The following is a 57,671-nucleotide window of genomic DNA, read 5'->3' on the forward strand; positions in this document are numbered from 1 at the left end:
CAAACTCTTCAATTTAAGATTTTGTCGGCTCAATGAATACTGAACATTACATAAGTAATGTTTGAATTGACTGTGCTCTTATTGGTTTTCACTTTTGAAAAAGTAAAACAAAACAGTTCAAGACTGCTTCCCAATTCGAATGGTCACTTCGTTTCATTGAAACCTAATTTGATACCGAAGTATCTCATTGGATTATCATCAACGAGTGCCCACACAGATTGATAGGTTTATATTGTTAAAGAGCTTTGCTTTGCGAGAAGTTTTCTCTCAAAGCGGAGGTGAATTCTAACGAGATAATTTGAAGAGTCAAACACTTTTTCAAATTTCTTTTCTCAGAAGTTTTTCACCTCTACGACCTTGGCTGAAGCCTTGTGGCGTCTGCCGTGTCAGTGGAAGCGCATTATAGGGAGTTACTTTTTATTGGCAAGTAAAAAAGAGCAATTTATTTCAAAAAAATGGCCGTTCGAACACTATTCGAACAGCCATTATTTTACCCTCAATTTACACTCACTTTTTCCATACGTTACCCACACTTTTCTGTGGATAACTACTCATCATTATCAAAGAAATAGGAAATACGAGAACGAGGATTTAAATACTCACGCACTTTGTCTGGGAGTTTATGAGGTAATATAGCATTAACTATCTTTATTTCTTTTTCGGCTAAGTCGATGATTGGAGCCTGAGTTCGAGGCACCGATGGGTCATAAATCAATACATTAGGGTAGAGAATCGATTTAGAATTTACCGAGATAACTAAACCAACCATATCATTGGAAAGCTGAACAACGGTTCCCGGAGGGTATACCCCCATAAATTTGATCAGGATATTTAGGTTTTCATTGCTATAAAGGTGTTTGCAGTTCTTATATAGATAAGACAGCGCTACATACGGAATTTTTGCATCAGCCGGATTAGAGGGGTGGCAAAGATTGTCGTAAGCATTCGCAACAGAAACAATTTGAGTCAATGGATCAATTTGCTCTTCTTTAAGCCCTTCTGGATACCCAGAGCCATCATTTAGCTCATGATGTTGTGAGATCACTGTCTTTGCTATCTTTGGGAAGCTCTCTATATTATTAGCAATATCCAACCCATATTTGGTATGTAGCTTAAGATAGTTCTTTTCAGGTTCAGTTAGGGGGGTTTGCTTCCTTACTATCGCAGTAGGAACTTTTATTTTACCGATATCATGAAATAAAGAAGCAAACGCTACAGATTTGATCTCATCGGCAGGCAATTTCTTCGCTTGTGCAATCATCATTGCAATCACAGCGACGTTTAATGAATGAAAATAGATATCTTCGAACTCACTTTTGCCATTCATTAAGTGTAATGTCACATTATCATCACTAAGTAACTTATCGACGATACTATTAACCAGTTGTTGCGCTTCTCCAACAGCTTGCTCTGGACGGTTTCTAATTTTATTCATCACTGCGCGCATTTGTGCTAGCGAGCGTTCAAACTCTTTTTCACAGTTAAGGACTCTACGACGGTAAGCACTTAACTTTTCAATTCGTTGTTGTTTTTCTTTCCAGAGTTTTTGTGCCTCAGCATCAATCGCAGTAGTATTTTGAGTTTCATTTTCTGGAGAGTCTTTTACTTCAGAAGGTGGCAAAGGTTGAGTATCACTTTGAGCTGGGTTCATGTAGACGTGCTTAATCCCCAAATGACGGATCATTTGGATCTGCTCTTCGTTTTTTATCTTGAAGCTATTTAATAGAAAGGGGTGCTCATTCCATTTTACTGGCAGTCGAATATGCAACCCTGGCTGGATTCGGTCTACTGTGATCTTAATGCTCGCCACAATTTATCTTCAACTCTCAAAAGTACAAACAACTCATTATATTAAATGAAGGGGAATATAATTTCATCATACGAAAGAATTAGTAACACATTTTATAAAACAATAATCATAGTTAAAGATTTTCTATCTGTTACAACTCACAATGAAGCATCCAACGAATTCCAAACTTATCTTCTACCTTGCCAAAACGAGCCCCCCAAAATGTATCCGCTAGAGGCATCATGATATGCCCTTCTGTCGCAAGGCGGTCAAATAGGCGAGCCTGCTCATCGACGTTATTCATGACGATGGACAGCGCGATGTTATTCCCCGTTAATTCTTTTGCGACCATGCCATCTGACAACATCAGCTTTAAGCCAAATGCTTCGAACTCAGAATGCATGATCCAATCCGGAGAGGCACCTTCTATTTCTTGCGGTGCATCTTTGAAGTATTGCTTGGAAAGGACACATCCTCCAAAACAACTTTGGTAGAAATCTAACGCTTCTTCACAGCGACCTGCAAAGAACAGATAAGGGGTGACTTGATACATTGGCTATCTCCTCAATTGATAAATAAAAGATAGCCAAGAATACGAGAACTTACAGAAGAAATGATAAAAAATTAAGCACTTAAGAAGAAAGTACTCTATCTGCATTACGAGTAATCAATACACCTGAAAACTGCTGGGAAACCAATGATTCTTGCTCTTTAGATAGTGATTCCAATACTTGAACTGCCGCCTTAGCCATTTCACTGATGGGGAAATGAACAGCGGTTACTGAAGGATATAACCCCGCACATAGGTCCACACTATCAAAGCTCACCAAGGATATCTGCTCTGGTACGCGGATACCTTGTTCATGCAAGTATCGCATCGCTCCCATCGTCATTTCTTCACTGCAAGAAAAAACGGCGGTTATGTCTGGATGGCGCTCTAACAATCTGGCCATTGCTTCATAACCACTTTGCTTGCCGTAGTTTCCGGTTTCACACAAAGATTTCCCAAACAACAAGCCGTTAGCATGCATGCAATCTAAGTAACCTTGTCGACGCTGAAAACTGTTGTGCCGTTCAAGTGGGCCATGAATACAACCAATCACTTTGTGTTGTTTATCGATTAGGTGCTGTACAGCAACCTGACTCGCTTGATGATGGTCAAACGTGATGCAGCGCTCTTCAAGCCCCTCAATATGTCTGTCTAACAGAACAAAAGGAGTGGATTGCTTAGCCAAGTCACGTAAATCGTCATCACTTAAATACCGGCTGTGCAACACATAACCATCACAACGAAGATCATGGAAACGCTGAATGGCCGCTTGCTCTCCTTCTGCAGAATGGTGGCCTTGTGCGGTAATTAAAAACTTTTTATGAAGATCTAACTCTGCCTGAACTTGCTCCATCATCTCCCCAAAGAACCCCCCCGTATAATACGTGACTAGCAGGCCTACCATGTTTGTCGAGGAGGTCGCGAGAGAGCGGGCAATAGCGCTTGGGCGATAATTGAGCTCTGCCATCGCTTGTTCAACTTTGCGCTTGGTTTCTTCTCGAAATTTTCCTTCACCATTAATGATCCGCGATACCGTAGAACGGTTCACGCCCGCTAATGCCGCTACATCTTTAATTCTTGCCATAAGGCCACAAATTCCTCGGAGAGTTAACGATAACAAGAGATGAACACTGACAACGCAATAGGCGAAAGGGGGATTTCGATGCCAGTGTTCAAAATCATACACAGCCGATGGATGATTAAGAAGTTAGGCAGGAATAGTCCGTGACCGTGATACCATTCTTAATTAATCCTTCTTTTAACTCATCGCTAGTAAGAATATCTAACTCTAACGCTCGTTGATGGGTATAACTTGATTGTGCAGATAATGCTTCATCCACTTTTGATGGGTGACACATGATTTCAACAACATCATATGTGCTTTTAAACTGGCTAAGGTGTGAAAGCAACCCAGCCATAGAAAGGTTGCTATCGTAGAACCAGTCAGAAAAGTGATAACGCCATACTGAACTGTCCAGTCCAATACCTCGCAACGGTACTTGAAGTTGGTGGGCAATCTCGCGAATTACGGGCAACAACTGAGGGTGTGTATGCGCATGATGATGGCTATCAATATGGCTTAATTGAAAACCCAGTTTTTTGAATTGCGCAATTTGACTCGATACTTCCTGATAAACTTCCTCTAAATCGAAGTCTTGTTTTTGCCAAAATTCTGCCTGTCGTGGAAAAAAACCTTCTTTGCCAATAAGGCTTGATCCGTTTGTTAATGGAGAGCCAGATGTAAACCTTAAATGAATGCCAACCTTTAACTCAGGAAGCTGTGTTGCGATCTTAACCGCGTCTTGCTCTGCTCCCATTCCTACCATCATGGTGGTGGAATTCACCACACCATGAAGATGAGCTTGGGCAATGCCTTCATTGACTCCAGTTGTCAGGCCAAAATCATCGGCGTTAAATATCACTTTCATTACATCTGACTCCTTATCCTCAACTTACGATAACAACCGCGTGTCAAACTGGGGAAGGTAATCTGCGTTTTCGCGAAGAATATCGTTTAAAATAGACTTTGCCCGACCAATATCTGGTACTAACGGATTACTTGCCAGAGCCATAAGTGCTTGATCATAATCACCATGAACTGCCGCCTCGACGGCTAATTGTTCATAAGACTTCACTTGATGAAGCAACCCATTGATCTGAGGCGATAACGTGCCCACGGCTAATGGTTTTGCTCCCCAACTCCCCACAACAGCACTGCACTCAATCACCACATCATCTGGCAACGCTTTAATTGCACCATTGTTTGGCACATTAACCACATGAATTGAGTTTTTGTTGTTGTAAATAGCATCAACCAGATTTAAAGAGGCATCAGAATAATAAGCCCCTCCGCGCTCTTCTAACTGTTGAGGTTTCTCATCTAATTCCACATTTTTATAGAGTTCAAACAATGCTTTTTCAGTTTCCATGACTTGCTCAGCACGCGTTCCTTGTTCTAATGCTGAGGCTTTCTCTTCTTCTAACATGGCATCGGTTTGATAAAAGTATCGATGATAAGGGCATGGAATTGCGCCCAATGCATTTAGAAAATCGGGATCCCATGGTTCTTCAAAGATATTTTTCATGCTGAAATTGGCGCCATCCCCAACCTTTTCCAAGACTTGTGCTGTGATATTTTCCCCTCCCAGCCATGCCTTGGTCACCCATACTAGATGGTTTAGCCCAGCAAACTCTAGCTGCACTTCCTCCGGAGCACATTGCATCATTTCAGCTATCATCATTTGCATTGAGACAGGCACATTACACAAACCAATACTTTTCACTTTGGTGTATTTATTCACGGCTTCCGTCACCAGCCCTGCCGGGTTAGTAAAATTTAACATCCAAGCATTGGGGGCAAGCTCTTCGATATCACGACAAATCTCGAGAATAACTGGAATCGTTCGTAAAGCCTTCGCAAAACCTCCGGGGCCAGTCGTTTCCTGCCCAATCACATCATATTGAAGCGGTATACGCTCATCACTCGCTCGCGCAGCTAACCCTCCAACACGAAACTGAGTCATGACAAAGTCAGCCCCTTGAATTGCCTTTCTGCGATCAAAAGACGCTTTAATGATAATGTCAGCACCCACTTTCTCGACCATTCGCTTAGACAATGCTTCAATGATCGCAAGTTTCTCTGCTCCAGCTTCAATATCAACAAAGTGAATTTCTTTTACTGGTAAACGTTCAAGTCGTTTTAATACACCTTCAACCAACTCAGGTGTGTAACTGCTACCACCACCAATAACAGCTAATTTCAATGATTTACTGGTCATATAAGATCACTCCGCAAGTTGCTTGTGTAACGCTACCATCTCTGCTGCTAACTCATGTGCGAGAATAGTGGTCATCAAATGATCTTGAGCGTGGACCATCACCAATGTCATTGGGACCTTTCCTTCTCCCATATCTTGCTCAATTAATTGCGTCTGCACCAAATGTGCTTTATTTAAGCACTCTTTAGCTGACGCTAATTTTTCCTCTGCCTGAGCAAACTGTTTTGCACGCGACAAACGCAACGCTTCAAAGCATAAACTTCGGGCTTCACCAGCATTACAGATGATCTCCATCACCACGATTTCTTGTTCCATATTCACTCCCATAACGACAACTCAATATTCAACTACGCTTTTGCTAACTCTGGCTCTGTAGCTTTATCTTCTTTTTCAGGTTCTTGATCAGCCATGACCTCTTTTTCAAACATTTTAAAAAATGGCAGATATAAGAAGAGGTCAAGAATGATCAAGGCTACAACCAAGAAGACTGGTGCCAACGTCCACCCACTGCCCCACGACGCGCCAATAATGGCTGGTGTGGTCCATGGGGTTGTCGCGACGCCCATACCCACAAGCCCCATATGAACTGCGAAGTAAGCGATGGTCGCATTGATGATTGGTACACATAGGAATGGGATAAATAAAGTAGGGTTCAATACTAACGGCGTACCGAATATCACCGGTTCATTAATTTGGAAAAGACCGGGGACGATACTCATACGACCAATACTTTTTAAATGCACCGAGCGGCTAAATGCCATAAGAATTACCAGCGCAAATGTCGCCCCTGAACCACCAAGGAAAATATAGAAATCCCAAAATGGCTGAGTAAACACATTCGGAATAGGCTCACCTGCCACAAAAGCATCAATATTGGCACTTAAATTGGTGAGTAAGAATGGAGACATTAAACCAACAACAATAGCGGCACCATGAATGCCTGCGAACCACAACAATTGACACAGTACAAGTGCACCAATGATGGCCGCCAACGAGTTCGAAGCACTGACGAGAGGTTTAAATGCCTCTAAAATAAGTTCAGGGATCAGCATTCCAAATTGTGCCTGAACAAATACACTGAGTGGATAAAGTGTAAGAAAGACGGCCAATACTGGTAGTAACACTTCAAATGAACGCGCAATTGCTGGCGGAACCTGTTCTGGCATACGAATGGTAATGTTGTGTTTTTTCATAAACCGATACAGCTCAACGGCAAAGAATCCACAAATTACCCCAGTAAAAACACCGGTCCCCCCCAAATGTGCCGTTGGTAAGCCCCCTTCACTCACAGGGGATGCCACCAATAAGTAACTCATTAAAGCGAGGGCAGCGCTGGTAATCCCATCCATTTTGTAGGTTTTTGCTAAGCTATAAGCGACACCGAGTGAAACGAAAATAGTCATGATGCCCATCGACATGTTAAATGGCATCATAATGATATCGAAATGGGTAGAGGCAAAATCTAACCATGCCCGGCCAAAACTATTCTGTGTCTCATCTGAAAAAGGCGGAAAGGCAAAAATAAGAATAAAGCTACCAACAATAATAAATGGCATGGCAACGATAAAACCATCTCGCATCGCTCTTACATGTGGTTGGTTTCCAACTTTTGTTGCTAATGGCGCAATATATTTTTCAACAAAATTAATTATCGCATCATAAAGCTTCATGGATAATTCCTTATATTTAGATAAATAAAGTCCCATCCCCAATATTTAAATATTGGGGTTTATTAGCTATTAAATGAAAATGGAGTTTATTAAATTAAGTTCAGCGCTTGCTCTAGTACTTTATCGCCTTTCATCATTCCATAATCTTGAGGAGAGATGGCAGCAATATTCTTCCCATGTTCGTCAGCAGTCTTCTTCAACTCTTCCAATTGAAAGCGAACCTGAGGTCCCAGCAAACAAACATCATACTCGCTAATAGCTTCATTAAACTGACTCACAGACAATGCATCTATTTTGCATTCTATCCCTTGAATGCTCGCGGCCTGTTCCATTTTTTGCACTAGCATGCTCGTTGACATGCCTGCGCTACAACACAGTAAAATCTTTTTCATAGTCTACTCCAGTGATTAAATATCAACCTAACATCACTGTAGCAAATATAACCAACACACAAAAGCGCAACCGGTTGCTTTGTACGTGAACAAGTTCTCAATTTGATCAAAATGATCCTGAAAATTTTTCGTGATTTACGTTATTTAATTAGAAAGTACCAATCTCATTTTTATTGATCTAGATTGAAATGAAATTTAATTAAACCCAATAAATTAGAGAGTCTAATTGAATTAATTTAAGTCATAATTTAAAATGAAAAATTATTTTAAGAAGAAAGCAAAAAGGAAGTCGAACGCAAGTATATTGATTTATAAAAATGCTTTCCTCTTTATCCATTATCATATCGACAACAATGTGGAAACCACATCAGAGAATAAGTAAGTGCCAGATACAACAAAGCCTCGACTTTCGTCGAAGCTTTGTTGCTTAAATATAGTACTGGTGGGCGGACTTGAATAACCACACTTAACAATTGATATATAACAACATTAAACTCTCATCTTTAATCGTATGGTACTAAAATAAAAAATCATTAACACGATTATCTATAAATATTCGACAAACTCCAATTATTCACAGCTACCTTCATAATCAAATATTTCGATTAATCCCGCTTTATTTCGGATAATCTCAGTTCAATTAAAATTATTAACTTCTATCACACATTACCCAATTACGACATCTGGTGAGGCAGAAACAATACTGCCATCATAATCAATAGCATCTCCTATACGCGCCGCAGGTTTACCATCAATAAAAACACTAGACGAACCACCTACCACACTCCTTGGGTGATTCCCATGCGAGGTTTTATCACAAGGGCGGCCAAAGCCTCGCAACGTCATCTTGGCAAGTGGCCGGTTGGAAGTTAATCATGATATTTGGGCTACTCGCGGTGATGGGCGTCGGCGGAAAACAATCATACTTTGAACCGATATCACCAAGCCTTGCTGCTTTAGCTTTGTCTCGGCTAGATAAGGACTAAGCCATCTTCAGACATTCAAAGTCTCGTTTCTCCGTCAGCTGCATCAAATTGGTGTACGCTCGTTACAGCTTCTTCACTCCAGTTATCTTCAATAAAGTAACGTGAACCATTCTAGCACTCAACGATCATTAAATCGCAGCCCTTGGAATCTTCGTCACCATAATAGGATACATGCCAATGGGTTGTTGCCTTAAGAGTTGAATGGGATTAGCTTCACCTTTTTCCAATACTCCATTGGAATCTGGTCCATTCGATATGTCCTAGTCACTTAGTGAGTTAATTAAAGGATATGCTTTGACTAATTCATCTACATCGTCCGCTCCTGTTAATGCTAGGATATGCGTTCCATTAAGTTGATCATACTTGTGCGATACCCATAGGTACTCTGAATTTCTGAAGTTATAGAAAGCATACAAGCTATCTTTTACTCTAAGAAATTGCTCTTTTTGTACAGAAATATTAGTTTCCCACATTTTCCAATTAATATCACTTTCAGGAGCTTTAACTTCAAAAATCACTATTCCAACTCTATTGGCAACTCTTATTTCAAGTTTCCTTGTATTAAGGCTCTCATAATCAATACCATTAAGTTGGTAATTTGTTAGTAACAATATGTCAGCAAATTCACCAAACACTTTTTCAATTTCATCGATACTGAAATGATAATACCCCAGAGAAAGTTCTACATCCGACACTGTATCTGTCTCATGTGGAAGTGCGATAGAAGCACTACTCCAATCATTTTGCGTGATTTCTGTTTTATAGTTATCGTTTACAATCTCAGCTAAAGTCAGCCTTGGACCTTTCGCTTCTTCTATCTCCTGCAATTTACCGACTAGCTCGTTAGTTAATGTTGCATAATATTCCTTATTCTCCTTTCCAACTTTTTTCTGCCATCGAATCAGGTCAACCAAATCTTCATCCCTGTCATCTACTTTGCGCCACAAAGCACGATAAGGCTCTCGATAATACGCCCCTGTTCGCATATACACATTGTCCAATTGTAGCATTCCACTTCTTACCGGAGTGATTTTTGAACGATAGAATGAGCCTCCACTCAATACTTCATAGTAGTTACTCCGTTGAGCCAAGTTATATGCTTTAACTTCACCAAAAAAGAATGACTTCAACGTATTAGATTTCAAATCTAAATAAAAATAAGTTTGATTTAACCAGCGCTTCTCAGCATCAATAGACAATCTGTCAGCGGTTTCATCTGGTGAATTAAGAATCTGCTCTACAGAATCAAAAACATAGTAGCCTGACTGTAATTCTGATATTGAATCATTCCCAGCCCTACTATTCTTAATGAAGATAGATAAAGAAATAAAACAAGTTATTAATATCACTGTTATTTTTATTTTTTTAATCACTGGCATTAATTGCTATTCTCCGGATTAAGGTATCAACATTCGGAATGTATTAAACATTTCTAGGCTTTTTAAATACGTTTATGGGCCATACTGCTAAACATAGCTTGAATAGATTACCCAATCACAACATCAGGGGATGCTGAGGAGATAACGCCACCACAATCTATCGCATCCCCTAGACGTGCCGCAGGTTTGCCATCAATAAATACACCAGATAAGCCTCCAGCCACACTCCTTGGGTGACTCCCATGCGGCGTTTTATCGCAAGGGCAACCATGACCTTGTAATGGGTCACCTTGCCAAACTGCAGGCAAATCATTAATCATCACATCTGGGCTTCCTGCCGTGATCTGTGTCGACGGAAAACAATCATGCGCTGAGCCAATATCACCTAACCTTGCTGCTTCAGGCATACAACCTCCTATCGGGATACGACGACTCGACCATCTATCATGGAAAACAATGGAGTTGGAGAATATACTAAATCTTCTTTATCAGACCCGATTCTTAGCGGTGAATGGCCGCGTACATCTTCCAACTTCACCAATCGCCCTCCCATATAAGACTTCAGCTTATACTCACTCCAATCTCTGCGAGGTTCTGCTTGCGCATCTGCCCATTTATCAAATTTTTCTTCAAAAGCAACCGCATTATAGAACTCTTCAGGATCTACAAAGTAGGCTTCTGCCTTTGCTTTCTCTCGCATTGATAGGGACCATGCCATTTTCAGGCCTTCAAAGTCCTGTATCTTCATTAACTCAATTAAGTTGGTATAAGCACGGTATAGGGCTTTCATCTGCTCTGGATTATCCTCACGGATAGGGGTTGCATCCACCCAGCGCCAACGAGGAATGGTTTTAATAATAACTGGGCGAGAAAAAATCGTTGCTTTTCCAACTAAAGCACCATTTGTATTGAGTAGTGGGGTTTGGTGCGTATCTGAATAAATAATTGATGTTTTAGTCGTTGGAACCCCATCCTCAACAGTTACTGATAGACTGGAAATTTCTATCTTCTTACCGTCAGGGAAAGCACCGAAAAGAAAGGCAGAACACGAGTCATCTTTATTGTAATTATCATTCCCTTCATAAATTCCAACTGGTGCAACCCATAACTCAAGAGTATTATCTCCAGGTTGTAAAAAAGCTGTTGAGTTATAACCAAGAGCCATCGTTCCACTACTGGTACTTAAGTTGTCATATTGCTCTATACCGTTAAACACACTACTGCAGTACATAGTTTGTGAATTTAGGTTTGTTGTATAAACCACTCCAGGCTTCACACCGTCGTTATCAATCTCAATATCGACAGTGGATACTTGCTCTCGAATACTCATTCTTTCACCCTCTCCGGAACAAGCTGACAATGCTACTGCTACGATAAGTGAGAATATACGCACAAGGCCTAGCTTCATCGTGTTACCCAATTACGACATCTGGTGAGGCGGAAGCAATACTTCCGCCGCAGTCAATGGCATCACCTAACCGTGCCGCAGGTTTACCATTAATAAAAACCCCTGAAGAGCCTCCCGAGACACTTCTCGGGTGATAACCGTGAGGTGTTTTATCACAAGGACAACCATGACCTTGTAATGGGTCACCTTGCCGAACTGCGGGCAAATGATTAATCATCACATCTGAGCTTCCTGCCGTGATCGGTGTCGACGGAAAACAGTCATGCGCTGAGCCAATATCACCTAACCTTGCTGCTTCGGGCATACTACCTCCTATCGGGATACGACGACTCGACCATCTATCATGGAAAATAATGGAGTTGGAGAGTAAACAAGATCATTCTTTGTTGAACCAATTCTCAGCGGGGAGTGAAAACGCATATCTTCCAACTTAACAAGACGACCACCTAAATATGATCTTAACTTATACTCACTCCAGTCTCTTCGAGGTCTAACTGCTGCATCATCCCAATCATTGAAACCACCTTCAAAGTCGACAGCATAATAAAAATCTTCAGGTTCAACAAAGTAAGCTTCTGCTTTTGCTTTCTCACGCATAGATAGTGACCATGCCATTTTTAAGCCTTCAAAGTCCTGTTTCTTCATTAACTCAATTAAGTTGGTATAAGCACGGTATAGGGCTTTCATCTGCTCTGGATTATCCTCACGGATAGGGGTTGCATCTACCCAACGCCAACGAGGAATAGTTTTGATATAGATTGTTCGTGAAAAGTCAGTCAGCTTCCCATCTAAGACTCCATCAGTAGCATTCAACGGAGTTTTGTTATTATCCGGATAAATAGTTGATGCTTTGGTTGTAGGCTTTCCATCTTCTATCGTGACAGATAGACTAGACATTTCGACCTTTTTCCCATCAGGGAATGCGCCAAACAGGAGAACAGAACACTTGTTATCTGTTTGATATTCAAGGTTACCTTCATGCACTCCTAAAGGAAGAGTCCAAAGTTCTAAAGTATTTTCACCTGGTTGTAAAAATGCAGTTGGATTGTAACCAAGTGACATTGTTCCACTGCTGATTTTTAAGTTATTAAATTGCTCTATGCCGTTGAAAGAACTGCCACAATACACAGCTTGAGAGTTAACATTTGTGGTGTAAATTACCTCAGGTTTGACACCTTCATTGTCAATCTCAATATCGACGGTGGATACCTGCTCTCGAATACTCATTGTTTCACTATCCTCACTGCATGCTGTTACCATCGTGATACACAAGGCTAACAAACTCATTTTTACTATCTTGCTTTTAATCATCTACATTTACCCAATCAATACGGAACGGTAGTTGGATTTCTGTTCACTTAACGGTTGGACCCAAATCCACTCATGAGTTTTAGTGTCAGCTTTACTTACTGTACTTTGTACTTGAGCTCCACCACGATAACCACCCGCATTAGTGGTATTCGAACTCGATTCAGTTTCTCTGTTAGACCCTATATCTAAGGACGTTTCGATTGTTACCTTAGCTTTAATCCCTTCATGGAAAAACACCAACTCAACTTTAGGCTCTTCATTTAAAGTGCTTCTAAGGGCACACTTACCTTCAGCCACTACCTCAGCCACCATTTTAAACGCTCCCTCTACAATCCATATTTTCGCTCCACCACTAACGTTCACTAGTGAGCTCAATGCAACCGTCGTCACACAGTCAAAACCATATTGAGGTGATTGTTTAGGTTTCTGGGTAATTTTGCCTTCCGTCGATAATGAACCAGATAGCGTAATATCAAATTCCGCTCCAGCATAGGCTCCTTGATGCCCCTCTTTAACCAGTTGCTCCAGCTCTGCGGCTTTCTGTCTAATTGCTGCTACTGGTTTTTCCATCTTAAAATAGGCTGCTGCTGCTAATAACATGTCCAGCTTTAATGAGAAACCAAAAAGTGGTGCAAACCCAACACTTACCTCAGAATCCGTTCCCATTACATTATCAACCATCGTCAGGGTTTGGTTCCCTTTGATACTGATTTGGGGGGCTTTAAATTCAAAGTTAATCAGTTTAACTTTCTCTTGCCCCGCACTTTCGTATGTTCCTTTTTTAATTTGCTCAATAATGGACACTATTGCATCAACAGTTTTTAACTGCTGGCGAATGTTCTCAAATTCATCGTTTAGATTAACGGTATTAGTTTGCCCCGGCATATTCGAACGTGTAGTAGTGAGACCTGAGCCATAAACTGTTTTCTCACTGCCTTGATTAATGGTCAGCTTTCCTTCCAAAGTGACACTTTTCTTGATCTCTTCTGACGGAATACTTAATCCATTAAGGCGGTTAGCACTTTCTAAATTCTGATAAGCTGCATAGCGGTCTTCATCAGAAACGGCCTTTTTCACCGTTTTCCCAGAAAGCGTTAACTCAGATTCGATCTTCACCTTTGGGTAGACATAAATAAAGCTATCCACTGGGACTTGCCCAAGGATATAAGACAGAGGTGGTGACAACCATAAGGTTTGTTCTACTTGTGGTTTTCCAACACATTGAGTTAAACATACTTGATAACGCGTATAAGGAACGGTGGTTGTTTTCTTCTCGGCCAATAAATGTTGTAGCGCACTGAGCAACCCCATTTTTTGGCTTGGTTCTGCTTTATACGTTAACACATGCTGCTGACAGGCTGTCGCAGACAGAGTTTCAGAAAACTGTTGATTATCAGTAATATATCCTGATGGGCACGTTGAAAGCCCACTACTACAATTGCCTTCAACGGAAACAGAAATCTTAGTCCCTTTTCCTTCATCGAGTAATGTTAGTTTCTGTTGGCTAAACTTACCATTCTGATATTGGATAACACCACCGTCACTGTCAATCTGATAGCCAATCAGACAGGGAGCTTGCTGATTACAATGACATACTTCACCGGGTAAATGTTTACAAGACATGTGCACTCCTTACTTCATGCAGCAGGCTGTTGACTCGATAATCCGTTGGAAACTCTTTGTGAGATAAAAACCGTTGCCATTGTTCAGGAAACTGCGCCCAATCTGTGATTTTCTGCTCTAAACATAGTTCAGCAATGCGCTTGATAGGCCCCGGTTGAGCAATTCCCCAGTCAACAAGCTGATTGACTAATTGTTCACTGAATACCTCTGAATCGTGCTTTAATAACTGAGCGACTTCTGTTATCAAATTATGACGGCATTGCTCAAGTACTTGTTGATACTGCCTTTGCGATAATGGAAACGGTTGGTAAGTCACATACCCAAATGGTCGATATAATGCCAACTGTTCAAAGTCAGACTGCGTTTGATGAGGAAAGATGGTTTTAAGTGCTTGCATTGGACCTAAAAAATGGTTGAGCCTTAACGGCTCAAAGGCATTGAGCAATGACCATAGAATTCTCGGGTCGTAAAAACGCAAAAAAAGGCGCTGTTTTGTCTCCTCGATTTCAACATCCATCAGTGTACGTAAGTGCCCACGCAGCACTTTTGGTGCTTCATTTGATTCGAAAAGAAATCCCCAAGGCGTTGACTTGGGTATAAGCCATTCATTAAATGCTTCATTGACCTTAACGAGGTAGGGAGCAACCTTAGTAAACTCTTCATCAACAGGCTCTGGAAACAGGCACCAAAACTCGCAGTCATAGCGCTTGCAGGCATCAATGACACTTGGTTCGATTGCACGATCAATTACCGCATAGACTTGGGCATTTTTCATGAGCTCGCTCCGGGACAATTCGCCACAAAAGCACTGCCTTCTTCTGCTGCTGTTTCTAACACATCTGGATTAGTCGGGAGTGCCAGCGAACCGGGAGATCCACCAGACTTAATTAGGATTTTTGCACCATCAATAGCAACGCCACTACTGTCTATAACGACAAAGCTCCCACCGACTTGGAGTGTAATTTTATTACCACTCTTCAGTGTGATATCACCATCAGCGTTGATACCCACAGCCCCGGCTACTTTTTTAGCCCAGTCGCCAAGTATCGATTGGTGTTCATCCCCTTCAATCTTACTGAGATAGTCACCTACAGTCGTCTGTTGCTGTTTACCTTCAACCTTTAGAGAACGATCTTGAGCAACAGTACGCTGTTCATTGTTTCCGATGCTGACAACATGATCGTAATTGATGCGTGTATCGGACGAGTTTTCAACTTCAACTTGCATATTCTTCTGGGCATGGAGGTAGATAAGCTCTTGATCGGCTTGGTCTTCAAAACTCAGCTCATTGAAACCCTCACCTTGGTGAGTCTGGCTTCTTAACACCGTTCTTGTCTTATGCTCGGGAAGTGAATAAGGTGGTGTATTTGTCGCATGGTAGGTCCGTCCGGTAATAATGGGTTGATCAGGATCGCCATTTAGAAACGAGACGATAACTTCATGACCGATCCGAGGGACCGCCATGATGCCATACTGACTCCCTGCCCAACCTTGAGAAACTCTAACCCAGCATGAACTATGTTCATCACTTTTGGAATCACGATCCCAATGAAAATGAACCTTAACCCTGCCATGTTGATCGCAGAATATCTCTTCACCATCCGGGCCAACAACGGTGGCTATCATCGGACCATCAACCAATGGCTTGGGTTCTGGGTCGGATTGCCAGTTAACGTCATCTGGGATCACCATAAACTGGTTGGAGTAAGTCGTCGCACCATAGCTGCCTTCTTCTTCTAGAGCTTGAGGTTGGTCACCTTGATGGTTCACCTTGACCAGTACCCAGTCGCGGTTAAGCTCCGTATTCAAATGCTCCTGCATCTTGAACTTATAACCCGCTCTCAAAAGAGGCTGATTACTCTTACCTTTAGCTGTGTGAGCTTCACGTCTAAAATAATTCAGCCTAGTACGACAAAATGCTACGCCATTGCCATCATCCTTAAAACGTCCGGGCGCATCAAAATGAGAATAAGTTGGCCGTTGGTAAGCCATCTCTGTTCCTTGGGCTATCTGACTAAATGAATAAGCGGGCTTTTTAAAGCTGTAATCTTTTAGTTCGACATTGCTAACCTGTGATTGGGTTTGATAAGTAAAACCATCAATATAAGGCGCATCAGAAACACCACCAGCCAATGCGTTATAAGGCACAGGCACTGAAAGTGGGGGAAGCGTTTCACTTGAATCACTAAAAATAAGGGTATGTTTTCCAGCCTCATGCGTGAAGTGGTAAATAATCCCTTCCTCTGCAGCTAGACGGTGCAGGAAGTCAAGGTCACTTTCCCGATACTGAACACAAAACTCTCGCTGTGCACAATCCCGCTTAAGAGAGAAGGCATAATCCAAAACTCCCATTTCTTCTAATAGAATAGAGATGATATCAGGCGCAGATTGATACTGAAATATCCGGCTGTTATGGCGAAGTGATAGACGTTCCAGTGATGGAACTAAGATGAGTGAATAAAACGTGTGGTGATGGCCGATATCACCTTGTGCAAAGGCTCGAACAATACCATGTACCCGCTGAACAAGCTTTTGATCACGATACACCCTTAGTTCTGCGCTCTTATCCACCACCTGCTCTGCCGCCAAATGCGACAAACGGCTAGCTAAATCAATATGATAACGAAAACCATTGCAAGGAGCTTGCTTGAATGTGGTCACTGAGAGAGACTCTTGACCTTCAAACTTCGTCACAACCAATGCATCATCACTTAGCCCATCTACGTGAATGGTGTACGCTAGTGTTGTCATCATGCACTCCTTCCTAAAAAGACAAAAAACCCTAAACACAAATTACCACTCATACTGGTAGTTTGAGGTTAAGGTTTTCGATCGCCCACCATAGAGTGAGCGATCTCATATGAACGTAAAACTTACGCTTCAACTGGCTTACGCCAGTCATCAGAGCCTGAAGTACCTGCGTTAATATGATCCCAAGTGATCTTACGGTAAGTCAGTGACACCGTGATATTTTGGGTAAAATCAGACATTGATGGGTCTTGGCAATGTGGCATTTCACATTGGATATCAACGATAGAGGCATTTTCCAGCTTAGTGGTGAAGAAGTTTTCTTGTTTGCCTTCAATCGAAGTGCGGTACCACTTCAGCTCAACAGAAGACAGCTTCTCACCTGATGCCAGTGCGTTATATAGCAAAGGAACAGCTTTGTTCAGTGATACGGTGAATTGGAATGGCTTGTGAACACGTTGGCCTGCTGGTTGACCTGATTGTGGATCAGTCGGAACTGTCACCGTATGATCAAACTTCTGTACTAGCATCTCATCTTCATGACCCTCAACATAAGAGTCACCGATTGAGTCCGCTGTACATGCGCCCGCAGTAATAAGGCCCTGAACTTGACCTTCGATAGAGATATAACATGGAGTTGGCATAGCTAATTCCTTGAATGGGTTTAAATAACATCCAATTAGTAATCAATAGTTATGCCAAAAATAAACTCAGTACTTTTCATGAGATTTGATGAAATTTAGAAAACCTCAGGCAATTTATTGCTCAGAATCAAGCAAAAAATTGCCCACAGAACATGAAATTTCTCGCTATCATTTGAAAGGCGGACACCATAACTCTATTGATGCCTCTACTACCTTTTTGTATTCCCCTTAAAAGAATATAGCCTTTTCTTATTATGCATATTTATTCCCCTTACCATGACGAGCGAGGCAATATTGAAATACAAAAAATATTTTTGTCACAAATACGCCTACATATCTACTTAACTTCATAACCTACTGTTTTAAATGTTTTATTCTTGTAGGGCTAATAGTAGAGATAAGGTAGATGTGAATATTCGCATATCTACCACATTCAAAATACCATAGCACAAGGCTTTAGATTCATTTGGTAGACATAATAGATATATAATCGAAAAAGTTTATGACAACGTCTTAAAACAATCCACTTACCCACAGATAAATAAAAAAACCGCCACAAGGACGGTTGGAATAGTTATTTTAATTTATAGGCTAACTACGGGCTATGCTGTTATTGCATGGTTTGTTGTGAGCGTGAATCTATCCAGTTTTGAATATCACTTTCTTTCCAACTAACCGAGCTTGCTCCTAATGAAATGGACGGTGGGAACTTACCTTGATTCATCCATGAATAAATAGTTGCACGGCTAACGCCTAGTAATTGGGTAAGGTCTTTTAAACGATAAATACGCATATTTACCACCATAGTTTCACCTTTACTAGCTTGCTCTATACGGTCACTCCACCAATTCATTAGAGGCTTTCTACGTTCTAGGTAGTCTGTGTGATGGTAAGCCCTACGAATCTTATTAGGTTCTCGGTGTGATAGTGCCGACTCAATGACATCACCATCAAAGCCATTAGCGTTTAGCGTGGTACTGGCAAGTCCTCTTAAGCCGTGCGCTGTAGTTCTATCTTTAAATCCCATGCGCTTAAGTGCCATATTTGCACTTTGCTTGTTAGCGTATTTTCTGTGGTCTCTATCAGCAGGAAATATAAACTCTAGCCCGCTCGATATATGCCTCATACTCTCCAATACTTCCAAGGATTGAGGAGTTAACGGCACATAATGAAAAGCATCAATCTTTGACACGTACACCCGCCACAGGCTTTCCTCATAATCAATATCCTGCCACTTAGCTTGAGCTGCTTCACTCGGCCTAACCATGGTGTGTAATTGCCACAAGATAAGATTACGCGTGGTTATTGTGATGTTTGCCTCATCAATTTTTCTAACTAACTCTGGTAACTCTTCGGGTTTTAAAGCGGGCTGGAGTGTTACTTTTTGAGTGAGGTACAGCTTGGTTATCTCGGCGATAGGATTAAACTCAATAGCCCCATTAACCACAGCAAGTCGCATTACTTCATTAGCGATAATACAAAGACGGTTTAACAGTTTCTATCTTTCCTTGTTGAGCGATAGGGGCAAATACCGTTTTCATTAGTAATGGTTTAATAGCGCCAATAGGTGTTTGACCTGTTATTGGTAACAAATACTTATTAAGCATTTGCTCACGCTTTTGAAAAGTACTTGCCTTGGTTGTTTCCTATTTAATGGCTAGATATTGAAGCGCAAATGTTGAAAAGGTGTTCGCAAGGTTTAACCTCACTTCATGCTCAAGGTTTAATTGGTGGGCTTTAGGGTCGATATTCTGGGCCAGCAATGCGCTTGCCTCAGCTCTACGTTGCCTTGCTTGCGCTAGACTCACATCAGGGAATGAGCCAAAACTAATGTTAGTGCGCTTTTTAGTGATTGGGACGTCATACTTAAAAATCCATGACTTGGTACCACTAGGGCTAACCCTCAATTCAAGGCCTCAACCATCTCGCAAAGTTTTGACCTTGTCGATAGCCTTTGCTTGTTTTACTTCCGTATTCGTCAGAGGGGCAACGGTGCGAGCCATGAATTTGAGTCCTGATAGAATATTGTGGTACTAACAGTTCTAGCTGCAACCAAACACCTTTGGACGCTACTAGACGCCAAAAGCCCGTTAACACTGGATCTCAGACATAAAAAAAGACGCCCTTGGACGTCTTTTTTTAAGAATATGGTACCGGTGGGCGGACTTGAACCGCCACGCCCGAAGGCAACGGATTTTGAATCCGTCGTGTATACCAATTTCACCACACCGGCATCTTTGGGCTGTTGCCCTTTGATGATTGGCATTATACGTAAGAAGCGACGGCGTGCAACCATAAAAGCTTTAAAAGCCAATTGTTTGCTGATAATTTCGCCACAAATTGAGACACTGTGCGTTAGCTCTCTTTTCAGAACTGGATCCAGCCTATATCCTGACGCTCATCTTGATTTAGGTAAGCAGTTTTATGTCTAATACTCACTCACTTCCACCAGCAGGCTTATTTCGTCGTTTAGGGGCTCTTTTCTATGATGGTCTGATCATTATTGCCATTGAAATGATGGCCGCGGGGCTGGTTATTGCTCTGCTGCATGCACTTATCGCTATGGGCTTGTTCACTGCCGCACCTTATGAAGATGTCAGTGACTTCTTAACTAACCATCCAATATGGAGCCCAATCTATACTTTCTACCTAGCCGCCGTTTGGATTTATTTCTTTGTTTTTTTCTGGACTCGAGCTGGCCAAACATTAGGAATGCGAGCTTGGAAGCTTCAGATACGAAATGCCGATGGCACCCCAATAAGTGTGACTCAAGCTATGATTCGCATTGCAACATCAGGGTTTGGCTTGGCCAACTTAACCGTACCTTTTGATCCTCAAAAACGGGGATTTCATGACATATGGGCAAAAACTCAGGTCGTGGTTTTACCTAAGGCGCAATAAAAAAGGAAGGCTAAGCCTTCCTTTTTTATTAACCGTTAGAAACTCAGTCTACACGCAGCTCTTTTAGCATTGACTCCGGCAGTGCCAGCTCGTCATTTTTATTCACTAAAATGCCGGCATCAATAATGGCCGTTGCAATCGCTTTCGCTTCCTCTAATGAGTGCATTGCTGCTGTACCGCACTGATACTCATTCAATTCAGGGATCTTGTTCTGAGTTTCAACTTTCAGTACGTCTTGCATTGCCGCAAGCCACGCTTCAGCAACCTTTTGCTCTGAAGGCGTACCAATCAAACTCATGTAGAACCCAGTACGACACCCCATAGGCGAAATATCGATGATCTCTACTGAGTCCCCATTTAAGTGATTACGCATAAAGCCAGCATAAAGGTGCTCAAGCGTATGAATGCCTTTTTCAGAAAGGATGTCTTTATTTGGCTGAGTAAAACGTAAATCAAATACCGTTATGGTATCGCCTTTTGGCGTGGTCATGGTCTTTGCTACACGAACTGCGGGTGCATTCATTCGTGTGTGGTCAACGGTAAAACTATCAAGTAATGGCATTATCCTTCTCCTACTGATTAAAAGAACCAGCTTCTGTTATCTTCCAATTCTTGTTGGCATTGCTTCAACTGCCAACCATAATCTTTTGCCTGCTGCTCAACTTTGCGCGCTACTCGCAATAGTGATGGTTTCGAGTTGTACGTTTTGCGCTTAAAGCCACCTCTTCCTTCATGATAGGCGAGGTATTGATTGTATGGGTCCCACTTTGAAACCCCAAGTTGCCTCTGAGTTTCACTGGTATACCAACCTACAAACATGATGGAATCATCAAAACTTGTTCGTGAACCACCATGTCGTGTCGCTTTTTGGAAATCTTCCCAAGCAGGATCTTGTGCTTGTGCATAACCATACGCGCTGCTGACTCGCCCCCACGGGATAAAACCCAGTAGATAATCTCTAGGAGGACGAGCGTCATGCTTAAAGCTGCTTTCTTGTTTTATGAAAGCCATTGCTACATGAATAGGTGTCCCCCACTCTTTTTTCATGTCTAGTGCATCGTCATACCATCCCGGCTTTTCACGGAATATTTCACAAATATTAGACTGCTTTTTAGGGGGGGCTGTCGCACATCCCGCTAAGATGGCGACACCAAATAGTATTGAAAGGGTTTGGGCAGCTTTCACGCAGTGGTTACTCTTTTAAATAAGCGAAGTAGTCTTGTAAAAACTCATCAAAGCCTTGTGTATCTGCTTGTTCAACCGCTTGTTGTGCAGTAACAGAGCGTTCAACTTCTTGTTCCATTTCAGCTTGAGAGTAAGTTTTATATTGGTGAGCGAGATGCTTCTGACGATACTCTTTGCCAAACGCACACCCCACTTTACCTAAACCGCCTAGCTTTTTAGTGTCTTCAAGAAGTTGCCCTGAAATCGTAAGCTCGGGGTTATCAATCCACTCTAATAATTTATAGCAAACACTCTGGTATGCCGAACCGCCATTCGCCTTATCCATTTGCTCAGCAACTTGCGTCAACTCAACAAATACGCGTTTTGCCCATGCTTGAAGTGTGAGAACTTCGCCTTTACAACCAATCTGAAGTTCAAGGCCGGGCTTACGTCCTTCGATAATGACTTTATTCCAGTTTTGTCGCCAACACTCAAGTTCACAATCGTCCATTGGCTCTGAGTCTGACAAAGCGGCCCATGTTAAAAATAGATCTAAGAAGCGTATTTGTTCATCACTGATGCCTACAGCACTATATGGGTTCACATCAAGAGAACGAACCTCTATGTATTCAACGCCACCTCTTGCGAGCGCATCTGAAGGCTTCTCACCACTCTTGGCTACGCGTTTAGGACGAATAGGCGCATAAAGTTCATTTTCAATCTGCAAGACATTGCTATTCAGTTGACGATATTCACCGTCAACTTTCACACCAATTTCAGCAAACTCTTCGGATGGTGTGCGGATGGCTTTATTGAGCCCATCCAAATACTGTTCAAGGCTATTGAAACCAATTTTCAAAACACTTTGTGCACTATTGGTGTAACCAAGGTCGCTCAATCTTAAAGCCGTGGCTTTTGGCAGGTAGAGTGTTTTTCCAACACTTTCAAAAGGCAGTTTTGTATCTCGACCTTGGATGAAGGAAGAGCAAAGTGCAGGAGAAGCACCAAAGAAATACGGGATCAACCAACCAAAACGGTAGTAATTGCGGATCAATGCGAAGTATGCAGTCGATTTAGCTTCTGCCCGCTCAGCTTCGCCTTGCTCTCCTAATAAGCCATCCCAAAAACTTTCAGGAAAAGAGAAGTTAAAGTGCACCCCGGAAATGATTTGCATCAAGCTACCGTAGCGGCGTTTAAGCCCTTCACGATACAAGGTTTTCATTCGACCTGAGTTTGAGCTTCCATATTGCGCTAGATTGATATCGTCTTCACTTCCGACAAAGCAAGGCATAGAAAGAGGCCACATTTTTTCTTCACCCAATTTGGTTTGAGTAAAATGGTGAATGTCCTCTAACTGCGAAAGAAGTTCATCAATGTCGTTGGATACTGGTGTAATAAATTCCAGCAGCGATTCAGAAAAATCCGTTGTAATCCATTGATTTGAATACGCCGAACCTAGCTCCTTAGGGTGCGGTGTTTGTGCCAGGTAGCCATCTTGGTGATAGCGCAATGTTTCACGCTCAACACCACGGCCAAACTGTTTGAATATTTCCGGATTACGTGCAACTCGCTCAAGTCGCGCAGCAAAATCAGTCAAAATGCGGTCGCCTATATCTGGGGTAAGAAGCAACGCGCTTCTTACTGGCTTATAATCGCAGAAGGTGAACAAGCACCTTCTGCTTTTGCTCTAATTTATGTGTACTCTAACGGATGATTTCAAGCTCTTCTACGGGAATCTGCAACTTTTCTAATTGCGGCTTTAACGTTTTCGCATCCCCTACCACAATAATTTGGTAGTCATTGGGGTTAAACCATTTCTTAGCTAATACATTTAGAGTGTCTCTACTTACCGTGTCTACAATCTCATTACGCTGCTTAAGATAATCTTCATCCAAGTTATAGGTCAGGATAGAACTTAACAATAGAGCCTTTTGCGAAGGTGTTTCATACTTAAGCGCATCTTGTTGACCGACGGCAAGGCGTAAAAATTTCATCTCTTCTGCATTCATACCCGATTGGCTATATGTCTCAAGTTCTTTACGCATCTCTTTAATTGACGGAATGGTTGCATCGGCTCTCACTTGGGCATTAAACACAATGGCACCAATTTCTCGGTTTGCCGCCAGATAACCACTGGCCCCATAGGTGTAGCCTTTATCCTCACGTAGATTTTGGTTTAAGCGGCTGTTGAAGTTCCCAGCTAAATTAAAATTCGCAAGTTGGCTAAGGTAAGTCTCTCCGATTGCATCAAAAGGTAAACCTTGACGTACCATTCGAACGACACTCTGTGGTGCATTGGGTTTATCGACTAAAAAGATTTTCTGCCCTTGCAAAGGTTTAACAATTTGAGGGCGAAGCAATGGAGCAGCTTCTCCTTTCCAGTTATCAATAAAGGCCAGCTGCTTTTTGATATCACGCTTGGAGATATCTCCAACAACTACAACCTGCGCTCCCTGCGGAGTATAGTGCTGTTGATAAAAAGCTTTCACATCCGCTAAAGTGAGCCCTTGGATTGACGCCATAGAACCATCACTCGAGCGAGCAAAAACGGCATCACCAAATAAGACTTCACGTGTTGCCTGCGATGCCATCCACGTTGGTTTTTGATGCTGATAGACAACGCCTTCCAACATCTGCTTTTTCACGCGATCAAAATCAACTTGGTTAAATGCAGGGTTAAACAACACTTCTTCCACGATATCTAAAGTCGGTTTTAGGTTTTTCTCTAACGTCGACACTGAGATGCTTGTGGTATAGCTTCCTGCATTCACAGAAACAGAACTGCCTAATTTGTCTAATTCAGCGGTCAACTGCTCGAGGCTATGTTTTGTCGTTCCTTCTTGCATCAGAGAAGCGGTTAGATTAGCAAGCCCCTCTTTGCCTTTCGCGACATAGCGCTCACCTGCGGGGAAACGGATCTCTAGCTGAACAGTTGGCGTTTCATTTGAAACCGTACCTAGTAATTCAGCACCGTTATCAAAAAAAATGTTATAGAGCTTGGGCATATGAGCCTTAACGCCGTCAGCCACCTCAGGCATGACAGAGCGATCAAAGTCATCGTCTGCTCGTCGATAGGCAAGCTGATCATCACTGATCTTTTGGTACTGAGGTAAATCGCGGGGCGGCGTGACATAATCCGCTGGCTTCACGGCATAATCTTTCTTGCCTTTCGGGACCACACTTAATGTGACTTTAGGGTGACCGTTAACGTATTGCTCATACGCTTGCATTACCGATCCAGGTGTCACTGCTCGAATCTGCTCAAGCTGCGTTTGAAGGCGATCAGGTTGATCAAAGAACGTCTGATTCGAAGCTAATTGACTAACTTTGCCGCGTACACTTTGCAAAGCAAATACGGCATTGGCTTCGGCGCTACCCGTGATCTGCTCAAGGCGTTCTTTATCTACCCCTGTTTTTTCGAAGTCATTCAGCGTTTGCATCAGCTCTTGATACAAGGGCGCAAGTTTGCCTTTTTCTCCTGATGGCCCCATGGCATAAACGTAGAAAGTACAAGAGAGTTCAGCACAATCTTGAAATGCACCTGCGTCCACCGCTTTCTGTGTTTTCACCAGTTTTTGATAAAGCAGGCTGTTTGCCCCATTACCCAGCACATTGGCTAATGCGTTCAGTGTCGCTTGGCTGTCATGGCCGTTATACTTCGTCGGCCACCCCAGCAGCACCATCGGCTGCTGAATTCGATCTTCTAGCGTCACATATCGATCTTGTTTCAATGTCGTTGGTTGTTTTGGCGCTTTCTCTACTTTTGGCCCTTCAGGAATGGAACCAAAGTACTTATTGATCCACTCTAAGGTTTGATCAACGTCGATATTACCGCCAATAGTCAGCACAGCATTGTTGGGCCCGTACCAACGAAGGAAGAACGCTTTCAGGTCATTAACATCAACACGATCAAGATCTTCTACATAACCAATTGTCTGCCATGAATAAGGATGACCTTCAGGATACAGCGCCTCTCCCATCTTTTCCCACATCAATCCATACGGGCGATTATCATAATTTTGAGCACGCTCATTCTTGACAGTATCACGTTGTATTTCGAATTTTTTCTGCGATACCGCATCGAGCAAAAAACCCATCCGATCAGATTCAAGCCATAACATTTTTTCTAATTGGTTTGAGGGCACGGTTTCGAAATAATTGGTACGATCACGATTCGTTGTGCCATTTAACGTCCCTCCCGCTTCAGTGATAAGTCGAAAATGCTCTTGGTCACCCACGTTCTCGCTGCCTTGGAACATCATATGTTCGAAAAAATGAGCAAAGCCTGATTTGCCAATCTCTTCGCGGGCAGAGCCCACGTGATAGGTCACATCTACATGCACTAAAGGATCAGAGTTATCCGGAGACAAAATCACCGTTAAGCCATTATCTAAACGATACTTTGAATAAGGAATGGAGGCTTTACCAGGTAGGGCTTTTACATCCTCAATTAAAGTGACACCTTCCGGTAGGGAGGAAAAAAAAGGCACCGATGGTGTTGACGTGGCGGAGCAACCGTATAGGGCGAAAACAGAAAACGCACCTAACCAGATGTATCTCATGACATCTCCTTAGAAAAAACCAAAAAACATTGCTGCAAGCAAACTATAGCGGAAGGCTTTGCCTACCAAAACGAAAAGTAAACAGGGCCAGAAACGCATTCGAAGCCATCCCGCCGCTAGGCATAGTGGGTCACCAATAATGGGTAACCAACTGAAAAACAACGTCCAGTAACCATACTGACTTAACCATTGCATTGCTTTATGACCATGTTTTTCATCTTGAGTTCGATTTGGCAACCAAAGTCCTAACCAATAGTTGGTCATCCCTCCTAAGGTATTGCCCAAAGTTGCCATCAGGATAATATCGAGTGTGCTGTATTGATTAAGATTGAGCGTCGCAATCAGTCCGGCCTCAGAACCACCCGGTAATAAGGTAGCGCTGAGAAAGCCAGTCAAAAATAAGACCCAGAGAGCTGAGTCAGAAAACCATAGAGCAACGGTTTGGAAGGCGGCATTAAATGCCTCTAACATTGCATATCAAGCAAGATCTTGCCTCGCGTATGTCCTGTTTCTATTTGCTGGTGAGCGAGTGAAACGTCTTTCATTGGATAAACCTGTTGGATTTCCGTTTTTAAGATCCCCACGCTTACCATATAAAGCATGGTATCTAATTGCTCAGGACTTGGATCAACCAGCATGCCAGTCGCATCAAAACCCAGTAGCTTTGCTTTTTCACAAATCAATTCTGCAGTTAACGTCGGAACGGTGACAACTCTTGCGTTATCTTTAAGACATTTCAAGGCATCTAATGCGGCATCCCCCCCAACTAGATCAATTAGCACATCCGCATCCTCTACACGCTCTGACACAGGGGCAAATTGATAGTTGACAGCATGAGCACCTAAGGTTGCCATGTAGTCTAGATTGCTTTCACTACACGTTGTAAAGACTTCTGCTTTTGCAGCAACGGCAACTTGAACGGCAAGGTGTCCAACACCGCCAGCACCCGCCAAGATTAGCACTCGTTCACCTTCTTTAACTGCAGCCTTATCCAGAGCTTGTACAGCAGTTTGTCCAGCGAGCGGTAATGCCGCTGCGGCCTCAAGTGTGACGGAATCCGGGACAAGGCTCAGTTCAGCTTCTGCGACACAAACATATTGACTATACCCACCCCCTTGCAGTGGAAAGCCGACAAAGCCAGCGACACATTCACCCACTTGAAACTTCGCCACACTCTCACCTGTTGCGATCACTTCCCCCGCAATATCATAGCCAGGGACCCATGGAAGCTTATCTTTGTTTTGTGACGCAGCCCAACCTAAGCCAGCTCGTGTTTTTACATCAATAGGATTAACGCCTGAAAAAGCAACTTTCACCAATACTTCACCAGCTTTAGGCTCGGGGATTGGGGAAGACTGAATAGCCAAAACATCAGCATTACCAAACTGTGTTATTGCGATTTGTTTGTTTTCCATTATGAGTATTTCCCTGTTCATGTAAAAAGGGATGCATGAAGCATCCCTTTGAATATATACCATTTCTTGGTTTAAAGTTAATTACTTGTTCGCAGATTAACCAACCAACGCAAGCAAAATACCTGCCGCGACTGCCGACCCTAATACCCCGGCAACGTTTGGCCCCATCGCATGCATCAATAAGAAGTTTTGAGGGTTCGCTTCAAGGCCAACTTTGTTGACCACACGAGCTGCCATTGGTACAGCAGACACCCCTGCTGCACCAATAAGTGGGTTAATGTCTTCTTTAGAAAACTTATTAAGCAACTTGGCCATCAATACACCGCCAGCAGTACCAATACTAAAGGCAACAGCTCCGAGGGCCAAAATACCAAGAGTTTCTATGTTCAAGAATTCTGCTGCTTGCAGTTTTGAACCAACACTCAAGCCAAGGAAAATCGTGACAATATTAATCAGCTCATTTTGGGCCGTCTTTGAAAGACGATCAACAACACCAGCTTCTCGCATTAAGTTGCCAAGGCAGAACATACCAACAAGCGGCGTAGCCGATGGTAGGAAAAGGATAGCCATCATTAGTACTGCGAGAGGAAAGAGCACTTTTTCCATTTTCCCTACATGACGCAATTGAGCCATTTGGATCTTACGCTCTTCAGGAGAGGTCAGTGCTTTCATGATTGGTGGCTGGATAATTGGTACAAGAGCCATATAACTATACGCCGCAACTGCAATCGCACCCAGTAAGTCCGGCGAAAGTTTGCTTGCTAAGAAAATAGCTGTCGGTCCATCTGCACCACCAATGATCGCAATCGATGCAGCGTCGGGCATACTAAATTCCATACCAGGAATGTAGTTCAACAGAATGGCACCAAACAGGGTAGCAAAAATACCAAATTGCGCCGCAGCACCTAACCATAAGGTTTTAGGGTTCGCGATGAGAGCACCAAAGTCTGTCATCGCACCTACTCCTAGAAAGATCAGAAGTGGCGCTACACCAGAAGCAACGGCAACGTTATAAAACGTGTATAACGTACCATCCGTGAACTTGGCACTGTGAGCAAGTTGCTCTAGCAATACAAGCTGCTCCTGCTCGGCAGCCTTATAAGCCACTCTGAGTACATCGGCAGATATATCAGAAGCACCAAGGATCGAAGCAAACTCTGTCAGTAGCTTAACGTCACCAGAATAGATAGCGTTAAGTACTGCACTGTTCGCAAGCCCGACCACTGGGATATTTGCCAAAATAGCCCCGAAACCAATAGGCAGTAGTAATAAGGGTTCAAAGCCTTTACGAATCGCAAGGAACAATAGTACACAACCAACGAAGATCATACACAGTTGACCAAGCTCAAAGTTAGCAAGACCAGTCTCCGACCATAGAGTTAATAATCCGTCCATGCTACTCCCTTATGCCAAGCTCAGAAGTGGCGAACCGACTGTGACAGAATCCCCTTCTTTCACATGAAGATCCTGAACAATACCACCACGCGCCGCGCGAACTTCTGTCTCCATCTTCATCGCTTCAAGAATCAGTAGGACATCCCCTTCCGCAACTTCCACACCACTCGCCACATTGACTTTAAAGATATTGCCAGCAAGAGGAGCCGGTACAGTTTCACTGTTACCACTTGGAGCAGGCGCTGGTGCTTGTTCTGTGGATTTTGTTGCAGGGGAAACAGACGTTAACTGTCCTTGAGGTCCCACTTCAACATCATAAACCTGCCCATCTACTTTAACGCTGTAGGTTTCAATTCCGCCCTCAGCAACCTGGATGGCAGGAGCTATAGGTTCTTCCTTGCCTGGAGCAGGTTCAAACGCCTCTGGGTTATGGCGATTTTTCAGGAATTTAAGCCCTACTTGAGGGAACAAAGCGTAAGTTAGAACATCATCAACCGTTTCTTCAGCCAAAGAAATGCTTTCCGCTTTTGCTTTTTCAAGCAGCTCGGTGGTTAGGTTATCTAATTCATCTTGCAAAAGATCAGCCGGACGACAAGTGATGGCTTCCCCACCATCAAGAACTTTCGCTTGTAGTTCTGCATTAACTTCTGCAGGCGCAGCACCATATTCGCCTTTCAATACGCCAGCGGTTTCTTTGGTAATACTCTTATAGCGCTCACCGGTCAGTACATTGATCACTGCTTGAGTACCAACAATTTGTGACGTTGGTGTCACGAGAGGAATATAACCAAGATCTTTGCGGACGCGAGGGATCTCTTCCAGCACTTCATCAAGACGGTCGGCGGCACCTTGCTCTTTTAGCTGCCCTTCCATATTTGTCAGCATACCACCGGGAACTTGAGCAATAAGAATACGCGAATCGACACCTTTCAGTTGCCCTTCAAATTTCGCGTACTTTTTACGAACTTCACGGAAATAAGCAGCAATTGGTTCTAATTGATCCAATTTAAGGTTGGTGTCTCGCTCTGTACCTTGCAACATAGCAACTACCGTTTCGGTTGGTGTGTGCCCGTAAGTACAACTCATCGAAGAAATAGCTGTATCAAGGATATCAATTCCAGCTTCCACAGCTTTGACTGCCGTCGCTGTCGACAGTCCAGTTGTCGCGTGACAGTGAAGTGCAAGCGGAACATCACATGATGCCTTAATACGAGTGATCAGCTCTTCTGCTTCATAAGGTTTAAGCAGCCCTGACATGTCTTTAATACATAATGAGTGACAACCAAGATCTTCAAGACGCTTTGCTAAATCCACCCAAGTATCAGCGTTATGAACCGGGCTCGTTGTATATGACAGCGTCCCTTGAGCATGTGCACCGACGTCAACGGCAGCTTTCACTGCTTTTTGGAAGTTACGAACGTCATTCATTGCATCAAAAATACGGAATACGTCCATACCATTGGCATGCGCACGCTCAACAAACTTTTCGACAACATCATCAGCATAGTGACGATATCCAAGTAAGTTTTGGCCACGCAGCAGCATTTGCATTGGAGTATTTGGCATCGCTTTTTTAAGCTCACGCAAACGCTCCCAAGGGTCTTCTCCCAAGAATCGAATACAGGCATCAAACGTCGCGCCACCCCAGGTTTCTAGCGACCAATAACCGACCTTATCTAACTCTGCAGCGATCGGTAACATATCTTCAATTCGCATACGAGTTGCAAACAGTGATTGATGGGCATCACGAAGGACCACATCCGTTAAAGCTAGTGGTTTAGACATGCTCATTAACTCCTTTTAATCCTTTTTCAAATGCTATTTAGCGGTAGAGGTACGATATTGATGCACCGCTGCGGAAATAGCCGCAACTACCTTCGGGCTAACAGCAGAAGATTTAGTTTGAACTTTGTTATTTTGATTTGGGGCAACGATCGGTTCTGGCACTTCTTCTGGTACCAGCTTCGACATCAACCGAACGAGATAGACGAGAATAGTTAGGAAAATAAACACAACAGCCATTCCGGTGAACATCATGGCGGCTGCATCTACTAGCAGGCTTCCAATATTTTCCATTTTTGCTTCCTTTCTTTGTCATCCTGACAACACCCTAGTAAGGGAACCACTGTGTACAGGAATTCAGCAGATTGATCCCGACAAGTGGTCTAGGATTATCTCGATTGGTTAAACTTTGTCAATTTTGTTTAAAGCAGTCTTGATAAAATTGCACACTTTTAAGGAAATATTCGTCACACAAATCACATAACTCTGAAATATGAATGATTTTAAGTACAAATAACTGAGTGTTTTTCGACGTTAGTCTAACTATGAAGGGATTGTTGCGAGAGGCTTAATATTTCTTAGAATTTACTTTATTAAACAATGAATTGTAATTTCAAAGTAAACAAAATGATAAACAGATGTTAATAAAAAAGCCTCACAAAATTGCGAGGCTTTATATAAATGGCGCGCTCGGGAGGATTCGAACCTCCGACCGCCTGGTTCGTAGCCAGGTACTCTATCCAGCTGAGCTACGAGCGCGCTATGTTTCGATACCAACATTGTCAATATCAGGATTCCTCTCACATGAAGGGAAACCTAAAGAGTGGCGCGTCCTGGAGGATTCGAACCTCCGACCGCCTGGTTCGTAGCCAGGTACTCTATCCAGCTGAGCTAAGGACGCACGGGGTGTTCAATAAATTGTAAAACTTACCAAACTAAATAATGGCGCGCTCGGGAGGATTCGAACCTCCGACCGCCTGGTTCGTAGCCAGGTACTCTATCCAGCTGAGCTACGAGCGCGCAATGTTTCGATATCAACATTGTCAATATCAGGATTCCGCTCATATGAAGGGAAACCTAAAGAGTGGCGCGTCCTGGAGGATTCGAACCTCCGACCGCCTGGTTCGTAGCCAGGTACTCTATCCAGCTGAGCTAAGGACGCACGGGGTGTTCAATAAATTGTAAAACTTACCAAACTAAATAATGGCGCGCTCGGGAGGATTCGAACCTCCGACCGCCTGGTTCGTAGCCAGGTACTCTATCCAGCTGAGCTACGAGCGCGCAAGGTGTGAAATATATCACATTTCTTTAGCTTTGAAACAAAAAAATTGACCAATGGCCAATTAATGGCGGTGAGGGAGGGATTCGAACCCTCGATGCGGCTACAAACCGCATACTCCCTTAGCAGGGGAGCGCCTTCAGCCTCTCGGCCACCTCACCGTTTCAGTCCCTGGTAAGGGAATATGGCGCGCTCGGGAGGATTCGAACCTCCGACCGCCTGGTTCGTAGCCAGGTACTCTATCCAGCTGAGCTACGAGCGCGCTATGCTTTTGTTTCAAAAGCGATTGCAAGAATGGCGGTGAGGGAGGGATTCGAACCCTCGATGCGGCTACAAACCGCATACTCCCTTAGCAGGGGAGCGCCTTCAGCCTCTCGGCCACCTCACCGTCTTGCGGAGGCACATATTACGATTTACCAAAAATATGTCAAACATTTTCTTGGCAAAAATCGGAAAAAAAACGCCAACCGTTGGCTATTTAATCAAAGCGATGCGAAATCACTCTTTTCACAATTAATATGCCGAATAAACAAAGAAAAAAGGCTGACACGAAGTCAGCCTTTTTCTGTAATTAGTAGTTGCCAGAAGCAGTGTTACCATTACCTTTTTCTGCTTGAATGCGCATGTAGATCTCTTCACGGTGAACAGATACTTCTTTCGGAGCATTAACGCCGATACGTACTTGGTTACCTTTAACACCAAGTACCGTTACTGTAACTTCATCACCAATCATTAGGGTTTCGCCAACACGGCGAGTCAAAATTAGCATTCTTTTGCTCCTTGAGTAATCTCTGATTTATCTTGCTACGAAGCTATTATCCAACAAAAGTTATATTTTCGTAAACTCAATTGTTGCGGGAGTCTAACCTAAAAACGCATGTTTTTGTTGATAATCTTTTACTTCATTAGATGTTATATACGCATCGTGAAGAATATTGGCCGCTTTATCGACGCATTCAGGCAACAAGGCGAACATCAATGACTGTTTTTTCTGAGCAACATGACCTACTTGGATCCCCTGCTCTTCTAATAACTCACATGAACGCTCTACCAATTCTTCAGCTCGCAAACCAACAACAGTTAGCAAACTTAAAGACTCACTATTACGGATTTTATCGCTGAAAACCAGAGCCAATTTGGCACAAGCATCTTGTTTTATAATAATGCCTGTCCATTCTGGATGTTCGATCACATTCCATATGCGTATACCTAACAACTGGCATTGTTTTTTCACATTAGACAGGTGGTCTGAACTGACCTTTATAAGGCTCATGTCACGTTGAATCGCCAAACCACACACAGCGCGCTGGCATTGCTCTCCTGTCACCAAGCTACCTGCATTGCTATCAAATGTAGATAGAACTCGCAATGGCACTTTGTTTTGCCAAGCAAATTGGACTGAAGGCAAATGTAATACTTTAGCCCCTTTACGTGCCATTTCTTCCATAGAAGGGAAGTCGATGACATCAAGTTTCGCCGCATTTTCGACGACTCGAGGATCGCAACTGTATACGCCATCGACATCAGTAAAGATCTGGCATTCCTTTGCGCCTAATGCACCCGCTAACGTCACTGCACTAGTATCGGAACCACCACGGCCAAGTGTGGTGATGTCCCCTTTTTCATTGATCCCTTGAAAACCTGCGACTATCACTATCTGATCTAACGCTAATAATTCATCAATTATCGAGGTATCAATATGTTTAATCGTCGCGTCATTGTGTTGATTGTCCGTCACAATATTCGCTTGTGCTCCGGTAAGTGAGCGCGCAGCATGACCCAATTTATTGAGCGTCATTGCGAGTAGTGCCATCGACACTTGCTCACCAGCAGAGAGCAAAACATCAAGTTCTCGAGCCGTTGGAACGCTATCGATTTGCTTAGCGAGCTCCATGAGTCGATTTGTTTCGCCTGACATAGCAGACACCACAACGACAACTTGATTGCCATCATTTTTCGCCTTAATGATGTGTTTAGCGACCTGATGGATCCTTTCAATTGAACCCACAGAGGTTCCGCCAAACTTTTGCACGATAAGGGGCTTTTTCACCAGTCTTCACCTTCCCAAGACCAAAGTCTCATTCGAACCACCCATATTACGTTGGTTGCGATTATATACGTGGCCGTTACAACAAAAACCAAGCAGCGTAAATGACCTGGTTAAAATACGGTCAATTAAACCACTTGGTTACCATAAAAAATTACGCCCAATCAAAAACATTGATTGAGCGTAAGTTGTGTTTTAAGTAATTATAGGCGTTCTTCTAGCCAAGGCTGTACAGACTGAATCGCCGCAGGTAGCGCCGCAACATCGGTACCACCTGCTTGCGCCATATCTGGACGACCACCGCCTTTGCCACCGACTTGTTCAGCAACCATCTTAACAAGGTCACCCGCTTTCACTTTGCTGATCAGATCTTTGGTAACACCAGCAATCAGGCCAATCTTGCCATCATTGACGTTTGCCAACATAACAACACCGCTGCCCATTTGATTCTTGATGTCATCAACCATAGTGCGTAGATTTTTACTATCGGCACCTTCCATACCAGCGATCAGCACTTTAACACCGTTAATTTCCTGAGCTTTACCCATGATGTTTGCACTTTCTGCAGCAGCCATCTTGTCTTTCAGTTTCTGAATTTCTTTCTCAAGAGATTTCGCTTTCTGTGCAGATTCAGCCAGTTTCTCTTCGTACTTAGCCGCTTGAGCTTCGATTGCATCTAGCGCTCCTTCACCCGTTACTGCTTCAATACGACGGATACCTGCCGCGATACCACCTTCAGAAGAGATCTTAAATAGACCGATGTCACCAGTGCTTGAAGCGTGGATACCACCACATAGCTCAGTCGAGAAATCGCCCATAGACAGTACGCGCACTTCGTCGTCGTACTTCTCACCGAACAGTGCCATTGCGCCTTTCTTCTTCGCGGATTCAATGTCCATCACGTTGGTTTCAATCACGTGGTTACGACGAATTTGTGCGTTGACTAGACGCTCAACTTCTTTCAGTTCCGCTGCGGTTACCGCTTCTAGGTGTGAGAAGTCGAAACGTAGGCTGTCAGCCTTCACTAGTGAGCCTTTCTGCGTTACATGCTCACCAAGAACTTGGCGCAGTGCTGCGTGTAACAAGTGCGTTGCTGAGTGGTTTAGAGAGATAGCTGCGCGACGCTCTGCGTCAACGATAGTTGCTACTTCGTCACCTTTCGCTAGCACGCCTTCCGCCATTACGCCGTGGTGTGCGATTGCGTTACCTAGTTTTTGAGTGTCTTCAACACGAAATACACCAGACTCAGTGCGGATTTCACCAGCGTCACCACATTGACCACCTGACTCAGCGTAGAATGGTGTCTCACCAAGTACAATGATTGCTTTGTCGCCTGCAGATAGTGAATCGACTTCATTACCTTCAACAAACATCGCTGCTACAGAGCTAGAGCCTTTAGTACCTGTATAACCACAGAATTCTGTTTGCGTATCAACTTTGATTGCTGCGTTGTAGTCAGTACCAAAATTACCTGCTTCACGCGCACGTTGACGCTGCTCTTCCATCGCTTTTTCGAAACCTTCTTCGTCGATTGCGAACTCTCGCTCACGTGCAACGTCGTTAGTTAAGTCAGCAGGGAAGCCGTAAGTGTCGTAAAGTTTGAATACGGTTTCGCCGTCTAGCACTTTACCGTCTAGGTTATCTAGCGCTTCGTTTAGAATCGCCATACCACGCTCAAGTGTACGACCGAAGTTTTCTTCTTCAATACGCAGTACTTTTTCAACCACTGCTTGTTGACGCTTCAGCTCTTCGCCAGCCGTACCCATGATATCTGCTAGTACACCAACCAGTTTGTGGAAGAATGCCCCTTCTGCACCCAACTTGTTACCGTGACGAACTGCACGACGGATGATGCGACGTAGAACGTAACCACGACCTTCGTTTGAAGGCATAACGCCATCAACGATCAGGAATGAACATGAACGGATGTGGTCAGCAATAACGCGTAACGATTGGTTTGATAGATCTTCGTAACCGATCACTTCAGCGGCTGCTTTGATCAGAGTTTGGAATACATCGATTTCGTAGTTTGAGTGAACGCCTTGCATGATCGCAGAGATACGCTCAATACCCATCCCCGTATCTACCGATGGTTTTGGTAGCGGTTCCATAGTGCCGTCTGCGTGACGATTGAACTGCATGAATACGTTGTTCCAGATCTCGATGAAACGGTCACCATCTTCTTCAGGTGTACCAGGACGGCCACCCCAGATGTGCTCACCGTGATCGTAGAAGATTTCAGTACATGGACCACAAGGCCCAGTGTCACCCATTTGCCAGAAGTTGTCTGACTCGTATGGTTTGCCACCTTTCTTGTCGCCGATGCGGATGATGCGGTCTGCTGGAACACCTACTTTCTTGTTCCAGATATCGAATGCTTCATCGTCCGTTTCATAAATTGTTACGAGTAGACGCTCTGCAGGTAATTTAAGCGTTTCAGTCAGGAATTCCCAAGCAAACGCAATCGCATCTTCTTTGAAATAGTCGCCAAAGCTAAAGTTACCTAGCATTTCAAAGAAAGTATGGTGACGAGCCGTGAAACCAACGTTTTCTAGGTCATTGTGCTTACCACCCGCACGTACACAGCGTTGAGCCGTAGTTGCTCGTGTGTAAGCGCGTTTTTCTAAACCTAAGAAACAATCTTTAAATTGGTTCATACCTGCATTTGTGAATAGCAGGGTTGGGTCGTTATGCGGTACTAACGATGAACTTTCTACGATTTGGTGTCCTTTGCTCTCAAAGAACTTGAGGAACGCGTTACGAACCTCATCAGTGCTCATGTACATGCAGCTCTTCCTGAAAATAGTCGAGTTAGAATTTTGCCGTATTGTAGATCAAGCAATCAGCTACGACTAGCTTTCTTGTGGAAAAGAGCACATTAAGAATGGTTTTCGTGACAAATCAAAATATAACAACTTTGAGCATCCCTTATTCCTGTTCATCAAAGCTCAGCGCATATTCGATTTGCTCAAATGTATAGCCTCGATATTGCAAAAAACGCACTTGTTTAGCGTACTCTTTTTGATCTTTGGCTCTTATTCCTTTGAATTTCTTCTCTGCAGCTAACTTTGCACACTCAAACCAGTCCTGTGACTCCTCTTGCATCGCTTTATCAATCACATGGTCAGCAACACGTTTTTGATTCAATTCTTGACGGATCCTTCTTTCACCATGCCCTTTGTAGACATGTTGGCGAATTTGGCTTTTAGCGTAACGTAGATCATCTAAATAGTTGTGGTCGAGGCAGAAATTAACAGCCTCCTCGATCGCTTCTTGCTCATAGCCTTTTAAAATCAGCTTCTGATACAGTTCATATTCACCATGATCACGGCGGCTAAGTAACTGCATTGCAGCTTCTTTACTCGATAGCGTCGGGGGTTTACGTTGGAACATAATCTCGATGGTAGGTAGGATAGATATAACAAAGCCCCGCAAGTGCAGGGCTTTGAAAAGAGAGGATTCAGCTTATAGCTCTTCTTGCTCTGGCATTTGGCCTAGTTCCGCGTCATCCGGCTGGATTTCTGCTGGTGAAAGCAACATTTCACGCAGTTTAGCGTCAATAGCTTTTGCAGCTTCCGTATTTTCACGTAGGAACTTACCTGCATTTGCTTTACCTTGGCCAATCTTGTCACCATTGTAGCTGTACCAAGCACCCGCTTTTTCGATTAGCTTGTGTTTAACACCTAGGTCAATCAATTCACCTTCACGGTTGAAGCCTTGACCATATAGAATTTGTGTTTCAGCTTGTTTAAATGGTGCAGCAATCTTGTTCTTCACAACCTTGATGCGAGTTTCGTTACCAACAACTTCATCGCCTTCTTTGATTGAACCTGTACGGCGAATATCAAGACGAACTGACGCGTAGAACTTAAGTGCGTTACCACCTGTAGTTGTTTCTGGGTTACCGAACATCACACCAATCTTCATACGGATTTGGTTGATGAAGATACACATACAGTTAGACTGTTTTAAGTTACCTGTTAGCTTACGCATTGCTTGAGAAAGCATACGAGCCTGAAGACCCATGTGGCTATCACCCATTTCGCCTTCAATTTCCGCTTTAGGTGTTAAAGCAGCTACTGAATCGACAACCATAACGTCGATAGCGCCTGAACGAGCTAGTGCGTCACAGATCTCTAGCGCCTGCTCACCTGTATCTGGCTGAGAAACCAATAGCGCATCAATATCAACACCAAGCTTCTTCGCATATACAGGATCTAACGCGTGCTCTGCATCGATAAACGCACAAGTTTTACCTTGCTTTTGCGCTGCAGCAATACATTCAAGTGTTAGTGTTGTTTTACCTGATGATTCTGGACCGTAGATCTCTACGATACGCCCCATCGGCAGGCCACCAGCACCAAGAGCAATATCAAGAGAAAGTGAACCAGTAGAAATCGTTTCTACGTCCATTGCGCGGTTGTCACCAAGGCGCATAATTGAGCCTTTACCGAATTGTTTTTCAATTTGACCTAGCGCAGCGGCGAGCGCTTTCTGTTTGTTCTCGTCCATTACTTTCTCCAAACATCTCATCAAGTTACTGATGATATTTAAGTTCTTTTCTGAATCAGGGCGCAGCCTGTCCAATCAATAAAAGCCATTATACTGTTGATTCATACAGTGTCTATAGTTAACTCTATTTTTTTTATAATCTAACTATATCAACTTGATTTATAAATATTTTTATTTCATCAACGTCGGTGAGTCAGCTCGTTATACAGTACTTCTTGCGCTACGTGTACTGCTTGTTTCCTCACTTGCGCTCGGTCACCTTCAAAGTGATATAGAGCGGAGTGCTGCCAACCACAATCATCAGCCCAAGCGAACCAAACCGTTCCTACAGGTTTATCGATTGAGCCACCTCCTGGCCCTGCAACCCCACTTATAGAAACACCAATATTCGCATTAGAATGAGAAACAGCGCCACGGACCATTTCAAGAACGGTTTCTTCACTCACCGCACCATACTCTTGAAGCGTTTCAGCTCTCACTCCTAACATTTCCATTTTGGCTTCGTTACTGTAGGTGATAAATGCTCGATCAAACCACGCTGAGCTGCCTGCTATATCTGTTATTGCAGTAGATACACCACCGCCAGTGCAAGACTCTGCCGTGGTCATGCTTAAACCCTGAGTTTTTAAAATAGCGCCTAATTTTTCACTCAAGTCCATATTAAAACTCCTGCTCTGTGGTTGCTCTACTAAATAAGAATCAATGGCGGTTGATTAGTGCTCATTATTATAATTAGCTTTCGAATGATTGCTGTAGAGCTGACTTCAATTCTTGCTCCGCCTGTTCAATCACACGTTGAGCCTTCTCACGCTGCTCCCTTCCCTCTTTTACTCTAGAAAGGGTATTGCTCAAGGTCTCTATAGTGAGTTTATTGACGGTTTGTAGTGACTCTAAATCCAAAATGCCACGCTGATAGTTTTCAGCAATTTGCTCTTCTAGCACCTTAAGCTTCTCAGCATTTCTCACATACTGTTTGTTGGTATAGTCTTTCACTGCGCGTGTTACTTGCAGAGCTTTTTCTTTCTCATAGTTGGAAATCGCGATTAAAAACTGGCGTTTCCATAATGGGAAAGTGTTATGGACGATATCTTGAATATCTTCCATCAACATCTTGTTCCCTTCTTGAGATAAGCGGATCTGAGGTGCTGTTTGAATAGCGGCCAGTCGTGTCAATTCTAAGTTATGTACTCGCTTTTCTAATCTTGCGACGGCTTGTGTCGCATCACGATAGCGCTGAGCATCCAAGGCATCTGCACTCTGTTCAGATTTAGCTAACAGATTAGGTAATACCTCTTCATTAAGCTGAGTTAACTTATATCGACCAGCCGCTATATACTGCTCTAGCCCATAAAGTAACTCCAAGTTATGTTGGTAAAGCTCATCAAGCTGGTTGATATCATGAGCCAACTTCACTTCTTGCCCCTGTAAACGGTCAGCCAATTTATCTAGCTGATTCTTTACTGAGTCAAAACTGGTAGAGAACTTTTTGAACGAGTCAAACATTTCTCCAATCAGAGGAAGCCGTGAAAGCAAGCTGCGCTCGCCAAGTTGCTCAAACGCACTACTGTCCATCGAAGAAACCATTGCCTGTAGAATATCGCCAGCCTCTCCGCTATCTCTAACCCGAACCTGATTTAAAATTGAATCCGAAAACGCGGTAATTTCCTCCAAGGATTCACGGCCAAACGTAATTGTTGCCACGCTATCAAATGGATCAAATCGGTCAGCAATCGCAATAACCTCCGGCGTTGTTTCTATTACCATCACCTCTGGCTGAGCTGTAGCTAGTTCACTCATATGAGCTCCTTAATTTTGTGAAGGTTGATGACAGGGAAAGCGCTGCCAAAGTTGTTCAAATTGCCTCGAAAACGAGGTTAGAAAGCGTGCATCATCCGACAAGGTGATATCTTCCTGATTGTATTTGGATGCACTTCTTGTCCAATTAAAGCTTCCGTTAATCAATCTCTTCTGGTCAAAAATAGCGAATTTGTGGTGCATATGATAAGGCGTAGTATCAATTTTCACTTGGACACCTTGTTGCGCTAAGTACTCAATATCGCTGCCTTTATCATACATTTTGTCATTGTCAGTAATAATGCGAACCATAACACCACGCTGGTGCGCTTGGAGAATATGCTTGGTTAACTCGTCATCAGCAATGGTAAATACGCAGATATCAATTGAAGTTCGAGCAAGTTTTAATTGCTCAATAATTCCCGATGCACAACGTCTTCCCGGAGAGAACCAGCTTGTCGCCACTTGGCTTGACTGGTTGATTCTGACGTTGTCGAGCACCCGCACAACACGCTCAAGCCAGCGTAAAATCCCTTCTGGCTCCGAGCTATCTAACATAGCGGCTTTAGCAAGTTTAAAACTCTGGTTGCGTAGATAGGAGCGTTCTTCGTTGCTTATCACTGCCTCAGCTAACTCACTCTGAAGAAAATTTCGTTCACTGTCATCTAAGCGATAGTCTGACAAAGAGGCCTCTAACCACTCTATCCATTGGCTACGTTTCATTGCTGCTCTCCAGACCAATTCGTGCAACATTTTGGTTCAGCATAGCTAATTGTTGTACCACCTGACCGGCCCTATCTTCAGAATCTCCCATTAATTTCTGACGCTGATAATTAAGCTTAATTTCTTGCCATCTCTCAGCCTGCTCTGAGGTCATATCACCTCTTAGCTCAGCCAGTTTTAATAGGTTTTCTTCCGTTCCACTAGCAAGAGTTTGTGCCTCTCCTTGGTAATGGTCCTGAAGTAATGTATTGATCTCATCCACAGTCATAACTGATGAAATTTTCTCGACCAGTTTATTCATGTTCCGATACGAGCCTTGCAACTTGAACGCTGGTTCTACTCGATATTGATCCGCTGTCGCCGCTGACTGAATATACTGTTGATTTACCTTCAACACCGTTTGCTGGACCTGAGACAGTTTTTGTATGGTACTGACAATTTCATTTGCTTCAGTTGCCGAATACGAGTAACTCATATCACTTAATGCAATGTTTTCCCCATCAGCCATACGAACAAAACGGTAGAGGTCGTTAAGATCACGTGTTGCTAACGGTGCCAGCACTGAATTTGAAGTCAATGAGTTTTCAATAAAGCTCAATTCAAAGGCTTGCTTTTGGTCGGACAACATATCACCCAAGTTGTAAATATCCGCTCGGTTGGCCAACATATCAGGAATACGGAAGGCTTCACCCGTTTCTGTATATGGGTTGCCCGCCATTACGACAGCGAACTTCTTACCGCGCATATCGTAAGTTTTCGTTTTTCCTTGCCAATTCCCTTCAATTCGACGCGTACCATCACACAATGAAATGAATTTTTGGAGTAATTCTGGATGGGTATGCTGAATATCATCTAAATAAAGCAACACGTTGTTGCCCATTTCAAATGCCAAGTTAATTTTCTCGATTTCACGAGCCGCATTTTGATCCGGAGCTTCAGCAGGATCGAGCGATGTAGCCTGGTGCCCAATAGAAGGTCCATTGATCTTCATAAACACTAACCCTAGCTTGTGAGCGACATATTCAATCAGTGTCGTTTTGCCGTAGCCAGGTGGTGAAATCAATAACAGCATCCCCATAAGATCTGTTCGTTTATTGTCACCGACTGTGCCCATTTGCTTGGCAAAATTATCACCAATTAGTGGCAAGTAACTGTCACTGATCAGCTTATTACGCACGAAAGAAGTTAAAGGGCGCGGCTTAAATTCCTCTAGACGAAACTGCTGTTTAGCCTCAGCTAACAATTCGGATCTTTGCTTAAGGTAGGCCTCATATTGAGGTACAACCGCACTATGATGACGCTCGCTACGCTGAAGAAAATCATCCAGCACTAAGTCAAGTTGACCATTTTTGACGCTTTCATGCTCTCCTAACAGGCCGGACACTGTGCATTGCAACGAAAAATCGACACTTTGAAGCGGCAGCTGTGACTGCGTTTTGCACAATGCAATTATTGCACTTTCCGTAACGAAAGCTTGGCTGTGTTGATTCTTATCAGTGTAGGCGCTCAACCAATGCATATGATCGCTGAGCTGTTCTCTCAGCGGTTGTTCTGTCGGTGACCAGCCTAAGCTTCGACGGAATTGCAGGTAGTCTTCACACAGAACCAAGGCATCTTGGCTAACTTGAATACCCGTTTCTTTTTGTGACAACACACCAATCAGATAGCTAGCACTATCACCAGCATCTGGTTGACTAAAATCGGTTTCTAAATGCTCTTTCAAGGCATTGAAGGCTTCAAAAGCATTTAAGTGTTCGCGTAATAGCTCAGCATTAATTGCTTTTTGGCGAATCTCATTCAGTCGCTCATCTTCTTGCTCTAACAACCATAGCAGCGCTTTAGCCCTAGCGGCTTGGCCAAAACGAAGCAATCCTGCCTTGTTATAAATTGGCAACAATTGCGACAATATTTGTACAGCATCGCTGTCATGAATACCTTTTACGTACCCTTCACGATAACGAGGCGCAGCAAAGCGCTGTACAAGCTCAATTAATCGATTATCTGTATGCGCTTTGTATAAAGAGTCTAAAGTTAAACCTGACAAATTTTGCTGCGCAGAGTGAAGTATCAGGTAAGATAGATACTCAGAACGGTAAACTGTATCACTTTCAGAAGCGACCTCTAACCTTGCGACATTTTGCAACTTGAGAAAAGCTTCATCCTCGATGGGTTGGTAAAAATCAGTGCCTGATATATGAGTACATAGCTGATCGTGCTGCTCAACTAAACTTAAATCAAGCGCCTGCTGATTTACACTGAAGCGGTGCTTACCCAGTCTTAATATTTTTCCACCTTGCTCGAAGATGTCTTGGTTATCACGCAATGCTCTTAGTGACTGATCTTGTAATGATTTCAGTTTCGCATCTAGACTGTCTGACTTTACGCTATCACCTAAATCACGAATTGATTCTGACAACTGATGAAGCTTAAGCACCATAGCATCGGTTGCGAAATAACTATTCAAACCTGCAACATCTTCGAACTTGACCACTCGTTTATCAATACTCTTTAGAGTCACTGTTGCTGCTTGAAGCAGGTTTTGCACTCGACGCTGCTGCGCTGAAATCAAATGTTGTTTGTGGTTATCTAGCGTTGACTGAATTTCATCTCTTTTCGAATAGATCTCCGCAAGAAACTCGTCAAAATCGGCGAAACGAGACTCGAGCTTATCCAATTGCCCAATCAATTTTGCCAACTGAGTATCACAATCGTCAGGTGAAGTAGCTTGCTCCATCGCACTACTCACAGATTGACCTAGTAACTTAAACTGAGCACTAAACTCAGCTTGAGCTTCTTCGCTCTGGAGACCTTTGCTCCGATTTCGCAGTTTTGCAGAAACACTGTTTAGTAAGGTTGAGATCTCAGTAGTAAGGTCAAGGATCCTTGTCGCCTGAGTCGGATCATCCGTTTCAATGTCAGTCACTTCTTCGGTTACTAATTGAAGGTCACTTCTAAGTCCATCTAATTGCTGTTGCAGCTTCGTCATATGCGACGTTTTGTCAGTCTGCTCTAACTCTGCCTCAATTTTCTGAATCTGCTGTTTGAAAGGCAGATAGGCCTTTTCATCTTGAAGCAAGGTGAGCAATTGCTTGTTAAGTAATTCACGCTGCTGCTGTAAAGTGACCAACATGTCATCTACGCTAGCCACATCGACATAGTGTTGCTGACGCAAAGCCATTGTCGAACCCACTAAGCCTTTTACTTCAGCAAGCACGCCAAGCAATACATTTGCCTGCTCTTTAGGCGCTAACTTAATCTTTCCAACCAATTCATTAATGGCGACTTGTTGCCGTTCTAAGCTTTGAGCTGCGTGGCTTTGCAGCTGTTGAACTTTCGCAAATTCATCAATGATTTTATCGGCTGTCTCCATCAATTCGCTGATGGCTGCTCCGATACCTTGTGCATAATCCTGGCCCAGCCAATGATAGTGATCCAATGTCATTTGACATTGCTTAAGCAGCACTTCATACGCTGTTTGAGTGACTTCTTCAGTTTGCGCTAACTGACACACTGAGAGGACTGACGATAAAGCTCGAACGAGCTCAGCATTGCCCAGATTAAATAAAGGGTTAGAGCCATCTACCGCCGCATTATTTTGGGCGTAATACTCGGGCATCGAAAAAGGCGTGTCCCAAACTCGTAGTGGATGAATTGTCGATGCCTCTGCGTTCTCAGACAATTGGAAAACCAACATGCGTCCATCTGGGTACAAACTAAAACCATGGCTTTCCATTGGAGCTGCAAACTGTTTCTCAATCATGTTGTAAGTGAACACTAGGTAATAGCCTTCCAACATGTTGAAAAAGAAATACAAAACATCTTCTCCATTAGGAGAAACGACTTTCTGGAAAAACTGCAGGTGCTGCCATGGCATATCAAACTGTTTATGTTCACCATTAGCGAGCACGAATCCGTGCGAATATAAAATACCGTGCTGTTCAGGAAGAACTTTGGCGCTCTGACTTAAAGCATCGGCTCGAACGACAGTTTGATTCAGCGGGTTGTAGATAAAATACCGCTCATGCTTCTCTCGGTTGGGACGAATTTTAAGAACGATTAAATCGCCACTAAAAGCATAATGAATATGTGCATCGGCAATACTTTGATGATGATCTTCAACTTCTTCGCGATATATCCCTTTGCCATCATCGGTATTGTCCTCAACCTTGATAGTCAAGTCTCCACCAATACATTCGACAAACAACTTATCAGCGATAGAGACATGAGAATGACTCCCCATGACATGATCATCACGAGTAGTGGCAATCCAATCAAAATCATGCTGCACTGGATTGGTTAAAGAGGCGTGTCCCGATGAATCGAGGTACTCAATAGAATTGGCATTAATCTGAAAACGGAACACTTTACGATCTTCGACACGCATTCCAATTTGAAAGGCGATATAAAGCGTACTTTCCTGTCGAGAGATCTGCGACAAACGCGCATCACGGTAATAGGTAAATAGCTCTGAGAATTCATGCAAAAAGCGAGGATCATGCAAAAAACTTCCCTCGAGAGGAAGAGGTTCAATACGAAAAGTTCCTTCATTTTCATGTAATTGATATAAACCAAACACATCTTGCAGCGCTGGGGTAGCCTTCATTCCGACATGTACTTGATAGCCAAACAACAATTGTTGATTCACCTGTGCCATATCGATAGGAATACAGCGAGCATCGGTTTGAACATTGGTCTTGCCAACCAGTTTTAGTTCCTGGGCACCAAAGACGTGTTGACGTTGTTGATTAAAAGAGTGAGCGAGTGAATTTAGTTGCTGACCTTGCTGAGACAAACGAGATTTAAGCACCTCATAAGCTCCACCTTCACTCACAGCTTTCTGAGTCAAATCTGACATAGTTATACCTGTTCATCCCGCTTACAGCGAAGCGGGAGTTTTTGCGGGAGTGGGTTTATTTAGTTAGGCTTTGCTATCAGGAGCAACATCAAGCGAACTTTGAATCTTCTTCATCAGTTCAGCGGCACCACCTTGAGAGTTGAGTAAACTCGCAAGAGCAACATTACTTAAATCGCTACTCTTAAGGTTGGTGTTTTCTAGAATATCTTTAATATCCTGAGGTAGGCTTCGATTGCCTTCCATGTAGTCTGAAACAAGAGGGTTAAGTACTTTGGACTCTTCGAACTTGCTGTCCATCGCTGCGGCATCCAAAATGGTACGGCGAATCTGTTCAACACCTTCACCACCGAACAACTTAATATCAGCTTGTGACAATGCCTGAGCGATCGCTTGTGCATTTTCAGCCACTACCGATTTCTGTGCATCGATACGTGCCAACTCTAAGTCTTTCTCTTGCTGCAGCTGCATTACCCACCTGTCGTGCTCACGCGTATGTTCGTCATACTGCTGCGCCGCTTCAAAACGAGCTGACTGCGCCTCAGCTTCCGCTAATCCCTTAGCACGCAACGCCTGAGCCTCAGCTTCACCTGCACTTTGCAAGGTGTATGCTTCCGCTTCACCCGTTTCACGAATCGCCTGAGCACGCTCACGATCGACTTCAACCTGCGCAAGACCCGTTGCACTGATCAACTCTTTCTCTGCTTGTGCCATTCGCTCTTTTGCTGCAGCGTCTTTATCTTTAGCAATAAATTCCGCTTCTGCTCGTTTAACAGCAACAATGTGTGCAGCCTCCGCCTCACGAGACTTAACCGCTAACTCATTCTCTGCTTCACGAGTTTTAACTTTCAATTCGGCTTCATTTTCAATTAATAGACGCTCTGCTCTCTCTTTCGCTGCGTCTTTCTCCGCACGAGCCGCAACAAGCAGTTCCAGTTGCGCCGCTTCAGCTGCAGCTTCAGCTTCAACCATGGTCACGCGTTTCTTACGATTTACCTGCTCATTGACACGTAAGTTCTCTGTTTCTTCTTCTTCACGAGCAATCTTACGTTCAATCTCGACACGTTGTGAGCGTGTTTCTGCTACAGATTTAAGAGACTCTTCCACAGTGGTCTCTTTTTGCATTTCTTTTTCTGCAACTTCTGTCGCTGTGCGAACTTTTTCAGTTTCTACAGAACGAGTTAACTCTTCTTCTTGAATGGCAACTTGTCTCTGGTTCGCAATCCGAGTCATCTCCACTTCCATCTGAACACTTTCGCGTTTTTTAGCGACCTCTTCCTCGGTCTCTAACTTAGCCAGCTCTGTAACACGCTGATATTCTTCTTTCTTTTCAGAGGAAAGCGCATCTTCCTGCGCCTTAATAATTTCAATTTCTCGCTGTGTACGAGCAATGCTCTCCTGCTCTTGCTTGTCCAACTGCAGACGGTTTGCTTCTGCTTCAACATTTTTCTTTTTAATCGTTGTACGCTCATCCTGACGGATAGCGTTCGTTTCGGTATTTTTTTGTGCTGTAATAGCTGAAATCTTACGAATACCTTCAACATCAAGGATGTTGTCTGGGTTATGTGCATCTAATGCGGTCTGATCGATTTTATCAATCACAACATCATAGATCTTAAAGCCATCCATCTCGCTGCCGATCACTTGAACCACTGCATCACGAAAAGCACGACGATTCGTCAATAGCTCTTCAAATTCAAATTGCTTCACAGCTGTTTTAAGAGCTTCAGAAAACTTAGGTTGAAAATGCTCTTTTAAACGCTCTAAGTTAGATGCTTCATGAGCAGTAAAAAGCTTAGCAACTCGAACAATATCTTCTTCTTCGTGATTAACCCCAATGTAAAAGTCAACTTTCAAATCAGCTCTAATATTGTCGCTACAGTGAAGTCCTTCGTACTCTTCACCTTCTTGATCTTTACGACCACTTCGAATTACGGAAATCTTCTTACGCGTGATATCCATATATTCAAACTGGTTGATTACCGGCCAAACAAAAGTGCCGGTTAAAGAAGCTCGGGTACGATCTAAGCCATTAACAATTAATGCGTCACCCTCCCCTCTAACTTTCTTATAGCGTGTGGTGAGAAATATGAGGATAAGCAGTACTAAGCCAACGCCAACCGAGATAAAAACTATACTTGGGGAAATTTCCATTAACCAACTCCTGTTGTAAAACTCTAATTATTTTTTTGCTATTAAGTAGCGACGAGGTTCTGTTGTTTTAGCTACTATCACAACCTCATCGCCATATTTGATCTCTGCGTCCTGAGTACAAACCGCATCGAGTAAATACTCGTTACCATTTTGCACAACCATTATTTCTCCCATATTCGCTGTCACTTGACTGCTGTGAACTCGAGCCTTGAGGCCGATAAACTCAACACGAGCAAAGGCCTTTTTCTTATCAAATAGCGGACTCAATGGCTTTAAAAACCAAGCGGCAACAACCAAAGAAAAGTAAGCAACAACAGGCAAAGATAGGATATTAATCATCATTAGAAAACCACCACTCAACCAACGCTGACTGAAGTGAGAAGCATAAAATGACAACACCGTAGCAATAAAAAAACTCGAACTCAGTGCTACCATCAATGGCACTTTAGAAAGGAAAGGAGGAAGAAGAAGCCCCGCGCCAGGAATATTATCAATGTCAAAGAGATCGAACTCCACTGGCACTATGCTTTCGACAAAGTTAAATACCAGATCAACCAACATCACCAGAAAGATGAAAAGGAAAGGGATGAAAAAAACGCTCGTTGGAAATGCAGTCAGTTCTGAAAAAAATTCACTTAAGATCATAAGATTCAATTATGTGTGTAGTCTTTTAAAAGGGCCTTATTCCGTACCCCATATTAATTAATCTATTTATAATTTAATGCTTTACTCTATAGACTACCTAACCAACCAAATGATTAGAAACTATTTGAACATTAATATGACTTACCTCATAAAAAGCTCGTTAGAACACTAACTTTTAGACTCTTTCCAACTCATCCCTTGAGCGTAGGAAAAATTACCTCATTAGCACCCAATCGAGATAAAGTGTTTGAATCTCTTTTCGCTTATTCGCTATTCACGTATCCTAAGCCGCAATAGAAATAAACGAAAGATTTTGCCCGTGAAAGCGTTACCTGAAAAAGAAAAGCAAAAACATACTCCAATGATGCAACAATATCTCAAGCTCAAAGCTGAAAATCCGGATATTTTGCTGTTCTATCGCATGGGCGACTTCTACGAGCTTTTTTACGACGATGCCAAACGCGCCTCTCAGCTGTTGGATATTTCTTTAACTAAACGCGGTGCATCAGCTGGCGAACCTATTCCAATGGCGGGCGTGCCGTTTCATGCCGTTGAGGGTTACTTAGCGAAATTGGTACAGCTTGGTGAGTCGGTGGCTATTTGTGAGCAAATTGGCGATCCTGCGACCAGCAAAGGCCCTGTTGAGCGTAAAGTCGTACGGATTGTGACACCAGGAACAGTAACGGACGAAGCATTACTTTCTGAGCGTATCGATAACCTGATCGCCGCTATTTATTACCACGATGGTAAGTTTGGTTATGCTACCCTCGATGTAACTTCTGGTCGTTTCCAATTAATGGAGCCAGAAACAGAAGAAGCCATGGCAGCAGAACTTCAGCGAACCTCCCCACGTGAACTATTATTCCCTGAAGATTTTGAACCCGTTCATCTGATGTCTTCACGCAACGGCAATCGCCGCCGCCCTGTCTGGGAATTCGAACTTGATACCGCTAAACAACAACTGAACCAACAATTTGGTACCCGTGATCTCATTGGGTTTGGTGTTGAGAATGCAAAGCTAGGCCTGTGTGCCGCAGGTTGTTTGATTCAATATGTAAAAGATACCCAACGCACAGCTTTGCCTCACATACGTGCTCTAACCTTTGATCGCCAAGATCATTCTGTCATTTTGGATGCCGCGACACGACGCAACCTAGAGATCACACAGAACCTTGCTGGAGGCACTGACAATACGTTAGCCGAAGTCATTGATCATACTGCAACACCAATGGGCAGTCGCATGCTTAAGCGTTGGTTGCACCAGCCTATGCGCGATATCGACACGCTCAATCATCGCCTTGATGCCATCAGTGAACTGAAAGAACTCAGTTTGTTCGCTGATCTTCATCCGGTATTGAAACAAGTCGGCGATGTCGAGCGCATTCTCGCCAGACTGGCTCTACGCAGTGCCCGCCCTCGTGATATGGCTCGTCTGCGCTTTGCCATGCAACAGCTCCCAGAACTAGCCCAAATCATGGGCGAGCTTTCTCATCCTTACCTTGGAAAGCTGGCTCAGTATGCGGCACCAATGGACGAGGTTTGCGATTTACTTGAACGCGCAATTAAAGATAACCCTCCCGTGGTGATCCGCGATGGAGGTGTGATTGCCGAAGGTTACAATGCCGAACTCGATGAGTGGCGTAAGCTATCTGACGGTGCCACTGAGTATCTAGAAAAGCTTGAGGCTGATGAACGTGACCGCCACGGTATTGATACGCTCAAAGTGGGTTATAACAATGTGCATGGTTTCTTTATTCAAGTCAGCCGAGGGCAAAGTCATTTAGTGCCACCACATTATGTGCGCCGTCAAACGCTAAAGAATGCCGAGCGTTACATTATTCCTGAGCTAAAAGAGCATGAAGATAAGGTGTTGAACTCAAAATCCAAAGCGCTTGCTCTGGAAAAACAGCTTTGGGAACAACTGTTTGATCTGCTCATGCCGCACTTGGAACAGATGCAAAATCTTGCATCGGCATTATCTCAAATTGATGTATTGCAAAACCTAGCTGAGCGAGCAGATTCTCTCGATTATTGCCGTCCGATTCTCACTAAAGAAGCTGGGATCCACATTCAAGGTGGGCGCCACCCTGTCGTTGAACAAGTGATGGATGAGCCGTTTATCGCTAACCCTATTGAGTTGAACCCACAGCGAAAGATGTTGATCATTACTGGTCCTAATATGGGCGGTAAGTCTACATACATGCGTCAGACTGCTCTCATTGCGCTGATGGCTCATATTGGTGCTTATGTACCTGCGGAGTCTGCACAAATCGGGTCTATTGATCGTATTTTTACCCGTATTGGTGCATCCGACGATCTCGCATCTGGTCGTTCGACTTTTATGGTCGAAATGACAGAAACCGCGAACATTTTGCATAATGCAACGGCAAACAGTTTAGTGTTAATGGATGAAATCGGGCGTGGTACCAGTACCTACGATGGTCTATCTCTCGCTTGGGCAAGTGCCGAATGGCTGGCTAAAGAGCTCGGTTCAATGACGCTCTTTGCCACACACTATTTTGAACTCACAGAGCTACCAAACCAAATCCCACATTTAGCGAATGTCCATTTAGATGCCGTTGAACATGGCGATAGCATTGCGTTTATGCATGCCGTTCAAGAAGGTGCCGCGAGTAAGTCTTATGGCCTTGCTGTTGCAGCCCTTGCTGGTGTACCTAAGAGCGTGATCAAACAGGCACGAGCCAAGCTCACTCAGCTAGAGCAACTGAGCCAATCAGGAGAGACAGGACTACCAAGTACAGCTGTTGACATAGCAAACCAGCTCAGCCTCATTCCTGAACCCAGTGAAGTTGAAGAAGCGCTGGCCAATATAGACCCAGACGATCTCACGCCTCGTCAAGCGCTGGAAGAACTGTATCGTTTGAAAAAGCTTCGCTAATAAAAAAACGGCAGCCAATCGGCTGCCGTTTTTATGCGATTTAGAGCTTTCTTCTCAAGAGCATAATAGCAATTGTGAGGAAGACGATACTCGGCATCACTGCACCAAATGCTGGAGGAATGTTGTACACCAAACTCAATGGGCCGAAGAACTCGCTGGAAATATAGAAGGTGAAACCGGCTATCACACCAGACAAGATCCTTGCCCCCATCGTCACACTACGCAATGGACCAAAGATAAACGACAATGCCATCAACATCATCACGGCAATGGAAAACGGCTGAGTGACTTTGCGCCAAAATGCCAGTTCATAACGTGATGAGTCTTGTTCAGAGTCTTCAAGGTATGTGACGTAGTCATACAAACCACTTAGCGACAGTTCTTCTGGTTTCACTGTTACAATCGCCAACTTGTCTGGCGCTAGCGAGGTTGTCCAGCGGTACTCCGGCATATTGTGTTTGGCTATCTCGATATCATCACGCATGTCCGTTACTTGAACATTACGCATAATCCATTCGTTATCACCTAAATAATCGACTTTTTCTGCATGAATCACTGACTCGAGCTTTTTCTCTTCGTCAAAGCGCCACATGTTCAGTCGATACAACTTATCGTCTTCAATTTTTCCGATAAAAACAAAATCATTAGCATCGCGCGCCCAAACGCCAGCTCGAACAGACATGATGGCGCCACCTGAAGTAGAAAAGGCACGCATATCCCTTGCCATTTTCTGCGCTTGCGGCGCCCCCCACTGGCCTAATAAGGTCACAATAATCATCAGTGGAACGGCCGTTTTCAATACAGATAGACCAATGTCCAACTTGGAGAAACCAGCTGCTTGCATGACAACCAGTTCAGAGCTCGATGCCAACATTCCTAGACCAATCAAAGCACCAAGCAACGCCGCCATTGGGAAGAACATCTCAATATCTCGAGGAACACTGAGCAAGACAAAAAATAGCGCTTGTAGCAAATCGTAAGTACCTTGTCCGACTTTACGAAGTTGCTCCACATACTTGATGATGGCAGAAAGACCAACAAACGTCGCCAACACTAAAGAGGTTGTTGCGATAATGGTTCTGCCAATATACAAATCGAGAATTTTAAACACGTCTTAGGCCGCCTTTTTCTTTCTAAATTGTTCTTTAAGACGTCGGACTGCTACGCTGTCCATCGAGTTTGCGATAATTGCAGTCAAAAGCAATGCGGCATTGATGGGCCACATACCAATTGCTGCTGGAATTCCGCCATCTTCTATGGCTGATTTGGTTGCACTTATCGCGAGGAAATACGCTAGATAAATCAAAATAGCGGGGCCCATTTTGGCAAAACGTCCTTGACGCGGGTTTACCGCTGAAAGCGGAACCACCAACATGGTTAATAATGGAATACACACAACCAATGAAATGCGCCATTGAAGCTCAGCTTGCGCCCTAGGATCTGAATTACCAAATAGTGTTGTAGTCGGTAAGGCTTCCCAATCACGGCCTTTTTGTTTTACTTCACGTTGGCCGATAAGACCTTCGTATTCATCAAAATCAGTCACCATGTAGTTAACACTTGTAGGAACACCTTCCCAACGTGTGCCATCATACAAAGTGATCACTTGTCGGCCATCACTGGTTTCTTTTACATCACCAGAAGTGGCATACATGACGCTTGGTAAAATCGAGTCTCTCGGACGCATCTGAGCAATAAACACGTGTTGTAATTTTTTATCTCGGATATCATCAATAAAGACAACCGATGTACCGTCTGGCGTACCCTGAAAATGGCCTTTTTTCAGTAAATCGACACTATTTTCAGCTTCAACTTGCTCTTCCAATTGGATAATTCGATCCTGACTCCATGGAGAAAGGAAAAAAGAGTTGTATGCCGCCAGCACACCGGTGATCACTGCAAGGTATAACGCCGCACGAATTAGGAACTTGTTCCCTATCCCTGTTGCATTCATTACCGTAATTTCACTTTCTGCGTACAAGCGTCCGAAGGTCAATAAAATGCCGAGAAATATACTCAGTGGCAGCATCAGTAGCCCCATGGAAGGCATACTGAGTGCAACATAATTCATGACCAGACCGGCAGGGATTTCACCATCCGAAGCATCCGCTAAAACTCGGATCAATTTTTGACTCACAAACACTAAAAAAAGCACAAAAAAGATCGCAAGTTGGCTTTTGAGTGTTTCGCGGATCAAATATCTAACAATAATCACGCTGAAATTACCTATACAAAACTTGTTTTTTTAACTGAATCACTATAATTTCCCGTTGAACCTATTATTTTTAAATTTTTTGGCTAAGTGTTAGCGTACTTATTTAATGGTAATTCGGAGTTAGGATTCTGTAAGTAAGTTCCCCATTATCTAACATTTAGTTCTATTTGTCTTCAGGATGTAGGAGTACGCATGGAGTTCAGTGTAAAAAGTGGTAGCCCTGAGAAACAGCGCAGCGCTTGTATTGTCGTGGGTGTATTTGAACCACGTCGCCTTTCTCCAGTAGCCGAGCAGCTCGATAAGATCAGCGATGGTTACATTAGTTCACTACTTCGCCGTGGTGATCTGGAAGGTAAACCGGGGCAGATGCTACTGCTTCATCAAGTACCAGGAGTGCTGTCAGAGCGCGTTTTACTCGTTGGTTGTGGTAAAGAGCGTGAACTGGGCGAACGCCAGTACAAAGAAATCATTCAAAAAACCATCAACACACTTAACGAAACAGGTTCAATGGAAGCGGTTTGCTTCCTAACTGAGCTACACGTTAAAGGTCGTGATACTTATTGGAAAGTTCGCCAAGCTGTTGAAGCGACAAAAGATGGTTTATATACATTCGATCAATTCAAGAGTGTAAAACCAGAAACACGTCGCCCACTGCGTAAATTGGTATTCAACGTACCAACACGTCGTGAGCTTAACCTTGGCGAAAAAGCAATTGCACATGGTTTAGCAGTCGCTTCTGGTGTGCGAGCATCGAAAGATCTTGGCAACATGCCACCAAACATTGCTAACCCAGCTTACCTTGCCTCTCAAGCTCGTCGCCTTGCTGACGATTACGAAACGGTAACCACCAAGATCATTGGTGAGCAAGAGATGGAAAAACTGGGCATGACATCTTACCTAGCAGTAGGTCGTGGTTCGAAAAACGAATCAATGATGTCAATCATGGAGTACAAGGGCAACCCAGATCCAGAAGCAAAACCAATCGTGTTGGTGGGTAAAGGTCTGACGTTCGATTCAGGCGGTATTTCACTAAAACCAGGCGAAGGCATGGATGAGATGAAGTACGACATGTGTGGTGCAGCATCGGTATTCGGTACCATGAAAGCGCTGGCGAAGCTGAACCTACCAATTAACGTAATTGGTATTCTCGCGGGCTGTGAAAACATGCCAGGCAGCAATGCTTACCGTCCAGGTGACATCCTAACAACTATGTCAGGTCAAACGGTTGAGGTTCTCAACACCGATGCGGAAGGCCGTCTGGTACTTTGTGATGCATTGACTTACGTAGAACGTTTCGAACCAGATTGTGTTGTCGACGTAGCAACGCTAACCGGGGCTTGTGTTATCGCTCTGGGTCATCATATTAGTGGCGTTGTTTCTAACCACAACCCACTGTCTCATGAGCTTGTGAACGCTTCTGAGCAAGCAAGCGATCGTGCATGGCGCCTACCAATGGCGGACGAATACCATGAGCAACTGAAGAGCCCATTTGCTGATATGGCAAACATCGGTGGTCGTCCTGGCGGCACCATCACTGCGGGTTGCTTCCTATCTAAGTTTACTAAGAAGTACAACTGGGCGCACATTGATATTGCAGGTACTGCGTGGAAATCAGGCGCAGCAAAAGGCTCAACGGGCCGTCCTGTCTCAATGCTTGTCCAATTCCTGCTAAACCGCAGTGGCCAAGACACAGAGGAATAATCCTCAATAAAAAGGGCCAAACGGCCCTTTTTTATTATACGTAAACTGCATCTATCAAGTGATGGAATCATATTATGTCAAACGCCACATTTTACATCGTAAAACCCGACTCAGCTCAGGCGAGCAGAGATGGCTTTGAGCAATACATTTTGTTTCTGTCTCAACATTTCGCCAAGCAAGGCGCTAAGGTATACCTCAATTGCCAAGATAAACGCCATGCTGAACATATCGCTGAATGTTTTTGGCAGGTCAATCCGGAGCAATTTACGGCTCACAACCTTGTTGGAGAAGGCCCTAAGTATGCCACCAATATTGAAATTGGCTACGATGGCGTTAAACCAACTTGGAACCGCCAATTAGTAATTAATTTGGCGGAAAATGAGACAACCTTTGCGAACAAGTTTGCCGAAGTGGTAGACTTCGTCCCTTGCGAAGAAAAAGCCAAGCAGCTCGCAAGAGAAAGGTATAAAATCTACCGCCAAGCTGGCTATCAGCTACAAACGATCGAAATCGAACACAGTTAGCGCCACAGCACGAATAACCGGTCAATCCTTATAGTTAAGGCGATCTTATTTGAGATCCCTCACTTATAAAGATTGACTTAAAACTTAACCAGAACTATCCGCAGAATACCTATAGCTATGGAAAAAACATATAACCCAACTTCAATCGAACAAGCTTTATATCAAGCTTGGGAAGAGAAAGGCTACTTCAAGCCACACGGTGACACGACTAAAGAATCATACAGCATCATGATCCCACCACCGAACGTCACTGGTAGCCTACACATGGGCCACGCGTTCCAAGATACGATCATGGATACGCTTATCCGTTGTGAGCGCATGAAGGGTAAAAACACACTTTGGCAAGTAGGTACAGACCACGCAGGTATCGCAACTCAGATGGTTGTTGAGCGTAAGATCGCTGCAGAAGAAGGCAAAACAAAACACGATTACGGTCGTGAAGCTTTCATCGACAAAATCTGGGAATGGAAGGGCGAATCTGGCGGCACGATCACTAAGCAGCTTCGTCGTCTTGGCGCATCTGTAGACTGGGATCGTGAGCGCTTTACGATGGACGATGGTCTATCTAACGCCGTTCAAGAAGTGTTCGTACGTCTATACGAAGACGATCTCATCTACCGCGGTAAGCGTCTAGTTAACTGGGATCCAAAGCTACACACAGCGATTTCAGACCTAGAAGTAGAGAACAAAGACACTAAAGGCAACATGTGGCACTTCCGTTACCCACTAGCGGATGGCGTTAAAACAGCGGATGGCAAAGACTACATCGTTGTTGCAACGACTCGTCCGGAGACCATGCTAGGCGATACTGGTGTTGCAGTTAACCCAGAAGATCCACGTTACAAAGATCTTATCGGTAAAGAAATCATCCTTCCTATCGTTGATCGTCGCATCCCAATCGTGGGCGATGAGCACGCAGATATGGAAAAAGGTACTGGCTGTGTGAAAATCACACCTGCGCACGACTTCAACGACTACGAAGTTGGTAAGCGCCACCAGCTACCAATGATCAACATTCTAACTTTCGACGCGAACATCCGTGATGCTTCTGAAGTATTCAACACCAACGGCGAAGCAAGCGACGCATACAGCACTGAGCTACCAGCTAAGTATCACGGTATGGAGCGTTTTGCCGCTCGTAAAGCTATCGTTGCTGAATTCGACGAGCTAGGTCTACTTGAAGAAGTGAAAGATCACGACTTGCAAGTTCCTTACGGCGACCGTGGTGGCGTGGTTATCGAACCAATGCTAACTGACCAATGGTACGTACGTACTGCGCCTCTAGCGAAAACAGCGGTTGAAGCAGTAGAAAACGGCGACATCCAATTC

46 protein-coding genes, 9 tRNA genes and 1 pseudogene (1 of these 56 running past the window's edge) are annotated in these 57,671 nt (G+C 43.7%); 5 read left to right on the top strand and 51 right to left on the bottom strand.

From position 1 onward, the window contains the following. Nucleotides 1–547: 547 nt before the first annotated feature. The 21 genes and pseudogenes from ACQEXS_RS15235 to ACQEXS_RS15335 form a co-directional block, all read right to left on the bottom strand. A complete protein-coding gene (locus ACQEXS_RS15235) occupies nucleotides 548–1,810 on the bottom strand; it encodes an HD-GYP domain-containing protein (protein ID WP_427014404.1) in 1,263 nt (420 codons plus the stop codon). A gap of 130 nt (nucleotides 1,811–1,940) precedes the next feature. Beyond that, on the bottom strand, nucleotides 1,941–2,342 hold the full coding sequence (locus ACQEXS_RS15240; protein WP_367988139.1) for a VOC family protein: 402 nt from the start codon (nucleotides 2,340–2,342) through the stop codon (nucleotides 1,941–1,943). A 79-nt stretch (nucleotides 2,343–2,421) separates the two neighbouring features. After that, complete coding sequence (locus ACQEXS_RS15245) at nucleotides 2,422–3,423, bottom strand: LacI family DNA-binding transcriptional regulator (RefSeq protein ID WP_427014405.1); 1,002 nt, start codon at nucleotides 3,421–3,423, stop codon at nucleotides 2,422–2,424. A 115-nt stretch (nucleotides 3,424–3,538) separates the two neighbouring features. Next, nucleotides 3,539–4,267 carry a chitin disaccharide deacetylase gene (gene chbG, locus ACQEXS_RS15250; protein ID WP_427012165.1) on the bottom strand — a complete coding sequence of 243 codons (729 nt, stop codon included), beginning with the start codon at nucleotides 4,265–4,267 and terminating at the stop codon, nucleotides 3,539–3,541. A 24-nt stretch (nucleotides 4,268–4,291) separates the two neighbouring features. After that, nucleotides 4,292–5,617, bottom strand: coding sequence for a 6-phospho-beta-glucosidase (locus ACQEXS_RS15255; RefSeq protein WP_427014406.1), 1,326 nt, complete (start codon nucleotides 5,615–5,617; stop codon nucleotides 4,292–4,294). Nucleotides 5,618–5,623: 6 nt separating this feature from the next. After that, on the bottom strand, nucleotides 5,624–5,932 hold the full coding sequence (locus ACQEXS_RS15260) for a PTS lactose/cellobiose transporter subunit IIA (protein WP_367988135.1): 309 nt from the start codon (nucleotides 5,930–5,932) through the stop codon (nucleotides 5,624–5,626). A gap of 32 nt (nucleotides 5,933–5,964) precedes the next feature. Beyond that, the gene (locus ACQEXS_RS15265; protein WP_427014407.1) at nucleotides 5,965–7,287 is read right to left on the bottom strand and encodes a PTS sugar transporter subunit IIC; all 1,323 of its coding nucleotides are present in this window, start codon (nucleotides 7,285–7,287) and stop codon (nucleotides 5,965–5,967) included. An 89-nt stretch (nucleotides 7,288–7,376) separates the two neighbouring features. Continuing rightward, complete coding sequence (locus tag ACQEXS_RS15270; RefSeq protein ID WP_427012161.1) at nucleotides 7,377–7,679, bottom strand: PTS sugar transporter subunit IIB; 303 nt, start codon at nucleotides 7,677–7,679, stop codon at nucleotides 7,377–7,379. 666 nt (nucleotides 7,680–8,345) lie between these two features. Further along, nucleotides 8,346–8,616, bottom strand: a pseudogene (locus ACQEXS_RS15275) (PAAR domain-containing protein). A gap of 309 nt (nucleotides 8,617–8,925) precedes the next feature. Then, nucleotides 8,926–10,044, bottom strand: coding sequence for a hypothetical protein (locus ACQEXS_RS15280; RefSeq protein WP_427014408.1), 1,119 nt, complete (start codon nucleotides 10,042–10,044; stop codon nucleotides 8,926–8,928). A gap of 107 nt (nucleotides 10,045–10,151) precedes the next feature. Further along, a complete protein-coding gene (locus tag ACQEXS_RS15285; RefSeq protein ID WP_427014409.1) occupies nucleotides 10,152–10,451 on the bottom strand; it encodes a PAAR domain-containing protein in 300 nt (99 codons plus the stop codon). Nucleotides 10,452–10,459: 8 nt separating this feature from the next. Further along, complete coding sequence (locus ACQEXS_RS15290; protein ID WP_427014410.1) at nucleotides 10,460–11,452, bottom strand: glycosyl hydrolase family 26; 993 nt, start codon at nucleotides 11,450–11,452, stop codon at nucleotides 10,460–10,462. A gap of 4 nt (nucleotides 11,453–11,456) precedes the next feature. Next, the gene (locus ACQEXS_RS15295) at nucleotides 11,457–11,756 is read right to left on the bottom strand and encodes a type VI secretion system PAAR protein (RefSeq protein WP_427014411.1); all 300 of its coding nucleotides are present in this window, start codon (nucleotides 11,754–11,756) and stop codon (nucleotides 11,457–11,459) included. 8 nt (nucleotides 11,757–11,764) lie between these two features. Further along, nucleotides 11,765–12,763, bottom strand: a complete 999-nt coding sequence (locus ACQEXS_RS15300) for a glycosyl hydrolase family 26 (RefSeq protein WP_427014412.1) — start codon at nucleotides 12,761–12,763, stop codon at nucleotides 11,765–11,767. Between the two features lie 6 nt (nucleotides 12,764–12,769). Further along, on the bottom strand, nucleotides 12,770–14,386 hold the full coding sequence (locus ACQEXS_RS15305) for a hypothetical protein (protein ID WP_427014413.1): 1,617 nt from the start codon (nucleotides 14,384–14,386) through the stop codon (nucleotides 12,770–12,772). Beyond that, the gene (locus ACQEXS_RS15310) at nucleotides 14,376–15,161 is read right to left on the bottom strand and encodes a DUF4123 domain-containing protein (RefSeq protein ID WP_427014414.1); all 786 of its coding nucleotides are present in this window, start codon (nucleotides 15,159–15,161) and stop codon (nucleotides 14,376–14,378) included. The genes ACQEXS_RS15305 and ACQEXS_RS15310 overlap by 11 nt, the downstream gene beginning before the upstream one ends. After that, entirely contained in the window at nucleotides 15,158–17,137 is a 1,980-nt protein-coding gene (gene tssI, locus ACQEXS_RS15315) for a type VI secretion system tip protein TssI/VgrG (RefSeq protein WP_427014498.1), read from the bottom strand. Before tssI ends, ACQEXS_RS15310 begins: the two co-directional genes overlap by 4 nt. A 122-nt stretch (nucleotides 17,138–17,259) precedes the next feature. Continuing rightward, a complete protein-coding gene (locus ACQEXS_RS15320; RefSeq protein ID WP_427014415.1) occupies nucleotides 17,260–17,778 on the bottom strand; it encodes an Hcp family type VI secretion system effector in 519 nt (172 codons plus the stop codon). Nucleotides 17,779–18,388: 610 nt separating this feature from the next. After that, nucleotides 18,389–19,237 carry a tyrosine-type recombinase/integrase gene (locus ACQEXS_RS15325; RefSeq protein WP_427014416.1) on the bottom strand — a complete coding sequence of 283 codons (849 nt, stop codon included), beginning with the start codon at nucleotides 19,235–19,237 and terminating at the stop codon, nucleotides 18,389–18,391. 187 nt (nucleotides 19,238–19,424) lie between these two features. Beyond that, on the bottom strand, nucleotides 19,425–19,685 hold the full coding sequence (locus ACQEXS_RS15330) for an integrase arm-type DNA-binding domain-containing protein (protein WP_427014417.1): 261 nt from the start codon (nucleotides 19,683–19,685) through the stop codon (nucleotides 19,425–19,427). A gap of 241 nt (nucleotides 19,686–19,926) precedes the next feature. Beyond that, nucleotides 19,927–20,011 (bottom strand) — tRNA-Leu (locus ACQEXS_RS15335). Between the two features lie 191 nt (nucleotides 20,012–20,202). On the opposite strand from ACQEXS_RS15335, the gene ACQEXS_RS15340 reads away from it, so the two are divergent. After that, a complete protein-coding gene (locus tag ACQEXS_RS15340; protein WP_427014418.1) occupies nucleotides 20,203–20,679 on the top strand; it encodes an RDD family protein in 477 nt (158 codons plus the stop codon). A gap of 43 nt (nucleotides 20,680–20,722) precedes the next feature. Here the strand turns inward: ACQEXS_RS15340 and luxS are convergent, their stop codons facing one another. The 28 genes from luxS to ACQEXS_RS15480 form a co-directional block, all read right to left on the bottom strand. Further along, nucleotides 20,723–21,241, bottom strand: a complete 519-nt coding sequence (gene luxS / locus ACQEXS_RS15345) for an S-ribosylhomocysteine lyase (protein WP_427012160.1) — start codon at nucleotides 21,239–21,241, stop codon at nucleotides 20,723–20,725. Between the two features lie 17 nt (nucleotides 21,242–21,258). Continuing rightward, complete coding sequence (locus ACQEXS_RS15350) at nucleotides 21,259–21,864, bottom strand: hypothetical protein (protein ID WP_427014419.1); 606 nt, start codon at nucleotides 21,862–21,864, stop codon at nucleotides 21,259–21,261. Between the two features lie 7 nt (nucleotides 21,865–21,871). Continuing rightward, a complete protein-coding gene (gene gshA, locus ACQEXS_RS15355; protein WP_427014499.1) occupies nucleotides 21,872–23,440 on the bottom strand; it encodes a glutamate--cysteine ligase in 1,569 nt (522 codons plus the stop codon). Between the two features lie 106 nt (nucleotides 23,441–23,546). Beyond that, nucleotides 23,547–26,405 (bottom strand): M16 family metallopeptidase, encoded by a 2,859-nt coding sequence (locus ACQEXS_RS15360; RefSeq protein WP_427014420.1) that lies wholly within the window; start codon nucleotides 26,403–26,405, stop codon nucleotides 23,547–23,549. A gap of 9 nt (nucleotides 26,406–26,414) precedes the next feature. Further along, the gene (locus ACQEXS_RS15365; RefSeq protein ID WP_367988127.1) at nucleotides 26,415–26,876 is read right to left on the bottom strand and encodes a YqaA family protein; all 462 of its coding nucleotides are present in this window, start codon (nucleotides 26,874–26,876) and stop codon (nucleotides 26,415–26,417) included. Further along, nucleotides 26,870–27,820 carry an NADP-dependent oxidoreductase gene (locus tag ACQEXS_RS15370; RefSeq protein WP_427014421.1) on the bottom strand — a complete coding sequence of 317 codons (951 nt, stop codon included), beginning with the start codon at nucleotides 27,818–27,820 and terminating at the stop codon, nucleotides 26,870–26,872. Before ACQEXS_RS15370 ends, ACQEXS_RS15365 begins: the two co-directional genes overlap by 7 nt. 96 nt (nucleotides 27,821–27,916) lie before the next feature. Further along, nucleotides 27,917–29,215: a sodium ion-translocating decarboxylase subunit beta gene (locus tag ACQEXS_RS15375; protein WP_367988125.1), complete on the bottom strand. Its 1,299-nt coding sequence runs from the start codon at nucleotides 29,213–29,215 to the stop codon at nucleotides 27,917–27,919. Nucleotides 29,216–29,224: 9 nt separating this feature from the next. Next, nucleotides 29,225–31,000, bottom strand: coding sequence for a sodium-extruding oxaloacetate decarboxylase subunit alpha (gene oadA, locus ACQEXS_RS15380; RefSeq protein ID WP_427014422.1), 1,776 nt, complete (start codon nucleotides 30,998–31,000; stop codon nucleotides 29,225–29,227). Between the two features lie 33 nt (nucleotides 31,001–31,033). Beyond that, complete coding sequence (locus tag ACQEXS_RS15385) at nucleotides 31,034–31,291, bottom strand: oxaloacetate decarboxylase subunit gamma (protein ID WP_367988123.1); 258 nt, start codon at nucleotides 31,289–31,291, stop codon at nucleotides 31,034–31,036. Between the two features lie 388 nt (nucleotides 31,292–31,679). Further along, nucleotides 31,680–31,756, bottom strand: a tRNA-Arg gene (locus ACQEXS_RS15390). Nucleotides 31,757–31,821: 65 nt separating this feature from the next. Continuing rightward, nucleotides 31,822–31,898, bottom strand: a tRNA-Arg gene (locus ACQEXS_RS15395). A 42-nt stretch (nucleotides 31,899–31,940) separates the two neighbouring features. After that, nucleotides 31,941–32,017 (bottom strand) — tRNA-Arg (locus ACQEXS_RS15400). A gap of 65 nt (nucleotides 32,018–32,082) precedes the next feature. Continuing rightward, nucleotides 32,083–32,159 (bottom strand) — tRNA-Arg (locus tag ACQEXS_RS15405). Nucleotides 32,160–32,201: 42 nt separating this feature from the next. Further along, nucleotides 32,202–32,278, bottom strand: a tRNA-Arg gene (locus ACQEXS_RS15410). Between the two features lie 66 nt (nucleotides 32,279–32,344). Next, nucleotides 32,345–32,437, bottom strand: a tRNA-Ser gene (locus tag ACQEXS_RS15415). Between the two features lie 24 nt (nucleotides 32,438–32,461). Then, nucleotides 32,462–32,538, bottom strand: a tRNA-Arg gene (locus ACQEXS_RS15420). Nucleotides 32,539–32,571: 33 nt separating this feature from the next. Continuing rightward, nucleotides 32,572–32,664: transfer RNA gene (locus ACQEXS_RS15425), tRNA-Ser, on the bottom strand. Between the two features lie 183 nt (nucleotides 32,665–32,847). Next, a complete protein-coding gene (gene csrA, locus ACQEXS_RS15430; RefSeq protein ID WP_006963114.1) occupies nucleotides 32,848–33,045 on the bottom strand; it encodes a carbon storage regulator CsrA in 198 nt (65 codons plus the stop codon). Between the two features lie 93 nt (nucleotides 33,046–33,138). Then, nucleotides 33,139–34,326 (bottom strand): aspartate kinase, encoded by a 1,188-nt coding sequence (locus ACQEXS_RS15435; protein WP_427014423.1) that lies wholly within the window; start codon nucleotides 34,324–34,326, stop codon nucleotides 33,139–33,141. A gap of 200 nt (nucleotides 34,327–34,526) precedes the next feature. Beyond that, complete coding sequence (gene alaS / locus ACQEXS_RS15440; protein ID WP_427014424.1) at nucleotides 34,527–37,109, bottom strand: alanine--tRNA ligase; 2,583 nt, start codon at nucleotides 37,107–37,109, stop codon at nucleotides 34,527–34,529. Between the two features lie 142 nt (nucleotides 37,110–37,251). Continuing rightward, complete coding sequence (gene recX, locus ACQEXS_RS15445) at nucleotides 37,252–37,716, bottom strand: recombination regulator RecX (protein ID WP_427014425.1); 465 nt, start codon at nucleotides 37,714–37,716, stop codon at nucleotides 37,252–37,254. 72 nt (nucleotides 37,717–37,788) lie between these two features. After that, nucleotides 37,789–38,835, bottom strand: a complete 1,047-nt coding sequence (gene recA, locus ACQEXS_RS15450) for a recombinase RecA (protein WP_367988119.1) — start codon at nucleotides 38,833–38,835, stop codon at nucleotides 37,789–37,791. A gap of 179 nt (nucleotides 38,836–39,014) precedes the next feature. Beyond that, nucleotides 39,015–39,494: a nicotinamide-nucleotide amidase gene (gene pncC / locus ACQEXS_RS15455; RefSeq protein WP_427014426.1), complete on the bottom strand. Its 480-nt coding sequence runs from the start codon at nucleotides 39,492–39,494 to the stop codon at nucleotides 39,015–39,017. Nucleotides 39,495–39,567: 73 nt separating this feature from the next. Continuing rightward, on the bottom strand, nucleotides 39,568–40,632 hold the full coding sequence (locus ACQEXS_RS15460) for a toxic anion resistance protein (protein ID WP_427014427.1): 1,065 nt from the start codon (nucleotides 40,630–40,632) through the stop codon (nucleotides 39,568–39,570). Between the two features lie 9 nt (nucleotides 40,633–40,641). After that, nucleotides 40,642–41,352 (bottom strand): phospholipase D-like domain-containing protein, encoded by a 711-nt coding sequence (locus ACQEXS_RS15465; RefSeq protein WP_427014428.1) that lies wholly within the window; start codon nucleotides 41,350–41,352, stop codon nucleotides 40,642–40,644. Next, entirely contained in the window at nucleotides 41,342–46,207 is a 4,866-nt protein-coding gene (locus ACQEXS_RS15470; RefSeq protein WP_427014429.1) for a DNA repair ATPase, read from the bottom strand. The genes ACQEXS_RS15465 and ACQEXS_RS15470 overlap by 11 nt, the downstream gene beginning before the upstream one ends. Nucleotides 46,208–46,270: 63 nt before the next feature. After that, entirely contained in the window at nucleotides 46,271–48,358 is a 2,088-nt protein-coding gene (locus ACQEXS_RS15475) for a peptidase (RefSeq protein ID WP_427014430.1), read from the bottom strand. Nucleotides 48,359–48,385: 27 nt separating this feature from the next. Beyond that, the gene (locus ACQEXS_RS15480; RefSeq protein ID WP_427014431.1) at nucleotides 48,386–49,003 is read right to left on the bottom strand and encodes a DUF1449 domain-containing protein; all 618 of its coding nucleotides are present in this window, start codon (nucleotides 49,001–49,003) and stop codon (nucleotides 48,386–48,388) included. Nucleotides 49,004–49,364: 361 nt separating this feature from the next. Between ACQEXS_RS15480 and mutS the strand changes: the two genes are divergently transcribed. Then, complete coding sequence (mutS, locus tag ACQEXS_RS15485) at nucleotides 49,365–51,902, top strand: DNA mismatch repair protein MutS (protein WP_427014500.1); 2,538 nt, start codon at nucleotides 49,365–49,367, stop codon at nucleotides 51,900–51,902. Nucleotides 51,903–51,942: 40 nt separating this feature from the next. Here the strand turns inward: mutS and lptG are convergent, their stop codons facing one another. Both lptG and lptF read right to left on the bottom strand, forming a co-directional pair. Further along, nucleotides 51,943–53,013 carry an LPS export ABC transporter permease LptG gene (lptG, locus tag ACQEXS_RS15490; RefSeq protein WP_427011561.1) on the bottom strand — a complete coding sequence of 357 codons (1,071 nt, stop codon included), beginning with the start codon at nucleotides 53,011–53,013 and terminating at the stop codon, nucleotides 51,943–51,945. Nucleotides 53,014–53,016: 3 nt separating this feature from the next. Continuing rightward, nucleotides 53,017–54,117, bottom strand: a complete 1,101-nt coding sequence (gene lptF, locus ACQEXS_RS15495; RefSeq protein ID WP_427014432.1) for an LPS export ABC transporter permease LptF — start codon at nucleotides 54,115–54,117, stop codon at nucleotides 53,017–53,019. A gap of 192 nt (nucleotides 54,118–54,309) precedes the next feature. On the opposite strand from lptF, the gene pepA reads away from it, so the two are divergent. The 3 genes from pepA to ACQEXS_RS15510 all read left to right on the top strand — a co-directional run. Then, entirely contained in the window at nucleotides 54,310–55,818 is a 1,509-nt protein-coding gene (gene pepA, locus ACQEXS_RS15500; RefSeq protein ID WP_427014433.1) for a leucyl aminopeptidase, read from the top strand. A gap of 74 nt (nucleotides 55,819–55,892) precedes the next feature. Continuing rightward, nucleotides 55,893–56,342: a DNA polymerase III subunit chi gene (locus ACQEXS_RS15505; protein ID WP_427014434.1), complete on the top strand. Its 450-nt coding sequence runs from the start codon at nucleotides 55,893–55,895 to the stop codon at nucleotides 56,340–56,342. A gap of 117 nt (nucleotides 56,343–56,459) precedes the next feature. Continuing rightward, nucleotides 56,460–57,671: the beginning of a valine--tRNA ligase gene (locus tag ACQEXS_RS15510; RefSeq protein WP_427014435.1), read on the top strand. Its footprint extends 1,662 nt past the window's final position; the window shows 1,212 of its 2,874 coding nt (coding positions 1–1,212); its start codon is at nucleotides 56,460–56,462; the stop codon falls past the right edge of the window.

This window comes from Vibrio sp. TRT 17S01 (assembly GCF_050113695.1).
Lineage (GTDB): Bacteria > Pseudomonadota > Gammaproteobacteria > Enterobacterales > Vibrionaceae > Vibrio.

Bases quoted from the DNA above. Each gene is read 5' to 3' on its own strand.
- ACQEXS_RS15240 (WP_367988139.1), bottom strand. From the start codon at position 2,342: ATGTATCAAGTCACCCCTTATCTGTTCTTTGCAGGTCGCTGTGAAGAA.
- ACQEXS_RS15245 (WP_427014405.1), bottom strand. From the start codon at position 3,423: ATGGCAAGAATTAAAGATGTAGCGGCATTAGCGGGCGTGAACCGTTCT.
- chbG (WP_427012165.1), bottom strand. From the start codon at position 4,267: ATGAAAGTGATATTTAACGCCGATGATTTTGGCCTGACAACTGGAGTC.
- ACQEXS_RS15255 (WP_427014406.1), bottom strand. From the start codon at position 5,617: ATGACCAGTAAATCATTGAAATTAGCTGTTATTGGTGGTGGTAGCAGT.
- ACQEXS_RS15260 (WP_367988135.1), bottom strand. From the start codon at position 5,932: ATGGAACAAGAAATCGTGGTGATGGAGATCATCTGTAATGCTGGTGAA.
- ACQEXS_RS15265 (WP_427014407.1), bottom strand. From the start codon at position 7,287: ATGAAGCTTTATGATGCGATAATTAATTTTGTTGAAAAATATATTGCG.
- ACQEXS_RS15270 (WP_427012161.1), bottom strand. From the start codon at position 7,679: ATGAAAAAGATTTTACTGTGTTGTAGCGCAGGCATGTCAACGAGCATG.
- ACQEXS_RS15280 (WP_427014408.1), bottom strand. From the start codon at position 10,044: ATGCCAGTGATTAAAAAAATAAAAATAACAGTGATATTAATAACTTGT.
- ACQEXS_RS15285 (WP_427014409.1), bottom strand. From the start codon at position 10,451: ATGCCTGAAGCAGCAAGGTTAGGTGATATTGGCTCAGCGCATGATTGT.
- ACQEXS_RS15290 (WP_427014410.1), bottom strand. From the start codon at position 11,452: ATGAAGCTAGGCCTTGTGCGTATATTCTCACTTATCGTAGCAGTAGCA.
- ACQEXS_RS15295 (WP_427014411.1), bottom strand. From the start codon at position 11,756: ATGCCCGAAGCAGCAAGGTTAGGTGATATTGGCTCAGCGCATGACTGT.
- ACQEXS_RS15300 (WP_427014412.1), bottom strand. From the start codon at position 12,763: ATGATTAAAAGCAAGATAGTAAAAATGAGTTTGTTAGCCTTGTGTATC.
- ACQEXS_RS15305 (WP_427014413.1), bottom strand. From the start codon at position 14,386: ATGTCTTGTAAACATTTACCCGGTGAAGTATGTCATTGTAATCAGCAA.
- ACQEXS_RS15310 (WP_427014414.1), bottom strand. From the start codon at position 15,161: ATGAAAAATGCCCAAGTCTATGCGGTAATTGATCGTGCAATCGAACCA.
- tssI (WP_427014498.1), bottom strand. From the start codon at position 17,137: ATGACAACACTAGCGTACACCATTCACGTAGATGGGCTAAGTGATGAT.
- ACQEXS_RS15320 (WP_427014415.1), bottom strand. From the start codon at position 17,778: ATGCCAACTCCATGTTATATCTCTATCGAAGGTCAAGTTCAGGGCCTT.
- ACQEXS_RS15325 (WP_427014416.1), bottom strand. From the start codon at position 19,237: ATGCGACTTGCTGTGGTTAATGGGGCTATTGAGTTTAATCCTATCGCC.
- ACQEXS_RS15340 (WP_427014418.1), top strand. From the start codon at position 20,203: ATGTCTAATACTCACTCACTTCCACCAGCAGGCTTATTTCGTCGTTTA.
- luxS (WP_427012160.1), bottom strand. From the start codon at position 21,241: ATGCCATTACTTGATAGTTTTACCGTTGACCACACACGAATGAATGCA.
- ACQEXS_RS15360 (WP_427014420.1), bottom strand. From the start codon at position 26,405: ATGAGATACATCTGGTTAGGTGCGTTTTCTGTTTTCGCCCTATACGGT.
- ACQEXS_RS15365 (WP_367988127.1), bottom strand. From the start codon at position 26,876: ATGTTAGAGGCATTTAATGCCGCCTTCCAAACCGTTGCTCTATGGTTT.
- ACQEXS_RS15370 (WP_427014421.1), bottom strand. From the start codon at position 27,820: ATGGAAAACAAACAAATCGCAATAACACAGTTTGGTAATGCTGATGTT.
- ACQEXS_RS15375 (WP_367988125.1), bottom strand. From the start codon at position 29,215: ATGGACGGATTATTAACTCTATGGTCGGAGACTGGTCTTGCTAACTTT.
- oadA (WP_427014422.1), bottom strand. From the start codon at position 31,000: ATGTCTAAACCACTAGCTTTAACGGATGTGGTCCTTCGTGATGCCCAT.
- ACQEXS_RS15385 (WP_367988123.1), bottom strand. From the start codon at position 31,291: ATGGAAAATATTGGAAGCCTGCTAGTAGATGCAGCCGCCATGATGTTC.
- csrA (WP_006963114.1), bottom strand. From the start codon at position 33,045: ATGCTAATTTTGACTCGCCGTGTTGGCGAAACCCTAATGATTGGTGAT.
- alaS (WP_427014424.1), bottom strand. From the start codon at position 37,109: ATGTACATGAGCACTGATGAGGTTCGTAACGCGTTCCTCAAGTTCTTT.
- recX (WP_427014425.1), bottom strand. From the start codon at position 37,716: ATGTTCCAACGTAAACCCCCGACGCTATCGAGTAAAGAAGCTGCAATG.
- recA (WP_367988119.1), bottom strand. From the start codon at position 38,835: ATGGACGAGAACAAACAGAAAGCGCTCGCCGCTGCGCTAGGTCAAATT.
- pncC (WP_427014426.1), bottom strand. From the start codon at position 39,494: ATGGACTTGAGTGAAAAATTAGGCGCTATTTTAAAAACTCAGGGTTTA.
- ACQEXS_RS15460 (WP_427014427.1), bottom strand. From the start codon at position 40,632: ATGAGTGAACTAGCTACAGCTCAGCCAGAGGTGATGGTAATAGAAACA.
- ACQEXS_RS15465 (WP_427014428.1), bottom strand. From the start codon at position 41,352: ATGAAACGTAGCCAATGGATAGAGTGGTTAGAGGCCTCTTTGTCAGAC.
- ACQEXS_RS15470 (WP_427014429.1), bottom strand. From the start codon at position 46,207: ATGTCAGATTTGACTCAGAAAGCTGTGAGTGAAGGTGGAGCTTATGAG.
- ACQEXS_RS15475 (WP_427014430.1), bottom strand. From the start codon at position 48,358: ATGGAAATTTCCCCAAGTATAGTTTTTATCTCGGTTGGCGTTGGCTTA.
- ACQEXS_RS15480 (WP_427014431.1), bottom strand. From the start codon at position 49,003: ATGATCTTAAGTGAATTTTTTTCAGAACTGACTGCATTTCCAACGAGC.
- mutS (WP_427014500.1), top strand. From the start codon at position 49,365: ATGATGCAACAATATCTCAAGCTCAAAGCTGAAAATCCGGATATTTTG.
- pepA (WP_427014433.1), top strand. From the start codon at position 54,310: ATGGAGTTCAGTGTAAAAAGTGGTAGCCCTGAGAAACAGCGCAGCGCT.
- ACQEXS_RS15505 (WP_427014434.1), top strand. From the start codon at position 55,893: ATGTCAAACGCCACATTTTACATCGTAAAACCCGACTCAGCTCAGGCG.